This is a genomic window from Variovorax sp. 770b2 (genome assembly GCF_900115685.1).
GTDB lineage: Bacteria > Pseudomonadota > Gammaproteobacteria > Burkholderiales > Burkholderiaceae_C > Variovorax.
On record NZ_FOXJ01000007.1, the window covers coordinates 282,242 to 338,527 of the forward strand.

At 68.5% G+C, this 56,286-nt stretch carries 53 protein-coding genes (2 of these 53 only partly in view); 33 read left to right on the plus strand and 20 right to left on the minus strand.

Annotated features, from left to right (window positions below; all coding sequences use genetic code 11):
* The 4 genes from pgaB to BM133_RS29075 form a co-directional block, all read left to right on the plus strand.
* On the plus strand, positions 1–496 hold the final stretch of the coding sequence (gene pgaB, locus BM133_RS29060; protein WP_256219384.1) for a poly-beta-1,6-N-acetyl-D-glucosamine N-deacetylase PgaB. 1,529 nt of this gene lie to the left of the window's left edge; only the last 496 of its 2,025 coding nucleotides appear in the window; the start codon falls outside the window, past its left edge; the stop codon is at positions 494–496.
* Positions 493–1,770, plus strand: a complete 1,278-nt coding sequence (pgaC, locus tag BM133_RS29065; RefSeq protein ID WP_093441856.1) for a poly-beta-1,6-N-acetyl-D-glucosamine synthase — start codon at positions 493–495, stop codon at positions 1,768–1,770. The genes pgaB and pgaC overlap by 4 nt, the downstream gene beginning before the upstream one ends.
* Entirely contained in the window at positions 1,760–2,344 is a 585-nt protein-coding gene (gene pgaD / locus BM133_RS29070; protein WP_093441858.1) for a poly-beta-1,6-N-acetyl-D-glucosamine biosynthesis protein PgaD, read from the plus strand. Before pgaC ends, pgaD begins: the two co-directional genes overlap by 11 nt.
* A gap of 90 nt (positions 2,345–2,434) precedes the next feature.
* The gene (locus BM133_RS29075) at positions 2,435–3,232 is read left to right on the plus strand and encodes an SDR family oxidoreductase (RefSeq protein WP_093441861.1); all 798 of its coding nucleotides are present in this window, start codon (positions 2,435–2,437) and stop codon (positions 3,230–3,232) included.
* Here BM133_RS29075 and BM133_RS29080 read toward each other — a convergent pair whose 3' ends face one another.
* The gene (locus BM133_RS29080; RefSeq protein WP_093441864.1) at positions 3,233–4,138 is read right to left on the minus strand and encodes a LysR family transcriptional regulator; all 906 of its coding nucleotides are present in this window, start codon (positions 4,136–4,138) and stop codon (positions 3,233–3,235) included.
* A gap of 85 nt (positions 4,139–4,223) precedes the next feature.
* On the opposite strand from BM133_RS29080, the gene BM133_RS29085 reads away from it, so the two are divergent.
* A complete protein-coding gene (locus tag BM133_RS29085) occupies positions 4,224–5,234 on the plus strand; it encodes a zinc-binding alcohol dehydrogenase family protein (protein ID WP_093441867.1) in 1,011 nt (336 codons plus the stop codon).
* A gap of 1 nt (position 5,235) precedes the next feature.
* Here BM133_RS29085 and BM133_RS29090 read toward each other — a convergent pair whose 3' ends face one another.
* Together BM133_RS29090 and BM133_RS29095 are read right to left on the minus strand one after the other, a co-directional pair.
* Positions 5,236–6,993 (minus strand): chloride channel protein, encoded by a 1,758-nt coding sequence (locus tag BM133_RS29090; RefSeq protein ID WP_093441869.1) that lies wholly within the window; start codon positions 6,991–6,993, stop codon positions 5,236–5,238.
* A gap of 5 nt (positions 6,994–6,998) precedes the next feature.
* Positions 6,999–7,421 carry a MarR family winged helix-turn-helix transcriptional regulator gene (locus BM133_RS29095; protein WP_093441872.1) on the minus strand — a complete coding sequence of 141 codons (423 nt, stop codon included), beginning with the start codon at positions 7,419–7,421 and terminating at the stop codon, positions 6,999–7,001.
* Positions 7,422–7,496: 75 nt separating this feature from the next.
* Between BM133_RS29095 and BM133_RS29100 the strand changes: the two genes are divergently transcribed.
* Entirely contained in the window at positions 7,497–8,075 is a 579-nt protein-coding gene (locus tag BM133_RS29100; RefSeq protein WP_093442048.1) for a GNAT family N-acetyltransferase, read from the plus strand.
* Here the strand turns inward: BM133_RS29100 and BM133_RS29105 are convergent.
* From BM133_RS29105 to BM133_RS29115, 3 genes are read right to left on the minus strand one after another with little or no spacing between them, the layout of a single operon-like run.
* On the minus strand, positions 8,067–8,780 hold the full coding sequence (locus BM133_RS29105; protein ID WP_093441875.1) for a sulfite exporter TauE/SafE family protein: 714 nt from the start codon (positions 8,778–8,780) through the stop codon (positions 8,067–8,069). The genes BM133_RS29100 and BM133_RS29105 overlap by 9 nt on opposite strands.
* Positions 8,777–10,213 (minus strand): amidohydrolase family protein, encoded by a 1,437-nt coding sequence (locus tag BM133_RS29110; RefSeq protein WP_093441877.1) that lies wholly within the window; start codon positions 10,211–10,213, stop codon positions 8,777–8,779. The genes BM133_RS29105 and BM133_RS29110 overlap by 4 nt, the downstream gene beginning before the upstream one ends.
* A 48-nt stretch (positions 10,214–10,261) precedes the next feature.
* Positions 10,262–11,629 carry a uracil-xanthine permease family protein gene (locus BM133_RS29115; protein WP_093441880.1) on the minus strand — a complete coding sequence of 456 codons (1,368 nt, stop codon included), beginning with the start codon at positions 11,627–11,629 and terminating at the stop codon, positions 10,262–10,264.
* A 145-nt stretch (positions 11,630–11,774) separates the two neighbouring features.
* Between BM133_RS29115 and BM133_RS29120 the strand changes: the two genes are divergently transcribed.
* Complete coding sequence (locus BM133_RS29120; RefSeq protein WP_093441883.1) at positions 11,775–12,812, plus strand: LacI family DNA-binding transcriptional regulator; 1,038 nt, start codon at positions 11,775–11,777, stop codon at positions 12,810–12,812.
* Here BM133_RS29120 and BM133_RS29125 read toward each other — a convergent pair.
* A complete protein-coding gene (locus BM133_RS29125) occupies positions 12,809–14,155 on the minus strand; it encodes a PQQ-dependent sugar dehydrogenase (protein WP_093442050.1) in 1,347 nt (448 codons plus the stop codon). The genes BM133_RS29120 and BM133_RS29125 overlap by 4 nt on opposite strands.
* A gap of 180 nt (positions 14,156–14,335) precedes the next feature.
* Here BM133_RS29125 and BM133_RS29130 point away from each other — a divergent pair, with 180 nt between their 5' ends.
* The 4 genes from BM133_RS29130 (at position 14,336) to BM133_RS29145 (ending at position 19,612) form a co-directional block, all read left to right on the plus strand.
* Positions 14,336–15,100 carry an alanyl-tRNA editing protein gene (locus BM133_RS29130; protein WP_093442053.1) on the plus strand — a complete coding sequence of 255 codons (765 nt, stop codon included), beginning with the start codon at positions 14,336–14,338 and terminating at the stop codon, positions 15,098–15,100.
* A 45-nt stretch (positions 15,101–15,145) separates the two neighbouring features.
* A complete protein-coding gene (locus BM133_RS29135) occupies positions 15,146–17,371 on the plus strand; it encodes a protein-disulfide reductase DsbD family protein (protein ID WP_177224970.1) in 2,226 nt (741 codons plus the stop codon).
* 93 nt (positions 17,372–17,464) lie between these two features.
* Positions 17,465–18,157 carry a redoxin domain-containing protein gene (locus BM133_RS29140; protein WP_256219385.1) on the plus strand — a complete coding sequence of 231 codons (693 nt, stop codon included), beginning with the start codon at positions 17,465–17,467 and terminating at the stop codon, positions 18,155–18,157.
* 111 nt (positions 18,158–18,268) lie between these two features.
* Complete coding sequence (locus BM133_RS29145; protein WP_093441885.1) at positions 18,269–19,612, plus strand: MFS transporter; 1,344 nt, start codon at positions 18,269–18,271, stop codon at positions 19,610–19,612.
* A 5-nt stretch (positions 19,613–19,617) separates the two neighbouring features.
* Here BM133_RS29145 and BM133_RS29150 read toward each other — a convergent pair whose 3' ends face one another.
* Entirely contained in the window at positions 19,618–20,337 is a 720-nt protein-coding gene (locus tag BM133_RS29150; protein ID WP_093441888.1) for an SDR family oxidoreductase, read from the minus strand.
* A gap of 73 nt (positions 20,338–20,410) precedes the next feature.
* On the opposite strand from BM133_RS29150, the gene BM133_RS29155 reads away from it, so the two are divergent.
* The 4 genes from BM133_RS29155 (at position 20,411) to BM133_RS29170 (ending at position 26,010) form a co-directional block, all read left to right on the plus strand.
* Positions 20,411–21,346, plus strand: coding sequence for a LysR family transcriptional regulator (locus BM133_RS29155; RefSeq protein ID WP_093441890.1), 936 nt, complete (start codon positions 20,411–20,413; stop codon positions 21,344–21,346).
* 33 nt (positions 21,347–21,379) lie between these two features.
* Positions 21,380–22,489, plus strand: coding sequence for a uroporphyrinogen decarboxylase (hemE, locus tag BM133_RS29160; protein WP_093441893.1), 1,110 nt, complete (start codon positions 21,380–21,382; stop codon positions 22,487–22,489).
* A gap of 501 nt (positions 22,490–22,990) precedes the next feature.
* On the plus strand, positions 22,991–25,072 hold the full coding sequence (gene priA / locus BM133_RS29165; RefSeq protein WP_093441895.1) for a replication restart helicase PriA: 2,082 nt from the start codon (positions 22,991–22,993) through the stop codon (positions 25,070–25,072).
* 50 nt (positions 25,073–25,122) lie between these two features.
* Positions 25,123–26,010 carry a hypothetical protein gene (locus tag BM133_RS29170; protein ID WP_093441898.1) on the plus strand — a complete coding sequence of 296 codons (888 nt, stop codon included), beginning with the start codon at positions 25,123–25,125 and terminating at the stop codon, positions 26,008–26,010.
* A 19-nt stretch (positions 26,011–26,029) separates the two neighbouring features.
* Here BM133_RS29170 and BM133_RS29175 read toward each other — a convergent pair whose 3' ends face one another.
* Complete coding sequence (locus BM133_RS29175) at positions 26,030–26,242, minus strand: hypothetical protein (protein ID WP_093441900.1); 213 nt, start codon at positions 26,240–26,242, stop codon at positions 26,030–26,032.
* A 236-nt stretch (positions 26,243–26,478) separates the two neighbouring features.
* Between BM133_RS29175 and BM133_RS29180 the strand changes: the two genes are divergently transcribed.
* Positions 26,479–27,171, plus strand: coding sequence for a hypothetical protein (locus BM133_RS29180; RefSeq protein ID WP_256219386.1), 693 nt, complete (start codon positions 26,479–26,481; stop codon positions 27,169–27,171).
* 5 nt (positions 27,172–27,176) lie between these two features.
* On the opposite strand, the gene BM133_RS29185 is transcribed toward BM133_RS29180, so the two are convergent.
* Complete coding sequence (locus BM133_RS29185; protein ID WP_093441903.1) at positions 27,177–28,205, minus strand: AEC family transporter; 1,029 nt, start codon at positions 28,203–28,205, stop codon at positions 27,177–27,179.
* A gap of 131 nt (positions 28,206–28,336) precedes the next feature.
* On the opposite strand from BM133_RS29185, the gene BM133_RS29190 reads away from it, so the two are divergent.
* The 9 genes from BM133_RS29190 to BM133_RS29230 all read left to right on the plus strand — a co-directional run bounded on the left by BM133_RS29190 (position 28,337) and on the right by BM133_RS29230 (position 38,852).
* On the plus strand, positions 28,337–30,442 hold the full coding sequence (locus BM133_RS29190; RefSeq protein WP_093441905.1) for an ATP-dependent helicase: 2,106 nt from the start codon (positions 28,337–28,339) through the stop codon (positions 30,440–30,442).
* Entirely contained in the window at positions 30,439–30,891 is a 453-nt protein-coding gene (locus tag BM133_RS29195; protein WP_093441908.1) for a hypothetical protein, read from the plus strand. The genes BM133_RS29190 and BM133_RS29195 overlap by 4 nt, the downstream gene beginning before the upstream one ends.
* Positions 30,888–32,054, plus strand: coding sequence for a phospholipase A (locus BM133_RS29200; protein WP_093441910.1), 1,167 nt, complete (start codon positions 30,888–30,890; stop codon positions 32,052–32,054). Before BM133_RS29195 ends, BM133_RS29200 begins: the two co-directional genes overlap by 4 nt.
* A gap of 27 nt (positions 32,055–32,081) precedes the next feature.
* Positions 32,082–32,936, plus strand: coding sequence for an ammonia-dependent NAD(+) synthetase (nadE, locus tag BM133_RS29205; protein WP_093441913.1), 855 nt, complete (start codon positions 32,082–32,084; stop codon positions 32,934–32,936).
* Between the two features lie 216 nt (positions 32,937–33,152).
* On the plus strand, positions 33,153–34,337 hold the full coding sequence (locus BM133_RS29210; RefSeq protein WP_093442063.1) for a porin: 1,185 nt from the start codon (positions 33,153–33,155) through the stop codon (positions 34,335–34,337).
* Between the two features lie 34 nt (positions 34,338–34,371).
* On the plus strand, positions 34,372–34,719 hold the full coding sequence (locus BM133_RS29215) for a c-type cytochrome (protein WP_218158405.1): 348 nt from the start codon (positions 34,372–34,374) through the stop codon (positions 34,717–34,719).
* Positions 34,716–36,152, plus strand: coding sequence for a D-arabinono-1,4-lactone oxidase (locus BM133_RS29220; RefSeq protein WP_093441917.1), 1,437 nt, complete (start codon positions 34,716–34,718; stop codon positions 36,150–36,152). The genes BM133_RS29215 and BM133_RS29220 overlap by 4 nt, the downstream gene beginning before the upstream one ends.
* On the plus strand, positions 36,149–37,435 hold the full coding sequence (locus BM133_RS29225; RefSeq protein WP_093441920.1) for a DSD1 family PLP-dependent enzyme: 1,287 nt from the start codon (positions 36,149–36,151) through the stop codon (positions 37,433–37,435). The genes BM133_RS29220 and BM133_RS29225 overlap by 4 nt, the downstream gene beginning before the upstream one ends.
* A complete protein-coding gene (locus BM133_RS29230; protein WP_256219387.1) occupies positions 37,389–38,852 on the plus strand; it encodes a coniferyl aldehyde dehydrogenase in 1,464 nt (487 codons plus the stop codon). The genes BM133_RS29225 and BM133_RS29230 overlap by 47 nt, the downstream gene beginning before the upstream one ends.
* 19 nt (positions 38,853–38,871) lie before the next feature.
* Here BM133_RS29230 and BM133_RS29235 read toward each other — a convergent pair whose 3' ends face one another.
* Positions 38,872–39,567, minus strand: a complete 696-nt coding sequence (locus tag BM133_RS29235) for a TetR/AcrR family transcriptional regulator (RefSeq protein WP_177224972.1) — start codon at positions 39,565–39,567, stop codon at positions 38,872–38,874.
* Between the two features lie 197 nt (positions 39,568–39,764).
* Between BM133_RS29235 and BM133_RS29240 the strand changes: the two genes are divergently transcribed.
* A complete protein-coding gene (locus BM133_RS29240) occupies positions 39,765–40,529 on the plus strand; it encodes an alpha/beta fold hydrolase (RefSeq protein ID WP_093441927.1) in 765 nt (254 codons plus the stop codon).
* A 61-nt stretch (positions 40,530–40,590) separates the two neighbouring features.
* Positions 40,591–42,039 carry an HD domain-containing phosphohydrolase gene (locus tag BM133_RS29245; protein ID WP_093442065.1) on the plus strand — a complete coding sequence of 483 codons (1,449 nt, stop codon included), beginning with the start codon at positions 40,591–40,593 and terminating at the stop codon, positions 42,037–42,039.
* Positions 42,040–42,311: 272 nt separating this feature from the next.
* On the opposite strand, the gene BM133_RS29250 is transcribed toward BM133_RS29245, so the two are convergent.
* The 5 genes from BM133_RS29250 to BM133_RS29270 form a co-directional block, all read right to left on the minus strand.
* Complete coding sequence (locus BM133_RS29250; protein WP_093441929.1) at positions 42,312–44,138, minus strand: cytochrome c biogenesis protein DipZ; 1,827 nt, start codon at positions 44,136–44,138, stop codon at positions 42,312–42,314.
* Positions 44,139–44,269: 131 nt separating this feature from the next.
* Positions 44,270–45,631 carry an ATP-binding protein gene (locus BM133_RS29255; protein ID WP_093441932.1) on the minus strand — a complete coding sequence of 454 codons (1,362 nt, stop codon included), beginning with the start codon at positions 45,629–45,631 and terminating at the stop codon, positions 44,270–44,272.
* Between the two features lie 113 nt (positions 45,632–45,744).
* Positions 45,745–46,161, minus strand: coding sequence for an organic hydroperoxide resistance protein (locus BM133_RS29260; protein ID WP_093441934.1), 417 nt, complete (start codon positions 46,159–46,161; stop codon positions 45,745–45,747).
* 132 nt (positions 46,162–46,293) lie between these two features.
* Positions 46,294–47,775 carry a M81 family metallopeptidase gene (locus BM133_RS29265; protein WP_093442068.1) on the minus strand — a complete coding sequence of 494 codons (1,482 nt, stop codon included), beginning with the start codon at positions 47,773–47,775 and terminating at the stop codon, positions 46,294–46,296.
* A gap of 2 nt (positions 47,776–47,777) precedes the next feature.
* Positions 47,778–48,812 carry a tripartite tricarboxylate transporter substrate binding protein gene (locus BM133_RS29270; protein WP_093441937.1) on the minus strand — a complete coding sequence of 345 codons (1,035 nt, stop codon included), beginning with the start codon at positions 48,810–48,812 and terminating at the stop codon, positions 47,778–47,780.
* A 144-nt stretch (positions 48,813–48,956) separates the two neighbouring features.
* Here BM133_RS29270 and BM133_RS29275 point away from each other — a divergent pair, with 144 nt between their 5' ends.
* From BM133_RS29275 to BM133_RS29285, 3 genes are all read left to right on the plus strand, one after another.
* Positions 48,957–49,904 (plus strand): LysR substrate-binding domain-containing protein, encoded by a 948-nt coding sequence (locus BM133_RS29275; protein ID WP_093441940.1) that lies wholly within the window; start codon positions 48,957–48,959, stop codon positions 49,902–49,904.
* A 147-nt stretch (positions 49,905–50,051) separates the two neighbouring features.
* Positions 50,052–51,383 (plus strand): epoxide hydrolase family protein, encoded by a 1,332-nt coding sequence (locus BM133_RS29280; protein WP_093441942.1) that lies wholly within the window; start codon positions 50,052–50,054, stop codon positions 51,381–51,383.
* A gap of 142 nt (positions 51,384–51,525) precedes the next feature.
* Positions 51,526–52,269, plus strand: coding sequence for a response regulator (locus BM133_RS29285; protein WP_093441945.1), 744 nt, complete (start codon positions 51,526–51,528; stop codon positions 52,267–52,269).
* A gap of 21 nt (positions 52,270–52,290) precedes the next feature.
* On the opposite strand, the gene BM133_RS29290 is transcribed toward BM133_RS29285, so the two are convergent.
* Genes BM133_RS29290 through BM133_RS29295 form a run of 3 tightly spaced genes read right to left on the minus strand, consistent with a single transcriptional unit; the run spans position 52,291 to position 54,042 of the window.
* Entirely contained in the window at positions 52,291–53,310 is a 1,020-nt protein-coding gene (locus tag BM133_RS29290; RefSeq protein ID WP_093442071.1) for an alpha/beta fold hydrolase, read from the minus strand.
* 20 nt (positions 53,311–53,330) lie between these two features.
* Positions 53,331–53,486, minus strand: coding sequence for a hypothetical protein (locus tag BM133_RS35375; RefSeq protein ID WP_218158406.1), 156 nt, complete (start codon positions 53,484–53,486; stop codon positions 53,331–53,333).
* Positions 53,461–54,042: a thioredoxin family protein gene (locus BM133_RS29295; protein ID WP_093441947.1), complete on the minus strand. Its 582-nt coding sequence runs from the start codon at positions 54,040–54,042 to the stop codon at positions 53,461–53,463. The genes BM133_RS35375 and BM133_RS29295 overlap by 26 nt, the downstream gene beginning before the upstream one ends.
* 224 nt (positions 54,043–54,266) lie before the next feature.
* On the opposite strand from BM133_RS29295, the gene BM133_RS29300 reads away from it, so the two are divergent.
* Both BM133_RS29300 and BM133_RS29305 read left to right on the plus strand, forming a co-directional pair.
* A complete protein-coding gene (locus BM133_RS29300) occupies positions 54,267–54,470 on the plus strand; it encodes a hypothetical protein (RefSeq protein ID WP_093441950.1) in 204 nt (67 codons plus the stop codon).
* A 199-nt stretch (positions 54,471–54,669) separates the two neighbouring features.
* Positions 54,670–55,101, plus strand: a complete 432-nt coding sequence (locus tag BM133_RS29305) for a hypothetical protein (protein ID WP_093442073.1) — start codon at positions 54,670–54,672, stop codon at positions 55,099–55,101.
* Here the strand turns inward: BM133_RS29305 and BM133_RS29310 are convergent.
* Positions 55,082–56,005, minus strand: a complete 924-nt coding sequence (locus tag BM133_RS29310; RefSeq protein ID WP_256219388.1) for a helix-turn-helix transcriptional regulator — start codon at positions 56,003–56,005, stop codon at positions 55,082–55,084. The two genes, BM133_RS29305 and BM133_RS29310, sit on opposite strands and share 20 nt — an antisense overlap.
* A 146-nt stretch (positions 56,006–56,151) precedes the next feature.
* On the opposite strand from BM133_RS29310, the gene BM133_RS29315 reads away from it, so the two are divergent.
* Positions 56,152–56,286: the start of a fumarylacetoacetate hydrolase family protein gene (locus BM133_RS29315; RefSeq protein WP_093441955.1), read on the plus strand. The gene runs 663 nt beyond the window's last position; only the first 135 of its 798 coding nucleotides appear in the window; the start codon lies at positions 56,152–56,154; its stop codon lies off the right edge, out of view.

Below are 56,286 nucleotides of genomic sequence, written 5' to 3' on the forward strand. Positions count from 1 at the left end.
GCGCGTCGGCGCCTGGCGGCCCGGCCTGGAGACCGCGCGCAATCTCTACGCGCGGCCGGTGCTCGAGCCCGCCGCGGAGCAGTGGTTCGCGCAGAACTACGAGGCCTCGCTCGCGGCCTACGACTACGTGGGCCTGATGGCCATGCCGCGCATGGAAGGCGAGGCCAGGGACGAGGCCGGCAGCGACGCCTGGCTCGCCCGACTGGCCCGCCGCGCCGCCGACACGCCGCGCGGCCTCGATGGCACCGTGTTCGAACTGCAGGCGCGCGACTGGCGCACCGGCAAACCCGTGCCCGACGAAGAACTGACGCGCCAATGGACGCTGCTGCAGCGCGCCGGCATCCGCCACCTGGGCTACTACCCCGACGACTTTTTGAATGACCAGCCTTCGCTGGACGTGGTGCGCCGCGCGATCTCGGTGCGCACCCTGCTGTCGCGCCCGGTACCTCAGGAAACCCCGCCGCCGCAGGCTGCCGAACGGAGCAGCTCGCCATGAACACCCTCCAGGCCTTGGTGAACAACGTGCCTCCCCTGCTGTTCGGCTTCGTCTTCTACTACCCGTTCTTCATGGCGTACGTGTGGATGGCGGGTGGCCTCTCGCATGCGTGGGTGTTCGAGCGCCGGCACGAGGTCGGCGCCGATCCGCTCGCAAGGCTGCCCTTCCAGCCGCTGGTGACGGTGGTGGTGCCCTGCTTCAACGAGGCGCCGCACCTGCGCGAGGTGATCGAGCAGCTGATGCGCACGCACTACCCGCATTACGAAGTGATCGCGGTGAACGACGGCAGCACCGACGGCACGGGCGAGCTGCTGGACGCGATGACTGCCGAGTACAGCCGCCTGCGCGTGATCCACAACGCCAGCAACCAGGGCAAGGCCGTGGGCCTGAACACCGCCTGCCAGCTCGCGCGCGGCGAGTACATCCTGGGCATCGACGGCGATGCGCTGGTGGACGCGGACGCCATCGCCTGGATGCTGCAGCCGATGCTCAGGTCCGAGCGCATCGGCGCGGTGACCGGCAACCCGCGCATCCGCACCCGCACCACGCTGCTCGGACGCATGCAGGTGGGCGAGTTCTCCTCGATCATCGGGCTCATCAAGCGCTCGCAGCAGCTGGTGGGCACGCTCTTCACGGTGTCGGGCGTGCTGGCGATGTTCCGCCGCCGCGCGGTGATCGACGTGGGCTTCTGGAGCCCCGACGTGTTGACCGAAGACATCGACATGAGCTGGAAGCTCCAGCTCGCCGGCTGGCGGCTGCGCTTCGAGCCGCGCGCGCTGTGCTGGATCCTGATGCCCGAGACGCTGCGCGGCCTGTGGAAGCAGCGGCTGCGCTGGGCCATTGGCGGCATCCAGACGATGCTGCGCTACACCCTGCGCATCCTCAGGCCGCGGCAGTGGCGCATGTGGCTGGTCTACACCGAGTACATGGTCAGCGTGGTGTGGGCCTACGCCATGGCGCTGGTGCTCGCGATCGGCCTCGTGCGGCCGTTTTTGCCGCAGAACTCGTCCTGGCATTCGGCGTTGCTGCCGCACTGGCAGGGCACGCTGCTGGCCATGACTTGCATCCTGCAGATGTTCCTGAGCCTGTGGATCGATCGCCGCTACGACCGCGACCTGATGCGCTATTTCGCCGGAACGATCTGGTACCCGATCGCTTTCTGGACCATCACGATGGCGACCACCGTCATCGCCCTTCCCAATGCTCTGATACGCCGCCGCGGCAAGCGCGCGGTGTGGACGAGCCCCGACCGAGGAGTCTCCGATGTCTCGTGAATCCCGTGCCCATTCCTATGTCCTGCAGGCAGCCGCCCATGCCGACGCCGCGCCGCCGAAGCGACGCCGCTCGTGGGGCCAGCCCGAGGGGGACGAGCCGATCATCGATGCCGCGCGTATTTCGCTGCGCGCCTTCGGCAGCGGCCGCTCGACGCAGCGCACGCTGGCCATGTACCTGTGGCTGCGCGTGCTGCGCCCGGCGCTCACCCTGGCCATCTGGTTCTGCGCGGCCTGGTACGCCTGGCCCTATGTGCTCGGCGCGCGCTCGCAGCCCGAGGTACTGCATCTGCTGGGCCTCTATGCCGTGGTGATCGGCGTGATCCTGGGCTCGATGCTGATGATGGCGCCGCTGCGCCGCCGCCTGCACGAGCGCGAGACGCCGCCGGACCAGGAGCAGTCGTCGCTGTTCGCGCTGGCCTCCTACATCGAGGTGCCGCCCTCGCGCCTGTCGGCCTGGCAGCGCACGCGGCAACTGCTGGTGCACCACGACCACGATGGCCAGCTGCGCGACGCGACCGACTCCGCGCCCGCAACGCTGCAGCCCGCGCCGCGCCGCGCCAACGCCAGGCGCTGAGGCGCCGCGGTGGACAGCCGCGTCCGTGCAGGGGTTTCGCGGCGGTGCTTCAATCGCTGCCGACCCACAACCCCTCCCAAGGAATTTTTCATGGACCTCCAGCTCCAGGACCAGCACGTTCTCATCACCGGCGGCAGCAAGGGCATTGGCCTCGCGTGCGCGCTGGGGTTCCTGCGCGAAGGGGCGCGCGTGAGCCTCGTCTCGCGCGACCTGCAGAACCTGGAGCAGGGCCGCAAGACGCTGGCCGAGGCGTTCGCCGGGGCCGAAGGCCGAGTCTCGGTGCATGCCGCCGACCTGAGGGACCCGCCCAGCGCCGTGGCCGCGCTCGATGCGGCCGAGAAGGCCTTCGGTGCGGTCGACGTGCTCGTCAATTCGGCCGGCGCCGCGCGCCGCACCCCGCCCGACGACCTGACGCCCACCGCCTGGCACGACGCGATGGACGCGAAGTACTTCACCTACATCCACATGATCGACCCGGTGGTCAAGCGCATGGGCCAGCGCGGCCGCGGCGCGATCGTCAACGTGATCGGCCAGGGCGGCAAGGTCGCCAGCCCCGTGCACATGGCCGGCGGCGCGGCCAACGCGGCGCTGATGCTGGTGAGCGCCGGCATGGCGGCGGCCTACGCGGCCAAGGGCGTGCGCGTGAACGCGGTGAACCCCGGCCTCACGCTGACCGCGCGGCTGCAGGAAGGCATGAAGGCCGATGCGAAGCTGCAGGGCATCGACACCGACGAAGCGCTCAAGCGCGCCACCGCGCGGCTGCCGCTCGGGCGCATCGCGACACCGGAAGAAATCGCCAACACGGTCGTGTTCCTCGCCTCGCCGAAGGCGAGCTATGTGACGGGCGCGATCGTCGCGATGGACGGCGCGGTCACGCCGCTGATCTGACTAGCCGGCCGTCAGCACCTCGAACTTCGCCGCCAGGAAATCGACCAGGGCCCGCACGCGCGCCGGCACGAAGCGCCCGCTCGGCAGCAGCGCATGCAGCGGATAGGGCTCGGTCTGCCAGTCGGTCATGAGGTGCACCAGCCGACCGCTGCGGATGTCGTCGCGCACATCGAGCGCCGACTTCAGCGTGATGCCGTGCCCGGCCACCGCCCACTCGCGCGCGAGCGAGGCGTCATCCACGCTGCGGTTGCCGTTCACCCGCACTTCGGTCCACTGGCCGTTCTGCGCGAAGCGCCAGATGCGGTGGCGGCGCCCGCCCCGGTTGAAGATCAGGCAGTTGTGGTGCGCGAGGTCCTGCGGCGTCTTCGGCGCGGGGTGGCGGCGCAGGTACTCGGGCGATGCGGTGAGGAGCGGATTCGTCACGGCGAAGGGCCGCGCCACCAGCCGCGAGTCGGCCAGCGCGCCGTAGCGCAGCGCCACGTCGACCTCGTCGCGCATCACGTCCAGCGGCCGGTCGCCGACTGAAAGCGACAGCTGCACGCCGGCGTGCAGCGCGAGGAATTCGTCGAACCAGGGCAAGAGCGTGCTCCGCGTGAGGTCCGAGGGCGCGGCCACGCGCAGGGTGCCGACCAGTTCGCCGCGGTCGGCCGTGACCAGCGACTCGCCTTCGTCGAGCAGCTCGAAGGCGCGCACCGCGTAGTCGAGCAGCGTCTGGCCCTGCGGCGTGAGGCGCATCGCGCGCGTGGAGCGCTCGAACAGGCGCGCGCCCAGCTGCGTTTCCAGCCGCTTGAGCGTGGCGCTGGCCGCCGCGGGCGTGATGCCCAGCGCATGGGCTGCCGCCGTGAGCGTGCCGCCGCGCGCCGTCTGCACGAGCACCTGCAGGTCCGAGGTATTTTCAATTTTCATTTGAAAGTGTTGCTGTTCGAGGCCTACTTATCAAATGGCCGTTGCCATCCTACAGTTCGGGCATCGTTTCAGAAAGGTCCCCGCCATGAAAGCCATCGGCTACTACCAGCCCCTTCCCATCGACAACGCCGAATCGCTGCAGGACATCGAACTGCCCGCGCCCGTCGCCGGCGCACGCGACCTGCTGGTGCGCGTGAAGGCGGTGTCGGTCAACCCGGTCGACACCAAGGTCCGCAAGAACGCCGCGCCCGAGGCCGGGCAGGCCAAGGTGCTGGGCTGGGACGCGGTCGGCATCGTCGAGGCCATCGGCAGCGGCGTGGAGAACTTCAAGGTCGGCGACCGCGTGTACTACGCGGGCTCGATCATCCGCCCCGGCGCCAATTCGGAGCTGCACGCGGTGGACGAACGCATCGCCGCCATCGCGCCGAAGAGCCTCGATGACGCGCAGGCCGCCGCGCTGCCGCTGACCAGCATCACCGCCTACGAACTGCTGTTCGACCGCCTGCAGGTGCCCAAGGGCGGCGGCGCGGGCCAGACGCTGCTGATCACCGGCGGTGCGGGCGGCGTGGGCTCGATCCTCATCCAGCTCGCACGCCAGCTCACGCAGTTGCGCGTGATCGCCACCGCTTCGCGCCCCGAGACGCGCGAGTGGTGCCTGGCCCTTGGCGCGCATGTCGTCATCGACCATTCGAAGCCGCTCGCCGCCGAGCTCAAGGCCGCGGGCATCGGCGAAGTCGACATGGTGGCCAGCCTCACGCAGACCGAACAGCACTACGCGCAGATCATCGAGAGCCTGAAGCCCCAGGGCCAGCTCGCGGTGATCGACGACATGAAGGTGCTGGACGCGATGCCGCTGAAGACCAAGTGCATCTCCCTGCACTGGGAAATGATGTTCGCGCGCTCGCGCTTCACCACGCCCGACATCGCCGAGCAGGGCAAGCTGCTGGCCGAAGTGGCCGCGCTGGTCGATGCGGGCCGCGTGCGCACGACGGCGAATGCGAGCTTCGGCACCATCAACGCCGCGAATCTTCAGCGTGCGCATGCGCTCATCGAGAGCGGCAAGGCGCAGGGCAAGGTGGTGCTGGCGGGGTTCTGATCTACGTGGACTGCCAGGGCAGTCCGCGCACACGCTCGCGCTTTTCTTCTTCGTCGAAATGCGCGAGCGATGGCTTGATGAGGTCGCTGCGCGCGACGAGGCCGACCAGCGCGAGCGACTGCGCATCCTTCACCACCGGCAGTCGTTCGAGGCGGTGGCGCGCGAGGCGCGTGGCGACCACGCGGCAGTTTTCGCCCGCGAGCGCGAACAACGGTGCCGAGTCGCCGCAGGCATCGCCCACCGTTCCGACGCTGAACGCCGCGAGCATTGCACGATCGGCCATGCCGATCACCACGCTGCCGCGCAGCACCGGGTACGCGCGGTGCACCTGGTCTTCGCCGAAGTACCGCTCGAGCGCCTCGCCGACCGGTAGCGCGGCGTCGATGCTGCGCACCTCGCGCGTCATCACCTCCTCGACCGAATGGCGCTCCAGCGGATCGATGCCGTATTCGCGGTAGATGTGATAGCCGCGGCGCGCGATCTTCTCGGTGAGGATCGAGCGGCGCATGGTGAGCACCGTGAAGCCGTAGGCCACGGCCGAGGTGGTGAGCAGCGGCAGCAGCGCATTGCTGTCATGTGTGAGCCCGAAGGCGAAGATGGTGGCGGTAAGCGGCGCGCGCATCACGCCGCCGAGCGTGGCCGCCATGCAGACCAGCGGCCACAGCATCGGGTCGTTGCCGGGCAGCACGTGCGACAGAACCGCGCCCAGGCCAGCACCCATCATCAGCAACGGCGCGAGCACGCCGCCCGAGGTCCCCGAGCCCAGAGAAATGACCCAGATCACGGCCTTCACAGCCAGCAGCGCAGCCACCACGCCAAGCGCGAGGTGGTTGTGCAGCAAGTCGCCGATGACGTCGTAGCCCACGCCCAGTGCGCGCGGCTGGAAGTAACCGCCGATGCCGACCGCCAGGCCGCCGATGGCGGGCCACCACATCCAGTGCACCGGCAGCTTGCCGAACCAGTCCTCGACCTTGTAGAGCGAGAGCGACAGCGAGGCCGACAGCGCGCCGCACAGCACGCCGGCCACCACGCACGACAGCATGGCCAACGGGCCGGGCACGGCCGTCTGCAGCGGAAACAGCGGGCCCGCGTCCATCAGCAACGGCCGCGTGAAACCCGCCACCGCGCAGGCCACGGCCACCGGCAGCAGGCTGCGCGGACGCAACTCGAACAGCAGCAGTTCGACGGCCAGCAGCACGGCCGCCACCGGCGTGCCGAACACCGCCGTCATTCCCGCCGTGGCACCCGCCACCAGCAGCGCCTTGCGCTCGGCCGCGGTGAGGTGAAAGTGCTGCGCGATCAGCGAACCGATGGCGCCGCCGGTCATGATGATCGGCCCCTCGGCGCCGAACGGCCCACCGCTGCCGATGACGATGCCCGAGGACAGCGGCTTGAGCAGCGCAACCTTGGGCGACATCTTGCTCTTGCCGAACAGGATCGCCTCGATGGCCTCGGGGATGCCGTGGCCGCGGATCTTGTCGGAGCCGTAGCGCGCCACCACGCCGACGATGAGCCCGCCGATCACAGGCACCCCGATGACCCAGAGCCCCAGCGTGTTCGTGGCCGGCGAGTGATCGGCCAGCGAGAAGGTCTGGAAGAAGAACAGGTTGGTGAAGAAGCGGATCAGGTCGAGCAGCACGCGCGCGGCCACGGTGCTGATGGCACCGATGACGGCGGCCATGACGGTGATGCGCAAGAGACGCGTGTTGAGCGCGAAGTCGCCGCGTGGCGGATGGGAAGAAGAAGCCTTGGGGGTCATGGTGCTCAGGGGACGTCTGGAAGATCGATCTGCGGCACGTCGAACACGCCCTTGAGCGAGCGCAGTTCCGCGCGGTGAAGCTCGGCGAGCCGCAGCAGCAGCTTTTCGCCCTTGGCGAGCAGATGCACCTCGACCTGCCTGCGGTCGGTTTCGCTGGGCCGGCGCTGCACGAGCGCGAGCGCCTCGCAGCGCGTGACGAGCGCGACCACGCCATGCGGCTGCAACTGCAGGCGCTCGGCGATCTCGCCCACCGAGGCCCACTCGCGCCCGGGCACGCCCTTGATGTGCAGCAGCACCAGGTACTGCTGCGGCGTGAGGCCTTCGCCCTGCGCGGCGCGCTCGGAGAAGCGCTCGAAGCGGCGCATCTGATAGCGAAACTGGGAGAGCGCCTCGAAGTCTTTCTTGGCGAGCTTGCGTGATGAGGCCATGGCTGGGAGGTGCAATCGGATCGGCCGTAAATATATCACTTCACGATATATATGCGCTGCGACACAATCGATGGCATGAAGATGGAACTCATCGAATTCGAAACGCCGCGCCTTCGGCTGCGGCAATGGCGCGAGAGCGATCTCGCGCCTTTTGCCGCCATGGCCGCCGATCCGCAGGTCATGGAATTTCTGCTGCCCCTGCCCACGCGCGCCGACAGCGATGCGATGGTCGAACGCGGCAGAGCCCGCATCGCCGAGAACGGCTGGGGCTTCTGGGCCGTGGAGCACAAGGCGACGGGCGAATTCATCGGTTTCACGGGCCTCAACGCGCCAGTGGCCACGCTGCCTTTCTCGCCGTGCGTGGAGATCGGCTGGCGGTTTGCGCGCCACACATGGGGCCAGGGGTTCGCGACCGAGGCCGCGCGTGGCGCGTTGCAGGTCGGCTTCGACCAGCTCGGGCTCGACGAGATCGTGGCCTTCACCGCGGTCGGCAACCTGCGCTCGGCCGCGGTGATGGAACGCATCGGCATGCACGAGGACATCGCCGGCGCGTTCGATCATCCGCTGGTGCCCGAGGGTCATCCGCTGCGCCGGCACCGGCTTTACCGGTTGGGCCGCGCCGCATGGACCGCCGCGCGCGGCGCCTCAGAATGAATGCAGCAGCAGCGCCACGCCCGAGACGATCGCGAAGACCTGCACGAAGATCCGCAGCACGCGTCCGTTGACGTGGCGATGCACCACGCGGCTGAGCATGGCGCCCACCGCCAGCGCGGGCAGCAGCAGGGCCGCGGCGCGCAGCTGCGAGCCGTCGATGCGGCCGGTCGCCATCAGCGTGGCCAGCGACACCAGTTCGCCGACCAGAAAGCACAGTGCGATGGTCGAGCGCATGGTGGGCGCTCGCTGGTGCTGGTAGACCAGTGCCAGCGGCGGTCCGCCGATGCCGGTCGCGGTCTCGGTGATGCCGGTGACCAGCCCCGCCGCCACGAAGGCGGAGCGCCCGGGTGAGAAGGCCGGCATCATCAGCGTGACCAGCGCCGCCGCGATGGTCGATGCGCCGACGAACAGCGACAGCTGGCCCGCGCTCAGCGCCGCCAGCACCCACAGGCCGCCGGCGGTGCCGAGCACGCGGCCGCCGGTGATCCAGCCGGCGCCGGTGCGGTCGATCGCGCCGCGCTCGCGCCACATCACGTAGAAGTTGAGCGGCAGCATCAGCACCAGCACGCACACCGGCAGCAGGTCGGGGCGCACGATGCCGATCACCGGCGCGGCGATGAGCGCGAAGCCGACACCGGTCGCGCCCTGCACGAAGGCGGCGACCAGCACGGCGAGCGAGACGAGGAGAAGGTGCTGCGCGCTCACTGAACGTTCCGGGCGCCGGCGGCGCCGTCCATGCGGTTTGCGGACAGGCGGCGGTGCTCGACCGCCGTGGGGTGCAGGCGCACGATGGGCGCGCGCTCGATGGCCGCATGCGCGATGTGCGCGAGCCGGTGCTGCAGCGCGCGCGCGTCCCAGTCGGGCGGCCAGCCCTCCCACAGGCGCAGGCGGCCATCGACGAACACGGCCGTGATCTGGTCGCGGTTGCCCAGGCGCACCAGGTCCCAGGTGAGATCGACGGAGGTGCACATCTCGGGTGTATCGACATCGACGACGAGGAAGTCGGCCGCCTTGCCCACGGCGATCTCGCCGGTCAGGTGCCCGAGGCCCACGGCGCGCGCGCCTTCGTGCGTCGCGTGGTCCAGCCAGGTCCAGCCGCCGCCGCTGGACGCATCGCCGATGGCCATGCCGAAGGCCAGCTTCTGCGCGGCCTCGGCCGCGTCCATCAGGCGGAAGGCATCGCTGCGCGTGGCGTCGGTGCCCAGCCCGAAGCGGATGCCCAGCGCGGCCATCAGGTTCGCAGGTGCCACGGCGTTGCCCTTCCACTGGCTGGCGACGGGGTTGTAGCTCACGGCCGTGTCGGTGTCGCGCAGCAGCATGAGCTCGGCGGGCGTGACGAGCGTGCCGTGCGCGATCAGCACCTGCGGGCCGAGCGCGCCGAGCTGCGCGAGCAGTTCCAGCGGCCGCTTGCCGCGCTGTACCACCGAGCGCTCGACCGACGCGAGGTGTTCGTTGACATGCGTCTGAAACACAGTGCGCGCCTCGGCGCACAGCATGGACACGCCGGCCAGCATTTCGTCGGAAGCGGCTTCGGGCACCGAGATGGCGAGCGAGGGATGCACCAGCGGCGCGTTCGACCAGTGCTGCAGGAAGCGCGCGGCGTGCGTGCGGATGGCTTCGCGCTCACCGGCGCTGCTGTCGTTGCCGCCGTCGTTGCAGATCAGCCCCAGCACGCAGCGCAGTCCGGCCTCCTGCACGGCCGCCGCGACCGCACCGATGTCGCCCGGTGCGCGCGTGCCCGCATCGCACACGGTCGTGAAGCCGCCGCGCAACGACTCGAGCGCGGCGAGCTTGGAGGCCAGGTAGACGAACTCGTCGTCCAGGCTCGATTCGAGCGGCACCCACACGCGCCGGAAGATCTCCGACGGCTCGCCGTAGGCCAGCGACTTGCCGAAGGACTGCGTGAGGTGGTGGTGGGCGTCGATCATTCCCGGCATCAGCAGCTTGCCGGGCAGCGGTAGGGGCACGAGGTGCGGATGGCGCGCGGCGAGGGCATCGGCGGGGCCGACGTCGCGAAAGCGCCCGCCGGCCACATGCACGGCATGGCCGGTCGCGGGGCCGTCGCGCAGCATCAGGTAATCGGGAACGAGCAGCAGCTCGTCGGCCGCGAAGAGCGCGGCATCGAGTTCAGGAAGCATGGTGAGAAGAAAAACAGGAGCGGAGAAAAAAATGGAGAACGCGGCGGCTCAGCGCGGGGCCGGCGCCATCTCGGCGGACTCGGCAGGCTCGGCGGGCTCGGCTGTTGCGGGGAGTTCGGCGTGCGTGCGGTTGAAGACCGCGTTGAGCAGCACCGCCGTGAGCGACCCCATCGCCAGGCCGTTGCCCAGCACCAATTGCAGCGTGTCCGGAAAGCGGCTGTACAGGCCCGGCACGACGATGGGCAGAAGGCCCATGGTGAGCGCGCCGGCCAGCACGAACATGTTGCCGCGCTCGTGCAGGTCGATCTTGCGCAGCATGCCGATGCCCATGGTGCCGATGATCGCGAACACCACCATCGCGGTGCCGCCGACCACGGCCGCGGGAATGGCGCTGGCCAGCCGGCCGAGCGGCGCCGACAACGCGATGAGGATCAGGATCGCGCCGGCCGTCGCCGTGACGTAGCGCGAGCGCACGTTGGTGGCGCGCACGATGCCGATGTTCTCGCCGCTGGTGATGATCATCGAGGTGCCGAAGAAGCCGCCCGCCAGCGACATCAGCGCATCGCCCCGGATGGTGCGCGGCACCGCGTCGCGCGCATTGATCCTGCGGCCCACCACTTCGGCCACCGCCACGGTCTGGCCGGTGGCCTCGACCATCGAGATGACGCTGAAGACCAGGAGCGGCACGGCCGCCACGAGGTCGAAGCGCGGCGTGCCGAAGGGCAGCAGCGTCGGCAGGCTCCAGAAGGAGCCCGTGGCGACCGTGCCGAGATCCATCAGCCCGCACCCGGCCGCCAGCACCGTGCCGGCCAGGAGCCCGAGCAGCACCGCGAGCTGGCCGAGCGTGCCCTTGAAGAGCCGCGCGAACAGCACCGTGAAGCCGATGGTCGCGAGCGCCAGGCCGATGTTCACCGGGTCCGCGAACGTGGGCGTGCCGGCCTTGCCCGCGATGATGCCGCCGTATACCTTCACGAGGTTGATCGACACCAGCAGCAGCAGCGTGCCGATGACGATCTTCGGAAAGTACCTGAGGCACCGCGCGAAGACCGGCAGGATGAGGAAATAGAAGAGCGCCGTGAGGATCACCGCGCCCGAGGCGGTCTGCAGGTCGCGCTGCTGCGCGATCGTCACGAACATCACGATCGGCGCACCGCCCGGCACCATCACGAAGGGCAGCCTCGCGCCGAACTTCCAGGGTCCGAACGACTGCAGCAGCGTCCCCAGGCCGCACATGAGGAAGGTGGCGCTGATGAGATTGACGGTCAGGGCCGCCGGCAGGCCCAGCGCCTTGGCCACCAGGAACACGGACGTGATGGGCACGGCCGCCATCACCAGCACATGCTGCAGGCCGAACAGCAGCAGTTGCGAAACGGGCAGCACGGCGTCGACGGCAGGGGCGTCCGAAACACGGGACATGATCGATTCCTTTGACCGGGTTCGCGCCCAAATCGATTTGGGCGACGAAGGAAAAAAAGCCGCCTGGGGCGGTGGGGTACATTCCGGGCCAGTCGCCCAAAACGATTTGGGAATTGAATCACCGCTTTTGAAAAAGGTCAACGGGATGAGCACCAATCCATCGCCGCGGGCAAACATCAAGGACGTGGCCCGGGAGGCCGGCGTGTCGCCGACCACGGTCTCCCACGCGCTCAATGCCCGCGGCCAGGTCGACGCCGAGACCCGCGCGCGCGTCGAGCAGGCGGCCCTGAAGCTGGGCTATCGCCCCAACCGGAACGCCCAGCGGCTGCGCACGGGCGAGGCGCACATGATCGTGCTGCTGTCGTCGATGCCCTTCGCGGTGGCCGGCGGCCCGTCGCGCCTGGGCTTCATGATGGAAGTGGCCGCCGTGGCCGCCGCCGAGGCCCTGAACCGCAGCCTCGCGCTGGTGCTGGCGCCGCCCATGGAAAGCGGGCGGATGCCGATGGAGCTGCTGGACGTGGACGGGGCCCTGGTGATCGAACCCTCCGCCGGCGATGCAAACCTGGAATACCTCATGCGCCGGGGCCTCCCGGTGGTGGCCATCGGCAAGCCGGCGGAAGGTCCCGCCATGCCGCCGTACGTGGACATCCATTCCGGACAGACGACGCAGCTGCTGCTCGACCACCTGCATGAACAGGGCGCGCGCAAGGTCGCGATGATCCTGGGCGCCGCGCAGCGCAACTCCTATGTGGAGGCCCGGGCGGTTTACGAGCGCTTCGCGGCGGGACGCGGCCAGCCCGCGCTGCTGTCGCTGATCGACGAGGCCAGCGGCGAGCGCGGCGGCAAGGAGGCCGCGCTGGCGCTCCTGGCGGCCCACCCCGACATCGACGCGTTCTGCATCCCGGTGGACGCCTTCGCATCGGGCGCGGTGACGGCCATCGCCGAATCGGGCCGGCGCATTCCAGAGGACGTGATGGTTGCCACGCGCTACGACGGTCCCCGCGCACGCACCTGCGTGCCGCCGCTCACCGCGGTGGACCTGCACCTGGAAGAAGTCGCGCAGCAGGCCATCGCGCTGCTGTTCGACCACCTGCGCGGGGACAGGAGCCGCCACCGCGTGGAAGGACCGGTGGCGCAACTCGTGGCGCGCGAGTCGTCCGCGCGCCGCGGCCGGTCAGCCTAGTTCGGCTTGGCGCGCGAGACGCGCCACACCGCGTTGCCCACGTCGTCGGCCACCAGCAGCGCGCCGCTCTTGTCCAGCGCGACGCCCACCGGCCGGCCCTGCGCCTTTTCGTCGGCAGTGAGAAAGCCGGTGAGGATGTCCACCGGCGGCCCGCTCGGCTTGCCGCCGATGAAGGGCACGAACACCACCTTGTAGCCCGACTTGGGCTTGCGGTTCCACGAGCCGTGCTCGCCGACGAAGACGCCGCTCGCGAACTCCGGCGGCATGCCGCGCGCGTTCGAGAAGGTCATGCCCAGCGGCGCGACGTGCGAGCCGAGCGCGTAGTCGGGTGCGATGGCCTTGGCCGTCATCTCGGGGTTCTGCGGCGTGACACGGGCATCGACGATGCCGCCGTAGTAGCTCCAGGGCCAGCCGTAGAAGGCACCTTCCTTCACCGAGGTGAGGTAGTCGGGCACGAGGTCGCTGCCGATCTCGTCGCGTTCGTTCACCACGGTCCACAGCGCGTTGGTGTCCGGGTCCCAGCCCATGCCGTTGGGGTTGCGCAGGCCGCTGGCGTACAGGCGCTTCTCGCCGGTCTTCGCATCGACCTCCCATATCGCGGCGCGGCCTTCCTCGGCTGCGAGGCCGTTCTCGCCGATGTTGCTGTTGGAGCCGACCGTCACGTAGAGCTTGCTGCCGTCGGCATTGGCGATCACGTTCTTGGTCCAGTGGTGGTTGATGCCCGCGGGCAATTGCGTGACCAGCGTCGGGTTGACCTTCACCGAGGTCTCACCCTCGGTGTAGGGCACCTTCACGAGCGCATCGGCGTTGGCGATGAAGAGCTCGTTGCCCACCAGCGCCATGCCGTAGGGCGACATGAGGTTGGTCATGAAGACCTGCTTGACCTCGGCCACGCCGTCGCCGTCGGCATCGCGCAGCAGGGTGATGCGGTTGGCGCTGGGGACGCCCGCGCCCGCGCGGCCCATGACCTTGCCCATGACCCAGTTGCGGATCTTGGCGATGGGCCCGCTGCCGCCGTCGCTGCTGCCTTCGGGCTTGGGCGGCTTGTTGCTCTCGGCCACCAGCACGTCGCCGTTCGGGAGGGTATAGACCCAGCGCGGATGGTCCAGGCCGCGCGCGAGGGCCGTCACCCGCAGGCCTTCGGCAGGGGTGGGGGCGGCGGTGTCGGTCCAGCCGATGGCGGTCGCCACGTTCACGGTGGGAATCAGGGTCTTGTTCGGCTCGACCAGTTGCGGGCGCGGACCGGTCGTGACCTCGGGGGACAGCTTGGCGGCCTCGCCGCAGCCGGCCACCAGCAGGGCGGCGGCAACGGCCAGGGCGGCCAGGGCGGACATCTCGGACATCTTCCAGGCACGGGCGTTGCGGGTGCGTGCTTGCTGCGGAGCTTTCATGCGTGATCCTTGCGCGGCGAAGGGCCGCTTGCCGGGCGGATCATGACCGGCCGGCCGGCCGCCGGGTTGTCGGTCGTGGGCGCTTTCTGGCGTGGGCGCACCCCGATCGCGCATCGCCGCTACCATCGCCGCATGACCGACGACCTGTTCCGTGCCGACGCCTACCTGCGCGCCTGCGAAGCCCGCGTCCTGCGCATCGACGAGACCGGCATCGTGCTGGACCGCACGGTGTTCTATCCGCTGGGCGGCGGGCAGGCTGGAGACAGCGGCGTGCTGGCCCTGGCCGACGGCCGCGAAGTCGTCATTGCCGACACCCGCAAGGCCAAGAACGAAGAAGGCCTTCCCACCAACGAATTCCTCCATGTGCCGGCGCCCGAACAGGCCGACCTGCTGGCCGCGCTGAGGCCCGGCGACACCGTCACCGCACGCCTGGACTGGGAGCGCCGCCACCGGCTGATGCGCTTTCACACCGCCTCCCACCTGCTGTGCCACCTCGTGCCGGTGCCGGTGAACGGCTGCTCGATCACGCCCGACTATGCGCGCATCGATTTCCACATGACCGATCCGCTCGACAAGGAAGCGCTCACCGCCGGCCTCGCCCGCCTGGTCGGCGCGGCCCACCCGCTGACCGTGGGCGCCATCACCGACGAAGAGCTCGACGCGAACCCGGCCCTGGTCAAGAGCATGAGCGTGCAGCCGCCGCGCGGCACGGGCACGGTGCGCACCATCCGCATCGGCGGCGCGGGCGAGGGCGACGCGCAGATCGATTTCCAGCCCTGCGGCGGCACGCATGTTGCGAACACCGCCGAGATCGGGGCCGTGGTCGTCACCAAGATCGAGAAGAAAAGCGCCAACAGCCGGCGCGTGGTGCTGGGCTGGGCGGCGGCCGCGGCCTGACGATCCTCCGGAACTTCGCCCTGCCCTATTGCTCCGACTGACGGCATGATCCTCTCGCGCATCCATTTCGCTACGCTTCTCATAGCAATCTCCGCAGCCAGCATGCCGGCTGCGGCGCAGTTGGCTTCAAAGACCGGGGCCGTGGTCACCACCCCCCATGTGCGCGCCGAACTCATCGCCCATGCGCCCGACGGCGTTTCACCCGGCGCGGGGGCCTGGGTCGGCCTGCAGATCACCCACCAGCCCGAGTGGCACACCTACTGGAAGAACGCGGGCGATTCGGGCCTCCCCACCGAACTGGCCTGGACCCTGCCCGCCGGCGTCTCCACCGGCGAGATCGCCTGGCCGGTGCCCGAGAAGATCCCGGTCGGCAACCTCGCCAACTACGGCTACGAAAACACCGTGCTGCTGCCGGTGCCGCTGGAGGTCTCGACGCTCTACAAGCCGCCGATGGCGCTCGCCGGTGGCACGCCCGCGATGGACGTGAAGCTCAAGGCCTCCTGGCTGGTCTGCCGCAAGGAATGCATCCCCGAAGAAGGCGAATTCACCCTCTCGCTGCCGCTGCAGGGCTCGACCGCGCTGCACAAGGCCGAATTCGATGCCGCGCAGGCCGCCCAGCCCCAGCCGCTCGCAAAACCGGGCGGGATCGAGGTCAATGGCAACAACCTGCAGGTCAGGCTCGAAGGCCTGCCGGCCGCCGTGCAGGGCAAGACGCTGGCCTTCTTCCCCGAGACGCCCGAGGTGATCCGCACTGCAGCCGTCTCCGGCAAGGACTGGACGCAGAGCTGGCAAGGCAGCACCTGGACCGCGACGATGCCGCTGGCCGACCAGCGCAGCGCGAGTCCCACGGTGATGCCGGTGGTGGTCGCGCTCGCCGAAGCCGACCGCCAGCCGGGCCAGCCAATGGCATGGCGCACGGAAGCGCCGGTTGCGGGCACCTGGCCTGCCGCTGCCACGCCGGCCCGCGCCGAGGTTTCGCCAGCACTACAGGCCGCGCTGACCGCCAATGCAGCCAACGCCGCCGCATCGGCGTCGACCACCGACCTGCAGGCCCAACCCACCGGCACCTTCGCCATGGCATTGCTGGGCGCGCTGCTCGGCGGCTTGCTGCTGAACCTCATGCCCTGCGTGTTCCCGATCCTCGCGATCAAGGTGCTGGGCTTTGCGCGGCAGGCGGGCAATGCGAGTGCGCACCGCAAGGCGGGCCTCGCCTACACCGGCGGCGTGATGCTTTCATTCCTCGCGCTCGGCGGCGCCATGCTCGCGCTGCGCGCGGCCGGTGCGCAGTTGGGCTGGGGCTTCCAGCTGCAGTCGCCGGGTGTCGTGGCAGCGCTGGCGGCGCTTTTCACGCTGATGGGCCTCAACCTCGTGGGCGTGTTCGAGTTCGGCCGTGCGGCGCCTTCGTCGGTGTGCACCGCGCAGGCCAAGCATCCGCTGGCCAACGACTTCCTCTCGGGCGTGCTCGCCGTGGTGATCGCCTCGCCCTGCACCGCGCCGTTCATGGGTGCGTCGCTCGGCTTCGCGATCGGCCTGCCGGCCGCGCAGGCGCTGCTGCTGTTCGCGGCGCTGGGCCTCGGGCTCGCGCTGCCGTATCTCGTGGCCGGCTTCGTGCCCGCCATCGCGCACCTGCTGCCCAAGCCGGGCCCGTGGATGGGCACGCTGCGCCGCCTGCTCGCCTTCCCGATGTTCGCCACCGTGGCCTGGCTGGTCTGGATCCTCGGCCAGCAAAGCGGCATCGACGGCGCGGGCACGCTGCTCGCGCTGCTGGTGTGCCTGGCCGCCATCGTCTGGGCGTTCACGCTGCGCGGCCGCACGCGGCTGGTGATCGCCACCGTGCTGATCGCCTTCACCGCGGTGCTGACCGGCGCCATCGGCCGCAACATGCTGCAGATCGTGGAGCCGGCCAGGCTCGCTGCAAGCACTACTTCGAACCAGCGCTGGCAACCGTGGTCGGCCGAGCGCGTGAGCGAGCTCTCGGGCGCCGGCCAGCCGGTGTTCATCGACTTCACCGCCGCCTGGTGCGTGACCTGCCAGTACAACAAGAAGCGCACGCTGGCCGATGCCGACGTGCTGGCCGATTTCGATGCCAAGAAGGTCGCGATGCTGCGCGCCGACTGGACCCGCCGCGACCCCGCCATCACCGCCGCGCTCACCGCGCTCGGCCGCAGCGGCGTGCCGGTCTACGTGCTGCAGGCGCCGGGCAAGGCGCCGGTCGTGCTGACCGAAATCCTGGGCAAGGAAGAGGTCCGCGCCGCACTCGCCGCGCTTTGACCACTGCGTGACATGGGTTGTCACATGCACTTGAAGAAACCGTTCTAAGCTGCAGTTGTCGTTTGGAATTTTCTAATGGAGCTCAAGCTGGCCATGTCTCTCTCGCCAACCTCCGACTCGCGTTCCCTTCGTGCCGCGCGCCATGCCCGCGCCGCCCTGAGCCGAGCCTCCCGCCGTGCCGTCGTCGCCGCCGCAGTGGCGCTCGGCGGGGCCTTCCTGATGGGCACCAACGCCTTTGCCGCGCCGGCCGTGGGCCAGCAGGCGCCCGACTTCGTTGCCGTGGACACCACCGGCGCCAAGCACAAGCTGTCGGACTTCGCCGGCAAGTTCGTGGTGCTCGAATGGACCAACCCCGGCTGCCCCTTCGTGCGCAAGCACTACGGCAGCGGCAACATGCCCGCCACGCAGAAGGCCGCGACCGACAAGGGCGTGGTGTGGCTGGCCATCAACTCCACCGAACGCGCCGCGAGCGACTACCTGAAGGCCGGCGCGCTCGATGCCTGGATGAAGTCGCAATCGGCCGCGCCCACCGCCGTGCTGATGGACGAGGACGGCGTCATCGGCCAGGTCTACGGCGCGCGCACCACGCCGCACATCTTCATCATCGATCCCAAGGGCGTGCTGGTGTATGCGGGCGGCATCGACAGCATCGCCTCGGCGCGCGCGGACGACATCAAGACCGCGACCAACTACGTGAACCAGGCGCTGGGCGAAGCCTTCGGCGGCAAGCCGATATCGACCGCCACGACGCGGCCCTACGGCTGCTCGATCAAGTACAAAGCCTGACGCGCACGCCGTCGCTTTTCGAGTGACAGCTAGCTGACTCCCGCAGTCAGCCAGCGGTCGGGAAGACCGACCTACCCTTGGCGAATACCACACCGCTCAGGGGACAAACAGATGAACACCGCGCCCTCCGCTGCGCAACAAGGCGCGGCCGTCCGCCCCGCTTCCACAGCGTCTTCCTCCTCCAAATTCGCCACCGTCCTGCGCGTGACCGGCGGCAATTTCATGGAGATGTTCGACTTCTTTTTGTTCGGCTTCTACGCCACGCAGATCTCGAAGGCGTTCTTCCCGGCGGGCAACGAATTCGCCTCGCTGATGCTCACCTTCATGACCTTCGGCGCGGGCTTCCTGATGCGGCCGCTGGGCGCGATCTTTCTGGGCGCCTACGTCGATCGCGTCGGCCGCCGCAAGGGCCTGATCGTCACGCTCGCGCTCATGGCGCTGGGCACGCTGCTCATCGCCTGCGTGCCGGCCTACGCGACCATCGGCGTCATCGCGCCGCTGCTGGTGCTGATCGGCCGGCTGCTGCAGGGCTTCTCGGCGGGCGTGGAGCTGGGCGGCGTGTCGGTGTACCTCTCGGAGATGGCCACGCCGGGCCGCAAGGGCTTCTACGTGAGCTGGCAGTCGGCCAGCCAGCAGGTGGCCATCGTGGTCGCGGCGGCGCTGGGCTACTGGCTCAACGTGACCTACTCCTCGCAGGAAATCGGCGACTTCTACTGGCGCGTGCCCTTCTTCGTCGGCTGCCTGATCGTGCCGGTGCTGTTCGTCATTCGCCGTTCGCTGCAGGAGACCGAGGAGTTCATGGCGCGCAAGCACCGCCCCGATGCGCGCGAGATCTTCCAGTCGATGGTCGCCAACTGGGGCCTCGTGGTCGCCGGGATGATGCTGGTGTCGATGACCACCGTGTCGTTCTATCTCATCACGGTCTACACGCCGACCTTCGGCAAGTCGGTGCTGCACCTGAGCACGACCGATGCGCTCGTCGTCACGCTGTGCGTGGCCATCTCCAACTTCATCTGGCTGCCGATCATGGGGGCGCTCTCGGACCGCGTGGGGCGCAAGCCGCTGCTCGTCCTCTTCACCGTGCTGACCATCCTCACCGCGTACCCGTCGCTCAAGTGGCTGGTGGGCGCGCCGAGCTTTGCGCGCATGCTCGAGGTCGAGCTGTGGCTGTCGTTCCTCTACGCGAGCTACAACGGCGCGATGGTGGTGGCGCTGACCGAGGTGATGCCGGTGAATGTGCGCACCGCCGGCTTCTCGCTGGCGTACAGCCTCGCAACGGCGCTGTTCGGCGGCTTCACGCCGGCCATTGCGACGGGGCTCATCGAGATGACCGGCGACAAGGGCGCGCCGGGCCTGTGGATGACGGCCGCCGCCATTTGCGGCCTGATCGCCACGCTGGTGCTCTACCGGCGCAACGTGAGCCCGGCGGACGCGCAGCGCGTGCCCGTGGTCTGAGTTTTTCAGACCAGCCGAAGCCCGCCGTCGCACTCGATCACCGTGCCCGTGGTGTAGCCGTTCTCGATCAGGAACTGGATCGCATGCGCCACGTCCTGCGGCTGTCCCACGCGGCCCACGGGCAGGGTTTCGACCTGCTGGCGGAACAGGTCGTCCTTGAGCGCAGCGGGCACGCGGTTCCACCAGGGCGTATCGACCAGCCCCGGTGACACCGCATTCACCCGGCTCGGTTTCAGCTCGCGCGCCAGGCTGCCGACCATCGCTTCGAGCGCGCCGTTGATCGCGGCCAGCCCCGCCGTTCCGGGCAGCGCATTGCGCGCCGAGATCGCCGTCACGAAGGTGATGCTGCCACCCTTGCGCAACACGCGCGCCCCCGCTTGCGCCGCCTCGAGTTGCGGCCAGAACTTGGCCTCGAAGCCGCGTCGCAGCGATTGCAGGTCGAGCTGCGCGAATTCGCCCGCACCCTCGCCGCCGCTGAGCGTGAGCACGAGGTGATCGATGGGCCCGGCCTTCTCGAAGAAGGCATCGAGCGCACCGCGGTCGCATGCATCGAAAGCCGCGCCGCTCACGCTCGCGCCCATGCCGCCGATCGCTTCCTGCAGTTTGCCGCTGTCGCGCCCCGTCGCAATGACGCGCGCACCCGTCGCTGCGAGCCGCCGCACCGTCTCGAGCCCCACGCCCGACGAGCCGCCGACCACCACCACTGTCTGTTGTTCCGAAGCCATGGCTGTTCCTTTGATTGCCTGAAGAGCCTTCAGGTTAGGGAGGGCAGGCCTATCATCCAAATCGTTTGGAATCATGTACAACATCAACGAAATTGATTTCAGGCGGCTCGACCTGAACCTGCTGCTGGTGTTCCACGCGCTGCTGCACGAACGCAGCGTCACGCGTGCGGCACGGCGCCTGTTCATCGGCCAGCCTGCGCTGAGCGGTGCGCTCAAGCGCCTGCGCGTGGCGCTGGGCGACGAACTGTTCGTGCGCACCTCGCACGGCATGACGCCCACGCCCCGCGCGCTGGAACTCGCGCGAGTCATCGAGCCGCTGCTGCTCTCGCTGCAGCAGGCACTGCATGCGAAGCCGGCGTTCGATCCCGCCAAGGCCGAGCGTGTGTTCCGCATCGGCCTGAGCGATGCGCTCGAAGTCGCGCTGATGCCGCAGCTCATGCAGCGGCTCGCCGCCGAGGCGCCGGGCGTGCGGCTCATCGCGCGCCCGGCCGATCGCGCCAACGCACCCGGCATGCTCGACGCCGCCGAGATCGAACTGGCCGCAGGCGTCTTCATCGACTGCGCCACATGGCACCGGCAGCGCGCGCTGTTCGACTGGCACTTCGTCTGCGTCTACAACCCGGACCTCGTGAAAGTGCGCGGCAAGCGGATGACGTTGAAGGAGTACCTGCGCCATCCGCACCTGCTCACCTCGTTCAGCGCCGACCTGAGCGGCCTGGTCGACGAACTGCTGCGCGCGCAGGGGCTCGCGCGCCAGGTCGTGTTTTCGAGCCGCAACTTCGCAACCAGCCCTTTCATCGTGCGACAGATGCCGTCAATCACCACCGTGCCCACCTTTGCCGCGGCCACCTGGCGCGACGCGCTGGGGCTGGCGGTCAGTCCACTGCCGTTCGACTCGCCCAGCTACCAGGTGTCGCTCCTGTGGACGGCCGCGCATGACGGCGACCTCGGCCTGCAGTGGCTCATTTCGCTGATGCACGCGGTTTTTGCCGGCAAACCCGTGCGCTGATCCCGCGCGCATGGCCCCTGCGACAATTGGGCAATGCCTTTCGCCCCACTGCAAAACGACACTTTCCTGCGAGCCTGCTGGCGCCAGGCCACCGACCACACGCCCGTCTGGCTGATGCGCCAGGCCGGCCGCTACCTCCCGGAGTACGTCGCCACCCGCGCCAAGGCCGGCAGCTTCATGGGCCTGGCGACCCACACCGACTACGCCACCGAGGTCACGCTGCAGCCGCTCGCGCGCTACCCGCTGGACGCCGCGATCCTGTTCTCCGACATCCTCACCGTGCCTGACGCCATGGGCCTGGGCCTGTCGTTCGAGGCCGGCGAAGGCCCGCGCTTTGCCCGCCCGGTGCGCGACGAGGCCGCCGTGGCGGCGCTCGAAGTGCCTGACATGGCCAAGCTGCGCTACGTGTTCGACGCCGTGGCCTCGATCCGCAAGGCGCTGGACGGCCGCGTGCCGCTGATCGGCTTCTCGGGCAGCCCCTGGACGCTGGCCTGCTACATGGTCGAAGGCGCAGGCTCCAGCGACTACCGCCTCGTCAAGAGCATGCTCTACAGCCGCCCCGACCTGATGCATCGCCTGCTCGCGGTCAACGCCGATTCGGTGGCCACCTACCTCAATGCGCAGATCGATGCCGGCGCGCAGGCCGTGATGATCTTCGACAGCTGGGGCGGCGTGCTGGCCGACGGCGCCTTCCAGGAATTCAGCCTCGCCTACACGGCGCGCGTACTGGCGGGCCTGAAGCGCAACGGCGCCGACGGGCAACCCGTGCCGCGCATCGTGTTCACCAAGGGCGGCGGCCTCTGGCTCGAAGCCATGCGCGCGCTCGACTGCGAAGTGCTCGGCGTCGACTGGACCGTGAACCTGGCCGCCGCGCGCCGCCAGGTCGCAGAGGGCGACGACGGCCAGGCCAAGGCGCTGCAAGGCAACATCGACCCCAACGTGCTGTTCGCCCCGCCCGCGCAGATCGAGGCCGAGGTGGCGAAGGTGCTGCAAGCCTTCGGCAAGCCCCACGCCGATCGCAATGCCAAGGGGCCGACGCACATCTTCAACCTGGGCCACGGCATCAGCCAGTTCACGCCACCCGACCACGTGGCGGCGCTGGTCCAGGCGGTGCACTCGCAGTCGCGCGCCCTGCGCGGTTGAAACTGTGACTGAAAGGGCCGGCTGCGCGAAAGCGCGAAACGCCCGGGAAAATCGCTCCGCGGCCGTTTGTCAAGCCTAAAAACGGTCTAGTGGGCCCGACTTATGCACAAAACCCGTGTTGCAGTGCGCAAGATTATCTGAGGTACCGCCCTCTTTGCTCCCAAACCAATAGCACGTGTAAGTTATTGATTTATATAGGATTTGAACTTTGCTTTTTTTTGGGGCAATCCAGCCAGAGCCTTGATTTTCAAGGCTCCCCAGCGTGTCGAGCCCGGTTGTCAACAAAGTTATCCACAGAAACTCTGGATGGCTGGCAAAGCACTGAAAAATCAATGACTTAAGCGGATTTGTTCAAAGTCGCATTAACAACCGTTGCCAACAAGGCCCCTCATCTCCACCGCCAGCCCCGCCCCCGAAACGGACGCCCCGACCACGGGTAACTCCCCTCTGCCGCCGCCCGAAAGCGCGCCGGCGGAGCTGGCGTGGCGTCTTGATATCGCGGTGCAGACGCCGGCGCATGCCGCGCTCGGCGACCTGCTGAGCTACGCCGGGACTGCACCGCTGGTGCCCGGCACGCTGGTGCGGGTGCCGCTGGGCAGGCGCGAAGTGCTGGGCGTGGTGTGGAACGAGGCAACCTCGCTCGCAGGGGTGCAAGCCGAGCCCGACATGGCGCTCAAGCCCGTGGGCGCCGCGCTCGACGCGCTGGCGCCGCTCGGCGAGGCCTGGCGCGACCTCGTGGCCTTTGCCGCGCGCTACTACCAGCGCTCCATCGGCGAGATCGCCCTGGCCTCCCTGCCGCCGCAATTGCGCGACCTGACGACCACGCAGCTCGCGCGCCGCCTCAAGCGCAAGACGACGACCGGCCCCGTCGCCCAGACGGCCGAAGCCGCCAACCTGATCGCGCTGAGCACGGAGCAGACGGCCGCACTCGCCCGCATCGAGGCCGAGAGCGGCACCTTCCTCCTGGTGGGCAGCACCGGCAGCGGCAAGACCGAGGTCTACCTGCGCTGCGTGGCCGACCTGCTCGCCCGCGACCCCGAGGCGCAGGCGCTGGTGATGGTGCCCGAGATCAATCTCACGCCGCAACTGGAAGCACGTTTCAAGGCCCGCTTCGGCGACGAGGCGGTGGTGTCGCTGCACAGCGGCATGACCCATCCGCAGCGCCTGGCGAGCTGGCTGGCGGCGCACAGCGGCGCCGCCCGCATCGTGCTGGGCACGCGCATGGCGGTGTTCGCGTCGATCCCGGGGCTGAAGCTCATCGTGGTCGACGAGGAACACGACCCGAGCTACAAGCAGCAGGAAGGCGCGCGTTATTCCGCGCGCGACCTGGCCGTGTGGCGCGGCCAGCGCGAGGGCGCGAAGGTGATCCTCGGCTCGGCCACGCCCTCGCTGGAGAGCTGGCACCAGAGCCGCCCCGCCGAGGGCGACGACCCGGGCGGGCGCTATGTGCGGCTGGAGATGCCCTCGCGCATCGGTGCCGGCGAACTGCCCGCGGTGCGCCTGGTCGACATGAACCTGCAGCCGCCCAAGACGGTGCTTTCGGGCGCGCTGCTGGAGGCCATCGGCCAGCGCATCGCGCGCGGCGAGCAGAGCATGATCTTCCTGAACCGCCGCGGCTACGCGCCGGTGCTGGCCTGCGGCGACTGCGGCTGGAAGAGCGAATGCACGCACTGCAGCGCCTACCGCGTGTTCCACAAGATCGACCGCACGCTGCGCTGCCACCACTGCGGCTTCACCGAGCGCGTGCCGCGCGCCTGCCCGGCCTGCGGCAACCCCGACATCGCGCCCGTGGGCCGCGGCACCGAGCGGCTCGAGGAGCACCTGGCCGAACTGTTCGCCGACGTGAAGCGGCCCGACGGCAGCGCGGTGCGCATCGCGCGCATCGACGCCGACAGCACCAAGAAGCAAGGCGCGCTCGAATCGCAGCTCGCAGCCGTGCACGCGGGCGAGGTCGACGTGCTGGTCGGCACGCAGATGATCGCCAAGGGCCACGACTTCCGGCGCATCACGCTGGTGGCCGCGGTGAACCCCGACGGCGCGCTCTTCTCCAGCGACTTCCGCGCGCCCGAGCGGCTGTTCAGCCTCCTGATGCAATCGGCCGGCCGCGCCGGGCGCGATGCCGCGTACCTCGCCGCGCAAGGCGCGACCGCCCAGATGTGGATCCAGACCTTCCACTCGCAGCACCCGCTCTTCATGGCGCTGCGCAAGCACGACTACGCCGCGTTCGCCAGGCAACAGCTGGACGAGCGCCAGGCCGCCGCGATGCCGCCCTTCGCCTTCCAGGCGCTGCTGCGCGCCGATGCGCGCGAACAGGCGGTGGCGCAGGCCTTCCTGAACATCGCGGCCGATGCGGCCGAAGCCCTGCCGGGCGCCGACATCGTCACCCGCTATCCCGCGGTGCCGCTCTCGATCCAGCGCGTGGCCGACGTGGAGCGCGCGCAGATGCTCATCGAGAGCCCGTCGCGCGCCGCGCTGCAGCGGTTGCTGGCGAGCTGGCAACCGCTGCTGCACGCGCTGCGGCGCACGCCCGAGGGCAAGGGCGTGATCCGCTGGCTGGTCGACGTCGATCCGCACAGCATCTGAGCCGGTTGTCCTGCACGGCACGCGGGCGGGCAACGCCAAGGTGATCCGGCATGAACACCCTCATCGCCACCGTGGCCCGCCGAATGGGCTTCGGCGTCTTTCTGCTGGCAGCTTCGACGCTGGTCTCGGCACAGCAAGCGCCTGCGCCGCCCGCCACCGGGCCTGCGGCCGAGTTGCGTGCCAAGCTGCAATCGCTCGCGCCGCAACTGGCGCGCAACGCCTTCCGCCGACCGCTCGCACTCGAATCGAGCGAGGCCGCGGACCGGTTGAGCGGCGACGTCTATGCGCTGGTGGACCATCCCTTCGCCCGCGTGAGCGGCGCGCTGCGGGAGCCCGCCGCGTGGTGCCAGGTGCTGATGCTTCACCTGAACACCAAGCACTGTGCGGTGAAGGGCGGCGGCGGCGCGCTGGCCGTGGCCATCGGCCGCAAGTTCGACCAGCCGATCGCGGACGCGCAGACCATCACCTTCGCCTACACCGCCGGCAAGACGGACGCGAACTACCTGAACGTGCGCCTGACCGCGGACACCGGCCCGCTCTCCACGCACAACTACAGCATCGTGTTCGAGGCGTCGCCGATGGACGGTGGCAAGACCGCGATCCACCTGCGCTATGCGTACGCCTACGGCACCGCCGCGCGGCTCGCGATGAAGGGCTACCTCGCCACGCTGGGCAGCGACAAGGTCGGCTTCACGCCCGCGGGGCAAGGCGGCTACATCGGCGGCGTGCGCGGCGTGGTGGAGCGCAACACGATGCGCTACTACCTCGCGATCGACAGCTACCTGGATGCGCCCGGCGAGGCGCAGCTGGAGCAACGCCTCGCGGCGTGGTTCGATGCAACCGAGCAGTACACGAGGCAGCTCCACGAAATCGAGAAGAGCGACTACCTCGCGATGAAGCGCCACGAGTTCCAGCGCATGCAGCAAGCGGCATCCTGAAGAGCGCGGGTTCAGTCGTTCAGTGGTACCCGGTGGGCTCCTTGCCCATGTCCACGTAGCGCAACTCCCGGTGGTGGCGACGCCGCGCAATGCTGCCCGGCCACGCGAACACCACGAGGCTCAATGCAGCCAGCGCGATCGACGCCCCGGTGCCCAGCGCACCGACATGCCAGGCCCAGCCCACGCCAGCCAGCCAGGCCACCCACAACATGATGCGAACCAGTATTGCCATCGCATGCCCCCATTCACACCTTTGACCTGGAACCACTGTAGCAGCGCATCTGCAAACTCAAGCATTCATCTGAAGAGATACCCAACCCCTATGACTTACGGCCTGCCCTTGGCTTACCCGGAAATAATTGGAAAAAAGAGTTGACGTGACGCGGCGACACTGCTCAAGCTGTAAACGCGCGAACTCCTCCTCGGATTTCGCGTTCCAAGCAAGCTCGTTTACACGCAAAGGCCGCCGTGAAATCGTCGTCTCTTCTTGGTTGGGTACTCTCCATTGCGTGCATCGCCGCCGTCACCGGCACACCCGCCGCCGCGGCGGACATCGAACTGCAAGGCCGCGAACTGGTGGTCTCGGGCATGCTGGACGGCAGCGCGATCAAGACATTCACCGACCACCTGGCGAGCGGCACGGTGCGCACCGTGGTGTTCGAGGACCTCTCCGGCGGCACCGCCGATGCGGCCGGCGCCTTTGCCGACGCCATCCGCGCGAGCGGCGTCGCTACCGAGATCCGCGGCCAATGCATGGCCGCCTGCGCCTACGCGTTCCTTGCGGGCAAGACCCATCGATTCGGTTACGGCTTCCAGGTCAACGGCATCCTGCTGCCGGTGGCGACGCGGCCCACGGCGGCCGAGCTGGCCGTGCGCTGGCGCGGCGAGGAAGCCCACAAGACACTGGCCGACTTCACGCCCGCAACCGCCGCCACGGCGGGCACGGCGACGGCCAAGCCGGTGGAGGCCAGTGTCCCGCCCACGAAGGACACCGGCGACAACTGGCAGCCCGACCACGGCGTGCTCTTCACCGCCAGCCCCACGCTCTTCGGACGCATCTACAACGCCTACTACTGCGACGGCACGCAGGGCCGCGATTTTTCGAAGTGCGAGCGCTTGTCCGATGCCGATCCTTACAAGCTCGGCGTGCTGACGCCCTAGGCACCTCAGCGCAGTAACCCGACTGCCAGCGGAAAACTGAAGAACGCCGCCACCGTCGTCCACAGGATGATGCGTGCGATGCGCCCATTGTCGGCGCCGAAGCGCTCGGCCAGCATCGACACATTGCTCGCGCTGGGCAGCGCCGCGACCAGCACGATCACCACCAGCGCTGCATGCGAAAGCGGCAGCCCCAGCGCGATGGCGCCGGCGCCCAGCGCCCACACCAGCAGCGGATGCACCAGCAGCTTCACCGCCACCACCGGCAGCACATCGGCCAGCGGTGCCTTCGGTGCAGGCGTGCTGCCCGTTCCCATGGCCTGGGCAACGGCCGCGCTGGCCTGATGCTCGCGCGCCAGCAACGCAGAGCGCGCCAGCACCGCGCCGATGGTGAAGAGCGCCACCGGCGAGGCCGCGTCCGCGAGCATGGCGATGGTGCGGTCGATGGACCCCGGCAATTGCCAGCGCGCCGCCGACAGCAGCACGCCCAGCAGGATCGACCATGGCATCGGGTTGACGACGATGCCGCGCAGCGCCTTGCGCGCCGCCTGCGACGCGCCGTGCCGTCCCCCACTGCCGGCCTCGCCGGCGCCGTCCAGCCGCGACAGGGCGATGCACAGCGACGAGGTCACCACCAGGTCGAACGCGATCGTGATGATCATCGGCCCGGCCGCCTGCGCGCCCAGGATCGCGACCAGGAGCGGCACGCCCATGAAGCCCGTGTTCGGGAAGGCCGCCACCAGCGCGCCGAAAGCCGCGTCGTTCCAGCCGATGCGCGCATTGCGGGTCAGCAGCACCACGCCCGCCACCACGGCCAGCGCGCTCGCGCCCCAGACGAGTGCCACGCTGCCGTCGAGCAATTGCGCGATCGGCGTGCCGGCGCCGAAGCGCAGCAGCATGCACGGCAGCGCGAAATACAGCACGAAGGTGTTGAGGCCGGGAATCGCCTCCAGCGGCAGGAGGCGGGCGCGGGCGGCGGCGTAGCCGGCCGCGATCAGCGCGAAGAATGGGAAGGTAACAAGGAATACAGGCAGCACCGCCCGATTGTCGTTGCCCGCGCCTGCGCCTGTTCGGCCTGCACCGCCTACAACGTCCGGGGGGTCCGGCCCCGTATCATTGCCCGCTTTGCGCCTGCCGTTCCCCACGGCGTGTTCCGTTCCCCACCCCCATGTCCCACGGTCTCAATCTCGCGCAGCAAGAAGCGGTCAATTACATGCACGGTCCCTGCCTGGTGCTGGCAGGCGCCGGCTCGGGCAAGACGCGGGTGATCACGCACAAGATCGGCCGGCTGATCCAGGCCGGCATGGAGCCCCAGCGCATCGCGGCCATCACCTTCACGAACAAGGCGGCCGCGGAGATGCGCGAACGCGCCAAGGACCTGATCGGCCGGGACGCGCGCAAGGTGGTGGTCTGCACCTTCCACGCACTGGGCGTGCGCATGATGCGAGAAGACGGCGCGGTGCTGGGCCTCAAGCGCGCCTTCAGCATCCTGGACAGCGACGACGTGACCAAGATCCTGAAGGACGCCGGCGGCACCACCGACACCGCCACCGCCCGCATCTGGCAGTGGACCATCAGCAAGTGGAAGAACATGGGCCTCACGGCCCAGGAGGCCGCCGCCGCCGCGGTGGACGACAACGAGCGCATCACCGCCGAGGTCATGGGCCACTACGAAGAGCGCCTGCAGGCCTACCAGAGCGTCGATTTCGACGACCTCATCGGCATGCCGCTCAAGCTCCTGCACGACTTTCCCGACGTGCGCGCCAAGTGGCAGGCGGCGCTCGGCCACATCCTGGTGGACGAGTACCAGGACACCAACGCCACGCAGTACGAAGTGCTCAAGGCCCTGGCCGGCGACCGCGCGCGCTTCACCGCGGTGGGCGACGACGACCAGTCGATCTACGGCTGGCGCGGCGCCACGCTGGACAACCTGAAGAAGCTGCCGATCGACTACCCGACGCTCAAGGTCATCAAGCTGGAGCAGAACTACCGCTCCACCAGCGCCATCCTGCGCGCGGCCAACAACGTGATCGGCCCCAACCCCAAGCTGTTTCCCAAGACGCTGTTCTCCGAACTGGGCGAAGGCGAGCCGGTGCGCATCGTCGACGCCGACACCGAACTGCACGAAGCCGAGCGCGCGGTCGCGCGCATCGTGAGCCTGCGCGCGGGCGACGCCACCACGCAAGGCACGCAATACAAGGAGTTCCGCGATTTCGCGATCCTGTACCGCGCCAACCACCAAGCGCGCATCTTCGAGCAGGCGCTGCGCCGCGCGCAGATTCCCTACAAGGTCTCGGGCGGCCAGAGCTTCTTCGACCGCGCCGAGATCAAGGACCTGTGCGGCTGGTTTCGCCTCTGGGTGAACAACGACGACGACCCCGCGTTCCTGCGCGCCATCACCACGCCCAAGCGCGGCATCGGCCACACCACGCTCGCGAGCCTGGGCACCTTCGCCAGCCAGTACAAGCTGAGCCTGTTCGCGGCACTGTTCAGCCCGTCGCTGCCCAGCGTGATCCCCAAGCGCACGCTGGAAGGCGTGCACGAGTTCGGCCGCTACATCAACGACCTGGAATACCGCGCGCGCCGCACCATGGGCGCGGAAGACTCGCGCACCTTCATGCTCGACTGGCTCAAGGAAATCGACTACGAGCGCCATCTCTACGAGGGCGAGGACAGCGAAGCGGCCGCCGCCACGCGCTGGAACAACGTGCTGGAGTTCGTCGACTGGATGTCGCAGCGCGCCGGTGGCTCGCTGGACGACGCCTCGGGCGCCAACGACAACACCGAGACCGAGCGCAAGAGCCTGCTCGAAGTCGCGCAGACCATCTCGCTGCTCTCGACCATCAGCGAGCGCGAGCAAGACCAGAACGTGGTCACGCTCTCCACGCTGCACGCCTCCAAGGGCCTGGAGTGGCCGCACGTGCTGCTGATCGGCGTGACCGAGGGGCTCCTGCCCTTCAAGCTGGACGACGACAACGGCCGCCAGAAAGTGGTGAGCGACGAGACCACGCAGCGCCTGCAGGAAGAGCGCCGCCTGATGTACGTGGGCATCACCCGCGCGCAGCGCAGCCTGGCGGTGAGCTGGACCAAGAAGCGCAAGCAGGGCCGCGACATGGTGCCCTGCGTGCCGAGCCGCTTCATCGCCGAGATGGGCCTGGACAAGACCACCACGAAGGAAGACCCGCGCGAGAAACTCAAGGCGCTGCGCGCCGAGTTCGCACGCAAGGCACAGGACAGCGCAGCCGCGAAGGCGGCCGCCGCGGCGGCGCCATGAAAGCGCTGCTCGCCCTCTTCGCCGCGCTCGCCGCGCTCGCCGTCACGGGCTGCGCCGCGGTCGATCCCAACTGCCCCGCCGACGCGCGCGATCTGCCGCTGGCATCGCTCTACGGCCGCTGGGAAGCCCGCTTCGACGGCCTGCCCGCCGTGTCCGTCGTACAGCTGGGCAAGCATCCCGACTACGCCGGCGTGCGCGGCACGATCACGCGCAACGCCGATGGCGGCGCGAAACCTTCGGTGGCGCAGTTGGCGGGCGACGTCGACGACGAGGGCGCCCTCTCCATCGACGAATCGCTGGACGGCCGCGCCATCAGCGGCAACTGGGCCGGCACCTTGCAGCCGCGCGCCTGCGGCCGCGAATTCAGGGGAACGTGGCGCAATGCCGCGGACGAAAGCACGCACCCGTTCGTGCTGATCAAAACAGGCGGTTTGGAAGGAAAACAATGACCACTCGCACACATGCCTTCAGCGCAACGTTCATGACGTTCGCCACCTGTCTGGGCGGCGCGGCCGCCTATGCACAGGCCGTGGACAAGCCCGCGAGCCCGCTGGCCGATTCGCAGCTCACCTGGCAGCAATGCGCCGCGCTCGGCAACAACAACGATGCGCGCTTGGCCTGCTTCGACCGCTGGGCGCAGCAGCAGACGCTGCCCTCGGTGTCGGTGCCGGTCGCACCGCCGGTGCTGGCCAGCACGCAGGCGCCGCCGGTGGACGGCGCGATCCCCGCCACGCGCGTGATCTCGGTCGCCACCACCGAGGGCTGCCGCGACCGCCAGTACTCGGCGCTCTCGCGCTTCTGGGAGCTGGAGAACGCGACCGACTGCGGCACCTTCGGCTTTCGCGGCTACCGGCCGCTCAACGTCTCGGTCTCGGCTGCCACCAAGAAGCCGCAGGTGCCCACCTCGCCCTCGCCCGACCACACCGGCGACCCCATCGCCTACCAGGCCAACGAGATGCGCATCGGCCTGTCGGTGCGCACCAAGCTCGCGCAGGGCATGCTCACGCAGAACGATCCGGTCAAGAAGGACTCGCTGTGGTTCGCCTACTCGCAGCAGTCGACCTGGCAGCTGTTCAACGGCGCGATCTCGCGGCCGTTCCGCACCACCGACCACGAGCCCGAGCTGATGTATGTCTACCCGACCGACTTCAAGCTGCCCGGCGGCTGGCGCTGGCGCTATGCGGGGCTGGGCATCGTGCACCAGTCGAACGGCCAGACGCTGCCGCTGTCGCGCAGCTGGAACCGCGTCTACCTGATGGGCGGCGCCGAGCTGGGCGACGAGTTCCAGATCACCGGGCGCATCTGGAAGCGCATCTCGGAGAACGCGGCCAAGGACGACAACCCCGACATCGCCGACTACATCGGCCGCGCCGAAGTCACCGGCCGCTGGAACCTGAACCGCGACAACACGCTCGGCGTGACCGTGCGCAACAACCTGCGCGACAGCGGCCGCGGCTCGGTGAAGCTCGAGTGGTTGAAGGCCATCGGCGACCCGACCAAGAGCAACCTGCGCTTTCACACGCAGCTGTTCCATGGCTACGGCGACACGCTGGTGGACTACAACCGCAAGCGCACCGTGCTGAGCATCGGCCTGAGCCTGGTCGATTTCTGATCTTCTTCATCCACACCGGCAAACATCATGAGTGCTGACCTGTCCCCCGTCGATGCCACGCAGCGCGAGATCGTCGCGGCGCTGCACGTTGCCCCCGTCTTCGATGCCGCCGCGGAGCTCGAACGGCGTACCGAGTTCCTCGCGAGCTACCTGCGCAGCACCGGCCTGAAGACGCTGGTGCTCGGCATCAGCGGCGGCGTCGATTCGCTCGCGGCCGGATGCCTCGCGCAGCGCGCCGTCGAGCGGCTGCGCGCCGGCGGCTACGACGCCACCTTCATCGCGATGCGCCTGCCCTACGGCGTGCAGAAGGACGAAGCGGAAGCGCAACGCTCGCTCACCGTGATGAAGCCCGACCGCACGATCACCGTCGACATCCGCCCCGCGGCCGACGGCATGCTCGCTGGTCTGAAGGCCGGCGACCTGGCGTTCCGCGATGCGGCGCACGAGGACTTCGTGCTCGGCAACATCAAGGCGCGCCAGCGCATGATCGCGCAGTTCGCGGTGGCCGGCGCGCACGACGGCATCGTCATCGGCACCGACCACGCGGCCGAGGCGCTGATGGGCTTCTTCACCAAGTTCGGCGACGGCGCGGCCGACATCACGCCGCTCACCGGCCTCAACAAGCGCCGCGTGCGCGCCGTGGCGGCGCTGCTCGGCGCGCCCGACGAACTGGTCTACAAGGTGCCGACCGCCGACCTCGAATCGCTGGTGCCGGGCAAGCCCGATGAAGACGCCTTCGGCGTGACCTACGAAGAGATCGACGACTTCCTCGAAGGCAAGCCGGTGTCGGCGGCGGCGCGCGCGATCATCCTGTCGACGCACCGCAAGAGCGCGCACAAGCGCGCGCTGCCAGTCGAGCCGCCGCCTCCCAACGCCGGCTGACGCCGCGGCTCCGGAACTGCCAAGTAGACGCGCCCTTTCAGGGCGCGTCTGCTTTTGTGCGCCTGAAAACCGAAGGCCACAGAAATCACCAAGAACATCGATTCCTAATAAAACGTTGGATTTTTTCAGATCAACGTTCTAACATCCGCCCCACGCCGGAAACACGGCGCACTTCCAGCGAAGAGCTGCATGGCTTGGGCAGATGAAGGAAACAACATGACGAGACGAGTCCCTCTTGCGGCGGCCGCGCTGGCGCTGCCGCTGTGCGCCGGCACCGCATGGGCGCAAAGCACCCTCACGCTGTACGGCACGGTCGATGCGGGCCTGCGCTACGAGACGCACGCCACCGATTACGGCGCCGACGGCACGCCCGTGAACACGCGTTCGCGCCTGCGCATGACAAGGGAAGGCGGCATGTCCGAAAGCTTCTGGGGCGTGAAGGGCACCGAAGACCTGGGCGGCGGCCTGCAGGCGATCTTCCAGCTCGAGAGCCACTTCGACCTGCGCAACGGCGACCCGCTTCCGAAAGACGGCTCGCAGTACATGCAGATCGCCTCGGTCGGACTGGTCTCGCAGTCGTGGGGCCAACTCACGCTCGGACGGCAGTACAACGTGGCGATGGAAGCGGCGTCGCTCGCCTACGGTTCCAACCTCTGGGCCGACTACTTCAACGCCTTCAAGCCCGAGCACACGCTGCTGGCCGCGAGCAAGACCAACAACATGATCCACTGGGGCGCGCAGCTGGGCGACGTGGTGCTGCTCGCGCAGTACGCCATCGGCGAGGGCGAGGGCTCTTCGAAGCGCGGCAGCCAGTACGGCGCGGGCGTGGCCTACGTGCCGGAGAACGGCCCGGTCAAGCTGGCCGGCGCGCTCATGCGCACCAAGGACGACAACACGAACGCGAAGTTCGACATCTACACCGCCGGCGCGCAGTTCAGGCTCGGCGAATCGGCCACGCTGCAGGCCGGCTACATCGAGAACCGGCGCGACAACAACTTCACCTCGTTCGCGAACGGGCCGTTCAGCGCAATCGACCTCGCGGGGCTGGGCATCATCTCGCCGGCACAGACGGTGGACCCGAGCATCCCGGGCGGCTTCAGCAAGCGCCGGATGATCCTGGGCGGCATCACCTACAAGCCCACGCCGTTGCTCACGCTGGCGGCCAACGTGTGGTTCACGCGGCAGCGCGGCTACACCAGCGACTTCGACGGCTCGGCCAGCCAGTACCAGCTGGTGGCCGGGTATGCGCTGTCGAAGCGGACCATGCTCTACGCCGAGATCGATCACTCGGTGTACCGGGGCGGCCTGATCGGCGCTCAGCTCGTGGGCATCAACGCGCAGAGCCCGACGGTCGCGCGCACGCAGACCGGCACCACCGTCGGCATTCGCCACACCTTCTAGGCTCATGCGAATCGTCGCTCGTCTCCTTGTTTCAATGCTCCTTCTCATGGGGCTCGCGGCCTGCAAGGAAGAGGCACCGCAGCCGCCTTCCGCATCGGACCTGCAGCGCGCCGAATCGCTGCGACCCGCATCCGCCGAACTGCGCGCGCGCTACGAACGCTCATGCCTCGCGTGCCACACGTCCATCGACGCCAAGGCGCCGCTGACCGGCGACATCGCGCAATGGAAGCCGCGCCTTGGCAAGGGCATGGATGTGCTCGTGAAGCACGCGATGGAAGGCTTCAACGCCATGCCGCCGAAGGGCCTGTGCGCGGATTGCAGCGAAGCCGACATGCGCGCGCTGATCGTCTTCATGAGTCAAGGGAAGGAAGAACAGAGATGAGCAACGACAACGCGCAACCCACGCACGGCGAGCGCCGCCGCACGGTGCTGAAAGCCGGTGCGGGCATCGCTGTCACCGCCGCATTCGCCGGCAGCGGCATCGAGGCCCGCGCTGCGGCGGACGCCGCCGCTCCGGCAGCACCCGCGGCGGCCCCCACCCCCGGCTGGACGAACTGGTCCGGCATCGCGCGCTGCTCGCCCAGGGCCATCGAGACACCGGGCGACGAAGCCGAGCTCGCGGCGGCACTGCACAAGGCCGGCGCGGACGGTGCGCGCTGCGTCGGTGCGGGCCACTCGTTCACCGCGCTGGTGCCGACCGACGCCATGCTGATCTCGCTCGATCGCATGTCCGGCATCGTCGCGAGCGATGCGCAGGCGCAGACGGTCACGCTGCATGCCGGCACGCGCCTCGCGCTGCTGTCTCGCCAGCTCGACACGCAGGGCCTGGGCCTGCGCAACTTGCCGGACATCGACGCGCAATCCTTCGCGGGCGCCATCGCCACTGCAACGCACGGCACCGGCAAGGACCTGCCCGCGCTGCACGCCGACGTCGTCGGCCTGCGGCTCATGACGCCGAATGGCGAGGTGCTCGAATGCAGCGCCGCGCGCAACCCCGAACTGCTCGCCGCCGCGCGCGTGTCGCTCGGCAGCCTGGGCGTGATCACGCAGGCCACGGTGCGTGCGGTGCCCGCCTTCAACCTGCACCGCCGCGTGTTCCTCAAGCCGCTGCAGGCGATGCTCGACGAGGCACCCGCGCTCGCGGAGAAGCACCGCAACTTCGAGTTCTACTACCTGCCCTTCACCGGCTACGCCGCGGGCATCACCCACGACCTCTACACCGGCGCCGAGACGGTCCAGCCGCCCTCCGCCGACGAGGACATGCTGCGCGATCTCAAGCGCCTGCGCGACTGGCTGGGCTGGTTCCCGTCGCTGCGCCGCTGGGTCGCGGGCAAGCTGATCGACGGCGAGCAGACCGAAGAAGCGAAGAACCGCTCGTGGAAGCTGCTCTCCACGCAGCGCCCCACCAAATTCAACGAGACCGAATGCCACGTGCCGCGCGCCGATGGCATCGCCTGCGTGCGCGAGGTCATCGCCGCGCTGGAACGTCGCAACGACGTGTTCTTTCCTCTGGAGTTCCGCTTCGTGAAGGCCGACGACGCCTGGCTCAGCCCCTTCCACGCGCGCGACAGCTGCTCGATCGCCGTGCATGCCGCGCAGGGCGAGCCCTGCGACTACCTGCTCTCGGAGATCGGTCCGATCTACCGCAAGTACCAGGGCCGGCCGCACTGGGGCAAGCTGCACGACCTGAAGGCGCCGCAACTCGAGGCGCTGTATCCGCGCTGGAACGATTTCCTCGCGCTGCGCGCCCGGCTCGACCCGGAAGGGCGCATGCTCAATCCCTATCTGCGTCAACTTTTCGGGGTCACAGCATGAGCCGTCGAAAGATCCTCCTGGGCACGCTCGGCGTGGCCGCTGTCGGCACCGTCGGCGCCTTCGCGCTGCGCCCCGGCGACAACGGTGCGCCGCACGACGACTACTTTCGAGCGCTCAACGACGAGCTGAAGAAGAACGGCCCGATGCGCCCCTGCATGGTCATCGACCTGGACCGCATGGACCGCAACATCGACCGCGTGACGCAGAGCCTGCGCCAGGGCGGCAAGCACTACCGCATCGTGGAGAAGTCGCTGCCTTCGCATGAACTCATCGACTATGTGGCCAAGCGCTCGCGCACGAAGCGGCTGATGTCCTTCCACCAGCCCTTCCTCAACATCGATGCGGAAATCTTCCCGGGCTTCGACATCCTCATGGGCAAGCCGCTGCCGGTGCAGTCGGCGGCGCTGTTCTACAAGAAGCTCAGGGGGTCGTTCGATCCGTCGCGGCAGCTGCAGTGGCTGCTCGACACGCCCGAGCGGCTGCAGCAATACCTCGCGCTCGCGCAGGGCATCGGCAGCAGGCTGCGCATCAACATCGAGATCGACGTGGGCCTGCACCGCGGCGGCGTGGCCGACAACGCCACGCTCGGGCAGATGCTCGACCTCATCGCCGCGCACCCGCAGCAACTCGAATTCGCGGGCTTCATGGGCTACGACGCGCACGTGGGCTTCGGCGTGCCGAAGGTGCTGGGGTCATCGGAGGAACTGCTCGCCAAGGCGATGGCGATCTACCAGGGCTTCGTCGATCACGTGCGCGGCCAGTACCCGACGCTGTGGAACGACAACCTCACGCTCAACACCGGCGGCAGCCCGAGCTACAAGCTGCACGAGGCGGAAAAGGTGAGCAACGAGGTCAGCACCGGCACTGCCCTGCTCAAGCCCACGCACTACGACATCGAGACGCTGGCCGCGCACGAGCCCGCTGCGTTCATCGCCACGCCGGTGATCAAGGCGACGGGGCCGGTGACGATCCCGGCGCTCGATGGCAAGTCGAGGATCTTCTCGTGGTGGGACGTGAACCAGCGCCAGACCTACTACATCTACGGCGGCTACTGGCTCGCGGACTACGCCTCGCCCAAGGGATTGCAGTTCAACGGCATCCTCGGGCACAGTGCCAACCAGGAGAACGTGACCGGCTCCGCGGCGACAGGGCTCCAGGTGGACGACCACGTCTTCCTGCGACCGGCGATCGTCGAAGGCGTGCTGCTGCAGTTCGGCGACCTCGTCACGCTGCGCGGTGGCAAGATCCAGGACCACTGGCCGGTGTACCAACAAACGGGCTGAAGCCCATCGACGAAGTGCCATGACCCAAGACATGAAACAGACCTTCGGCGCGATGCGCGCCGCCAGCCTGCGCGCACAGACGCCACCGTGGAGCGAGCGCGCCGACCGCCTGGAGCGCCTGCGCGCGCTGGTGATGGGCAACCGCCAGGAGATCGCCGCCGCCATCAGCGCCGACTTCTTCAACCGGCCGTTCCAGGAGACCGAACTCGCCGAGGTCTTCCCCGCCATCGAGGGCATCGACCACGCGCTGCGCCACGGCAAGCAATGGATGCGCACGCAGCGCCGCTCCACCGGCCTCTGGTTCAAGCCCGCATCGTCGCGGATCATGCCGCAGCCCCTGGGCGTGGTGGGCATCGTGGTGCCGTGGAACTACCCCCTGAACCTGGCCGTGGGACCGATGACGGCGGCGCTCGCCGCGGGCAACCGCGTGATGGTGAAGCAGTCGGAATTCACGCCGCGCTTTGCCGAGCTGTTCGCCAATCTCGTGCGAGCCAGCTTCGCTGAAGACGAGATCGCCGTCGTCAACGGCGATGCCGAGGCGGCGCGCGAATTCTCCAGCCTGCCGTTCGACCACCTGCTGTTCACCGGCTCGACCGCCGTCGGCCACCACGTGATGCGCGCGGCGAGCGAGAACCTCACGCCGGTGACGCTGGAGCTCGGTGGCAAGTCGCCCGCGATCGTCGGGCCCGATGCCAACTTCGAGAAAGCCGTCGAACGCATCCTCGTGGGCAAGACGCTCAACGCCGGCCAGACCTGCATCGCCCCCGACTACGTGCTGGTGCCCGAGGGCCAGCAGGAGCGCTTCGCCGTCGTCGCGCGGCGCGTGTTCGCTGCGATGTACCCGGACATCGCCAACAACACCGACTACACGAGCATCGTGAGCCCGCGCCATTTCTCGCGCCTGCAGGAGCTCGCGGCGCTGGCGCAAATGGAGGGCGCATCGGCCGTCCCGCTCTCGGACATGACGCCCGATGCCGCGACGCGGCGCTTTCCGCCCGTGCTGCTGACCGGCGTGCAGGACGGCATGAGCGTGATGCAGGAAGAGATCTTCGGCCCGATCCTGCCGGTGATGACCTACGGCGCCATCGACGACGCCATCGCCTACGTCAACGCGCACCCGCGTCCGCTCGCGCTCTATCTCTTCGAGAAGAACCGCGCGACCATCGAGCGGGTGATGCAGGAGACGGTGGCCGGCGGCGTGTCGATCAACGACACCCTGCTGCACATCGCGCAGGACGACCTGCCCTTCGGCGGCGTCGGTGCGAGCGGCATGGGCGCCTACCACGGGGCGCACGGCTTTGCGACCTTCTCGAAGATGAAGCCGATCTTTTATCAGTCGGCCTTCAACGGCGTGGGCCTCTTCAAGCCGCCTTACGGCAAGACCTTCGCGCGGATGATGAAGCTGCTGGTGCGCTGAGCCCGCAGGAGCGGAAGGCTCAGCCGCCGCCCTGCGACAGCAGCTTGACCGCCGCGGCCGACTTGCCGCCCGGAAAGCGCTGCACGATGCCCAGGAGAAGAATGTCGAGCAGCAGGTTCAGGTGCGCCTCGGCGTCCAGCCGCTCGATCCACGGATCGTCGCCGGTGGACACGCGCAGCGAGGTCATCCCGTGCATGCCCTCCCAGATGATCTGCGTGGCCACGGCCACCTGCTTGTCGTCGGCCGCCATGTAGCCATCGCGCACCAGCTGCGCCGTGATGCTGCAGACAAAGGCGTAGGGGTCGTTCTCCAGGTCGCCGAACGTGAGCGCCGAGGTCTCGATGGGCGCTGCGGGGCGGCGCTCCATGAACACGAGAAAGTACTGGTCGGGGTGCTTGAGCCCGTTCTCCACATAGGCACGGCATGCGAGGCGGATGCGCTCGATCGAGGTCTTGCCGGATGCCACCGCGGCCTTCATGAGCTTGTTCAGCCGGATCAGGTCGTCGTCGATCGCGCTGGTGATCATGGTGGCCTTGTCGCCGAACAGCGCATACACCACCGTGTTCGAGAAGCCCGATTCCTCGGCCACCTTGCGCATGGTGATCTCGCGCGCGCCGCTCTTGACGATCATCTTGCGCACGACCTTCAGGATGTCCTTGCGGCGTTGTTCCAGCTCTCGCTGCTTGCGTTCCTGAAGGTTGCTGCTTGTGGCCATGGCGTCTTGGGGGATGGGCGTCTTCCTGCTCGGCGGAATCTTATCCCGTCGATCCGCCGCGGCCGCCAGTGCCCTTGGCGCCATAGGGTCTCGGCGCCATCGGACATTCGTCCGATGGCGCCGCAAGCCCGCCGCGACGACAGTACGGGCTCCCCTTCACCACTCCCGACTTCTCCCAACCTTTCCCCAGGACTCCCATGAAAACCGCTCAACGCTTCAAGCTCGCCGCCGCAGCCCTCGCCATCGGCCTCTCCTTCGCCACGGGCGCCACCGCCGCTGATAAGCCCAGCGTGGTCATCGTCCACGGTGCGTTCGCCGACGGCTCCGACTGGGCCAAGGTGATTCCGCTGCTGCAGGCCAAGGGCGTGAACGTGGTGGCGGTGCAGAACCCGCTGACCTCGCTCGAAGACGACGTGGCCGCCGCCAAGCGCGCCATCGATGCGCAGCCCGGCAAGGTCGTGCTGGTCGGCCACTCGTGGGGCGGCGCCGTCATCACCGAGGCCGGCGCGAACGACAAGGTGTCGTCGCTGGTGTACGTCGCGGCCTTCGCACCCGATGCGGGCCAGAACGCGGCCGAGCTCGGCAAGGACTATCCGGCCGCGCCCGGCTCCGCGCACATCAAGGCCGATGCGAGCGGCTTCCTGTCGCTCACGAAAGAAGGCATGTCCAAGCACTTCGCGCAGGACCTGCCCGCCGCCGCCACCGCGGTGATGACCGCCACGCAGGGCCCGATCCTGGGCAAGTCGTTCGAGCAGAAGCTGACCGTGGCCGCCTGGAAGACCAAGCCCTCGTGGTTCCTGGTCGCGAATTCGGACCACATGATCCAGCCGGCGCTGCAGCGCGACATGGCCAGGAAGATCGGCGCGCACGTCAGCGCGGTCAACAGCAGCCACGTGCCGCAGCAGTCGCAGCCGGCCAAGGTGGCGCAGGTGATTCTGGACGCCGTGAACCAATCCAAGTAAGGTGCCCGGCGTGCCGGCCGCGGCCGGCACGCCTTCCTTTCTTTTCTCTTCGGTTCCACCCGTGCCGCCTGCGCCCCACATCCCGGTCTTCGACGCCATCAAGGCCCTTGCATTCGTCGGCGACCTGAGCATGGGGCAACCCATCGACCATTCGGCCCGCACCGCGTGGATCGCCTCGCAGCTGGCCGCCGCGGTCGGCCGCGACCAGGCGGTGCAGGGCCATGCGGCCTGTGCGTCGCTCCTGCGATGGTCGGGCTGCACCGCCAATGCACCCGAGTTCTCCGACCTGATGGGCGACGACGTCGGCGGGCGCCGCGCGATGCTCTCGACCGGTCCGGCACATGCCGCGGCGGAGTTCGCCGGTTCCGTGGGTCCGATGGCGGAGATCCATTGCGAGGTGTCCGGCGACATCGCGCGCACGCTGGGCATGCCGCCCGAGGTCGAACGCACGCTGCGCCACATGTTCGAGACCTTCGACGGACAGGGCAAGCCGCACGGGCTGCGCGCCTCGCAGATTCCCGAGGAGGTCTTCATCGTCTCGGTCGCCGGCGATCTGGAGATCTTCTCGCGCGTGCATGGCCTGCGCAATGCACTGCGCTACATCGCCGACCGCGCCGATGCGCGCTATCCGGCCTTCCTGGTCGATGCGGTGGAGCAGCACGCGGTCGACTGGCTGCATGCGCTGGAGCAAGGCGCGGCAGCCGACATGCAATCGCCTTCCGACGCACTGCGCGAAGCGACCGCATCGCTGGAACTGATCGCCGATGTGATCGACCTCAAGCTCCCGTGGATGACGGGCTTCTCGCGCCGCGTGGCCGATGCCGCGTTCGCATGCGCTGCCGGCGTGGGGCTGGGCGACATCGAACAGGGGCAGGTGCGGCGTGCGGCGCTCATCCACGGCATCGGCCGCGCGTCGGTGCCGAACGCGGTGTGGGATTCGCCCGGCGTGCGCAGCGAAGCCGACAAGGAACGCCTGCGCCTCGTGCCCTACTGGACGGACCGCGCGGCGCGCCGCATCGGCACGCTGCGCACCGAAGCCGAGATCGCTTCCTTCGTGGACGAGCGGCTCGACGGCTCGGGTTTCTTCCGCGGCATCAAGGGGCCGGCCATCGACATCGCGGGGCGCGTGCTGGCGGTGGCGGCGCACTGGGTGCTGCTACGCACCAGCCGGCCGGGGCAACCTGCGCTCGGCGAAGCCGATGCAATCGCAGCGCTGAAACACGAGGCGGAAGTCGGGCGGCTCGATGCGGCGGCTGTTGCTGTGCTGACGGGACATCCGCAGAACGGCACCACACATGCGCCATCGGGCGAGGCGGCGGCCCTTCTCTCCAGCCGCGAGATCGAAGTGCTCGGGCGCATCAGCCTCGGGGACAGCAACAAGGAAGCGGCGCGCGTGTTGGGCATCAGCCCGAGCACCGTGCGTGCGCATCTGGAGAACATCTTTCGCAAGCTCGAATGCACGACGCGTGCTGCGGCGACCTTGAAGGCGTTGACGCTCGGGTTGCTCTGAAAGCGGGGGCATTCGGGGGCGGCGTGCACAGGCCACCGGGTACTCCCCTCCGCGAATGTCCCCCGGCTTCGCCTCCTCCTTGATTTCGCTGCGGGGAGCACCCGATGCCCTGCGCACTGGGCACGCTCTGGGTGAACCGCCGATCAACGACTGCTCTGAAGCGCTCGCGCCGATGGTGGGCTCTGTTTCGCGAAATCAAGGGGGAGGCCGCAGGCCGGAGGACATTCGCGAAACAGAGCCCACCGTCGGCGGGAGTGCCGCCCCGAACGGTTTCAGCCGAACGTGAACGCGTAGGCCTGCGCCCCGCCGTCGAGGAATTCGATCTCGAACAGCCGCGCCTTCTCTCCCTTCGCCTGCCGGACGAGTTGATAGAGTTTCTGCGCCTCGATGGTCCCGTAGCCTTGCGCGTCGGTGTCTGCACCGTGGTCCGCGAGCGGTGGTTTGCCATCGACCAGCACGCGAAAGCGCACCGGCTTGCCATCGCCCGCCGGGCCGAGCACCAGGTGCAGATCGCGCGCCTGGAAGCGATAGGCAATGCGGCCGCTCGCCTGGTTCGACACGGCGCGCTCGGGCTCCACGGTCCAGTTGCCGGCAAGCGCCCACTGGTTCGTGCGCAGCATCGCGGGGCCTTGATAGACATGCGCGCGGCCACTCACGAGTCCGCCGGGCGACGCGAAGCCCTGTGCGCGCTCCGCGCCCACGTAGGTCTCGCCGGACATCGCGAGCTCTGCGCCCGGCGCGGCCTGCGTGCCCTCGCCCTTCGGCGCGACCACGCCAGCCGGCAGGTTGCGCTGCCCGGCTTCGGCGAGGAGTTGCTGGATGATCTGCTCGACCTTCTCGTAGCGGTTCTCGCCGGACTGGTGATAGCGGATGCGGCCCTCTGCATCGATGAAATAGAACGCGGGCCACGACTGGTTGTCGAAGCCGCGCCAGATCTTGAAGTCGTTGTCCAGCGCCACCGGGAAATCGATGCCCAGGTCCTTCGTCGCCTTGTGCACGTTGGCCGACCGCTTCTCGAACGCGAACTCCGGCGAGTGCACGCCGAGGACGACGAGCCCCGCGTCCTTGTACTTCTCGGCCCAGGCGCGAACGTAGGGCAGCGTGCGCAGGCAATTGATGCACGAGTAGGTCCAGAAATCGACCAGCACGACCTTGCCGCGCAGCGCCTCGGGCGTGAGCGGGGGCGAGTTGATCCATTCGGTCGCGCCGGCGAGCGAGGGGAACTGGCCTTCGATGCCGAGCGTGCGCACGGGTGCCGGTTCCGGGAGCACGGCGGCTGTCTTGACGAAGCCGGTGTCTTGTTGCTGCGGGGCCGTTTCGACCAACGGCCCGGATTGCGATTGCGATTGCGGTTGGGCATGCGGTTGTGGCTTCGGCATGTCGATCTTCTCCACGAGTGCTTTCTCGAGTGCCGAGGTGGTGCCCACCGACAGCTGGCTGAGCACGCCGGTGTCCAGCCCCAGCGCGATGGCGCCGACGCCCACCAGCACGGCCACGCCCGCCACGCGGCGCACCCACTCGCCCGTGTGCAGCGAACGCTTCATGACCGCGAACAGACGCCCACCGAACAGCAGCGCCGCCGCCAGCGAGGTGCACGCACCCGCCGCATACGCCAGCAGCAGCACCGTGGTGCCGACGCTCGCGCCGTTGAGCGCCGCACCCGTCAGGATGAGCCCGAGGATCGGCCCCGCGCACGGTGCCCACAACAGGCCCGTGCCGACGCCCAGCAGCAACGGCGAGAACACCGAGGCCCCGGCTCGGCCGTCGGGCTGCGCTTCGGACAGGCGGATGCCCAGCGCTACCAGCGGCCGGCTCATGCGGTCGGCCAGGCTCGGGAACAGGAGCGTCACGCCGAACAGCGCGAGCATCGCGATCGCCGCATAGCGCCCGTACTCGTTGACCGTGACCACCCAGCCGCCGCCCACTGCGGCCAGCGTGGCGATGGCGGCGAAGGCCACCGCCATGCCCAGCAGCATCGGCAGGCCGTGCGAGCGGAACGGGCGGTCGGCCCGCGCAAAGACGAAGGGGAGCACCGGCAGGATGCAGGGGCTCAGGATGGTGAGCACCCCGCCCAGGTAGGCAATGAGAAGGAGCAGCATGGTTCGGGTCTCGTCTGTAGGAATCGAAGCGCCTCGGGGCGTGCGGGGTCTTCACGGTCTCGACGCGCGAGCCGCAGGTTGCAGGACACAGGTGAAAGGAAAGCGGCCGCGGCGTGCGCGGCCCGCTCCCTCTAGGTGATTCGCGTGGGCATGGTCAGGCGTGCCTCCAGTCCGCCTTCGGGGCGGTTCTGCAGCTTCAGCTCGGCGCCCATCGCCATCGCCAGCTGGTGCGCGATGGCCAAGCCGAGGCCCGTGCCGCCGGTGCTGCGGTTGCGCGAGCTCTCGACGCGGTAGAAGGGCTTGAGCACCGCGTCCAGCTCGTCCGGCGGAATGCCCGGCCCGTTGTCGACCACGGCGATGGCCAGCTGCCCGTCGCCGGCCTGCACCCGCACTCGCACATCGCTGCCGAAGATCAGCGCGTTGTCGATCAGGTTCATGACGATGCGGCGCATCGCGTTCGGCCGGCCCACGATCGGCGCGCCCGCCTTGCCCTCGAGGTGCACCGTCTTGCCGGCGTCCTCGTAGTCGGCCTGCATGCTTTCGAGCAGCGCATCGGCATCCATGCGCAGCGGCGGCTCGGTGGCGCCGTGCAGCGTGCGCGCATAGGTCACGCCTTCGCGCACCAGCGAATTCATCGCGTCCAGGTCCTGCCGGAACTTGGTGCGGTCGTGTTCGTCGTCCATCATCTCGGTGCGCAGGCGCATCCGCGTGATCGGCGTCTGCAGGTCGTGCGAGATGGCCGCGAGGATTTCCACGCGCTCGGACATGTAGCCGCCGATGCGCTGCTGCATGGCATTGAAGGCGCGCGCGGCGTGCGCCACCTCGGTGGGGCCTTCTTCCGCGAGCTTCTGCGCCTTGAGGTCGGGGCCCAGGTCGTCGGCCGCGGCGGCCAGCTCGGCCAGCGGCCGCGTAACCAGCCGCACGGCGAACCAGGCGCAGACGGCCAGCACCAGCAGCTGGATCACCAGCACCCACATCACCCAGCGCGAGACCGGCATGCCCACCCGCATGGCATGGACCACGACGGAAGACCCGTCGCCCAGCCGCACCTGGATCTGCAGGCCCTCGGGCGGCTGGGGCACCTGCCCGACCTTGACGATCTCGAACGGCCGCATCGCCTCGACGATGGCGGTGGCGAACTGCTGCGACAGCAGCGACCGGGGCGCCACGCCCTCGGCCATGCCGCCCAGCACGAAGCGGTAGTTGCGCCGCTCCAGCTTCTCGAGCCAGCTCGGGCGTTCGGCGGCAGGCAGGCGGTCCAGGATGGCAACCGAGCTGGCGATGTCGCGCTCGATGCCGGTCATCATCAGCTCGCGCATCGCCATGTCGCGCTCGTAGCGGATCGCGGCGAAGGTGAGCAGCTGGGCGATCGCCAGGCCCACCACGATGATCAGCGTCACGCGGGAGAACAGCGATCGCGGCACCAGGCGGCGCAGGCTGCCGGCCGGGCCGGCAGGGGGATTCACGACGACGGGGCTGGCGGGTGTGGACATGGCCTCGTTTATAGACCCCGGCCTGGCCGGAAAGCCCATCGCATGTATCGCAGTGTGTTCAGCAGCAAGAAGCGACATGGAACATTACCCGTTCGGCCCCGTTGTACGTCAGGTCAGACCACGTTGATGGTGACGTCGATGTTGCCGCGCGTGGCCTTGGAGTACGGGCAGGTCTGGTGCGCCGCATCCACCAGCGACTGCACGACGTCGCGCTCGATGCCGGGCACGCTGACGTTCAGGCGGGCCTTCAAGAAATAGGCGCCGTCGGTGTTGGCCAGGTCCACCTCGGTGTCCACGGCCAGGTCGGCGGGCAGCTTGATCTTCAGCTTGCCGGCGGCCAGGCCCATCGCGCCGATGAAGCAGGCGGACCAGCCGGCGGCGAAGAGCTGCTCGGGGTTGGTGCCGGTGCCCGGGCCGCCGGGGGACGAGAGCTTGACGTCCAGGCGGCCGTCGCTGCTGGTGGAGGCGCCGTCGCGGCCGCCGGTGGTGTGGGTCTTGCCGGTGTAGAGGATCTTTTCGGTGGAGGTCATGGTGTTTCCTTGGAAGGGTGGGTTGGGAACGGACCGGATTGTTGGGCCGCCCCCGCCCTCCGGGCGCACCTTGCGTATGCCTCTGTATCTGCCGGAGAAACTCACACAGTACGTTTCACTGCCGGGTGGATTTCAGGCGGCGTCGCGTGGCCGCGTGCGCATTTCCTTGGCCAGGTGCTTCCACGGCAGTTGCGACGGATCGGCGATGAAAGGGCCGGGCGAACGCACCACCATGATCTCTTCGGCGATGGCCGCGAAGTCGGCGCGAAAGTGCACCGAGCTTTTGTTCACGAGGATCTTCATCTTCTCGGGCGCGATGCCGACGGTGCGGTACATGTTGCGGTCGAGCAGCTGCGCCTTGGCCGAGCTCACCGCGATGCGCACGCCGCCGATGCGAAGGCACGCCATCGGTCCGAGGTCGGAGGCCTTGCCGTTCATCATCGGACCGCCGTAGACAAACTTGCCGTCGGAAAGCGTCTCGACCTGGAACGACCCGCGCAGCGGCGCGTCGCCCTCGACCTGCGGACAGCCGCCCAGGCCGATGTCGATCCATGCGCCCACGCCCGCGGCATGCGCTGCGGCCGCGGCGGCGGGGTCGCAGATGAGGCCCAACGCCGCGCCCTGCGCGCCGTGCTTGAGCAGCGCGCGCAAGAGGCCCGTGGTGTTGGAGTCGCCGCCGACGCCGGGGTTGTCCTGCGTGTCCGCGAGGATCACCGGGCGCGTGGCCGTCTGTGCGACCCGCATCGCGCGCAGCACCGCCGCATCGGGCTCTTCGAATTGCACGGACCATTGGTGCTCGGGATGACAGATGCGCGAGAACAGCGCATCGACGGCGCGCTCGATGCGCGCCGCGTCGAAGCCGTAGCCCCAGACCACGGGGCCGCACTCCGCGAAGTCGGAGGCCGGGAAGCCCGGCGCGAACGACAGCGAGAGCACGCCGTCCTTCTCCAGTTCCTCGAGCAGGTCGTACATGCCGCGCGCGGGCTGCATCACGGTGGACATGCTGTTCACCGGAATGAGGAACGGCACGCGCCGTGCCACGCGGTGCGCCGGCCTGTCGCTGCCGGTGAGCGCGAGCAACAACTCCCCGGCCCGCCGGCCCGTGTCGGCCATGTCGATGTGCGGATACGTGCGGTAGGCCACGAGGCCATCGGCGAGCGAGAGCATCTGCGTGGTGACGTTGGCGTGCGAATCGAGCGAGACCACGATCTTCATCTGCGGCCCCACCACCGCGCGGATGCGCGCGAGCAGCTCGCCTTCGCCGTCGTCCAGGTGCTGCGCGACCATCGCGCCGTGCAGGTCGAGGTAGATCGCATCGAACGAGGCCGTCTTCACGGCCTGGACGATCTCGCCCGCAATGCGCTCGTAGGCATCGGTGGTCACGTGCGCCGAGGCGCCCGCGCCGGCCCAGATGACCGGCGTGACGGCATGCCCCTGCGCACGCACGAAGTTGATGAATCCGCTCGCGGGCAGGTTCACGCCGAGCAGGCCGAAGAGTCCTTCTCCGCGCACGAGCCCCGGAAAATCTTCGCCGCGCACGAAGCTGTCGTAGGAGGCCACGGTGGGCGCGAAGGTGTTGGTCTCATGCTGGAAACCGGCGACGAGGATGTTCATCATCATTGGGCAGTCAGTTGAATGGAGCGGGCCATCTTCTTGAACTTCTCCGTCTCCTGGACGTAGAACTTCGCGGAGGCGGCAAGCGGTTGCGGCTGCATCGGCACCGTGCCCGAGAGCGCCAGCGCCTTGACCATCTCGGGCGACTGGATGGCCTGCTGCGAGGCCTCCAGCAGCACGCGCAGCCGGTCGTCCGGAATGCCGGCCTTGGCCATCACGGCCAGCCAGATGGAGTGCACGAACTCGCTCTTTTTCGCGATGCCGCTCTCGGAGATGGCGGGCACGTCGGGCAGCGTGCGCATGCGCTGGGTGTCCAGCACGTCGATGGCCTTGATCTTGTGGCTCTCCAGCAGCTGGATCGACGCACCCAGGTTCGGCAGGATCGTGATGTCGATCTGCTGGCCGACCAGGTCCTGCATCATCGGCGTGGCGCCCTTGTAGGGCACGTGCAGCAGCTTGGCGCCCGTGGTCTGCGCGAGGTATTCGGAGACGATGTGGTACATCGAGCCGTGCCCCGGACTGCCGAAGGTGAGGCTCTGGCTGCCGGGCTTCTTCGCGGCGGCGATGAGCTGCTCGAGCGACGCATACGGCAGGTCGTTGCGCGCCATCACCACCAGCGGATGCGTGGAGATCGGCGCGATCAGCGCGAGCTCCTCGGGCTTGTATTTGGCCGATGCGTTGGACAGGGGCGCGAGGATCGCCTCGTTGGGCGAACCCATGATGAGCGTGTAGCCGTCGGCCGGCTTGCCGAGGAGGCGCTGCACGGCAAGCGCGCCACCGGCGCCCGGCAGGTTCTCGATGATGAGCGGCTGACCAAGCGCCTTCGCCATCGACGGCTGCATGGCGCGCGCGAGCACGTCGGCGGGGCCGCCGGGCGGGAACGCGACCAGCATGGTCACCGGCTTGGAGGGGAAGGTCTCCGCGGCGAGCGCCGGGCCGGCGGTCGTTGCGTTGACGAGGAGCGCGGCCGTGAAAGCGGCGAAGGCGGCGAGGCCTGCGAACGCACGGGCGATGGGGGTCTTCGGAATGTCTCTCATGGGGTCCTCTTCTTTCCAGACGGCGTGGGGCGATGGACGCGGGGAATCGCGTTGAGCAAATTGTTCGGCGTAGCATCTGTTCGAGCAACAGCAACTTTTCGACCACTTCGTTGCCTATCCGGCAACACTCAAGGACCGGACGCCATGCGCGACATCAACCAGAAGCGGCTGAAGTACTTCCACGAGGTGCTCGTGCACGGCTCGATCCGCGGCGCGGCCGATGCGCTGAACACTGCGCCTTCGGTCATCACGCGGCAGGTGGCATTGCTGGAAGAAGAGCTGGGGCTGTTGCTCTTCGAGCGGCAGGCGCGCGGCGTGGCGCCGACCGATGCCGCATTCCACCTGCTCGAGTACTGGCGCGGCTGCCAGGCGCACCAGGAGCAGCTGACCGAGCGGCTGCGCGCGATCGAGTCGATGGACGCGGGCACGGTGCGCATCGTCGCGAGCGAGGGCTTCGTCGACGGCTTGCTGGCGCAGGTGGTCGCGCCGTTCTGCGCGGCGCACCCCAAGCTCGCGGTGGTGCTCGATGCGCTGCCCGCGAGCGAGCTGATCGCCGAGGTGGTGAGCGATGCGGCGCACATCGGCCTGGCCTACAACCCGCAGTCCGATGCACAGCTGCAGTTCGTCGCCAGCGCCGCCGCGCCCGCCAAGCTGCTGGTGCGCGCGGGGCATCCGCTCACCAAGGTCGCGGGCCCGCTGCAGATACGGCAGATCGTCGACTACCCGCTGGGCCTGATGCCACCGGGCTACGGCGTGGGACGGCTCGTGGAACTGCTCGAATATGCGGAGCACGTGAAGCTGCACCCCAGCCTGCGCAGCAACTCGGTGGTCGGGCTCAAGCGTTTTGTGCGCTCCACCGACGGCGTGACCTTCATCGGCGCGGGGCTCGCGGCGGCGCCGGAGATCGAGGCGGGGCACCTCGTCGCGCTCGACCTGGCGCACCCGCTGTGCAAGTCGGCGCAGGTGCGGCTGATGGTGCGCCAGGGGCGGCCGTTGCCGGTGGCTGCCGAGCGCCTGCTCGCGGAGATACGGCAGGGCTTCTCGGTGTTCGCAAGCGCACGTGCGCCGAAGAAGAAAACACGCCGCCGTTGAAACGTAGTGTGTGGATTTCTCGCGTCGATACACAGGCATACAGCCTTCGGATCGCAGAGGGGAAGCACGGCCAAAGATGCGCCCGTCCGTTCATTCGGGCGGCCCGCAGGGCCTCTTCACTTCACCCTCACTCGACGAAAGATCACCATGTCTTCTGTGTCTGCAGCGCCCACGCGGCGCCACTTCTTCGCCACCACCGCCGTCGCGGGTGCCGCCGGTTTCGGGTTGCTTTCCACTCCGGCTTTCGCGCAAGGCTCCGGCGCCGCGGCGGCCGACGCTCCCGCCACGACGAAGCCCCGCGCGCCGACCGGCGACACGTCGATCCGCCCCTTCCGCGTCCATGTGCCCGAGGCCGTTCTCGTCGACCTGCGCCGCCGCATCCAGGCCACGCGCTGGCCCGACCGCGAGACGGTCAATGACCAGACGCAGGGCGTGCGCCTGGAGAAGCTGCAGCCGCTCGTGCGCTACTGGGGTACGGGCTACGACTGGCGCAAGGTGGAGAAGCGCCTCAATGCCCTGCCGCAATTCATCACCGAGATCGATGGGCTGGACATCCAGTTCGTGCACGTGCGCTCGCGCCATGCGAATGCGCTGCCGCTGGTCATCACGCACGGCTGGCCGGGCTCGGTGATGGAGCTCCTGAAGGTCATCGGCCCGCTCACCGACCCGACGGCCCACGGCGGCCGCGCGGAAGACGCCTTTCACCTCGTGCTGCCCTCGATGCCTGGCTACGGCTTCTCGGGCAAGCCGCAAAGCACGGGCTGGGGCGCCGACCGCATCGCGACCGCCTGGGACGTGCTGATGAAGCGCCTGGGCTACACGCGCTACGTCTCGCAAGGCGGCGACTGGGGTTCGGTGGTCGCCGACAAGATGGCGCGCCAGGCGCCGCAGGGACTGCTGGGCATCCACGTGAACATGCCCGCGACCGTGCCGCCGGATGTGGCCAAGGCGCTCAACAACGGCGACCCCGCGCCGGCCGGCCTCTCTGAGAAGGAGAAGGCCGCGTTCGAATCGCTCAAGTACCTCTACACCAAGGGCGGCGGCTACGCGGCCATGATGGTGACGCGCCCGCAGACCCTGGGCTATGCGCTGGAGGATTCGCCCACGGGCCTGGCCGCCTTCTTCTACGACAAGTTCAACGAGTGGACCTACAGCGGCGGCGACGCCGACAAGGCCTTCACCCGCGACGAGATGCTGGACGACATCACGCTCTACTGGGTGACGAAGACCGCGACCTCGGGCGCGCAGCTCTACTGGGAGAACAACGCCAACAACTTCAACGCGGTCGATATCTCGATTCCCGCCGCAGTGACGGTGTTCCCCGGCGAGATCTACCGCGCGCCCAAGAGCTGGACCGAACGGGCGTACCGCAACCTGGTCTATTTCAACGAGGTGGACAAGGGCGGCCACTTCGCGGCGTGGGAGCAGCCCGAACTGTTCGCGGTCGAGATCCGGGCCGCGTTCAGGTCGCTGCGCTGACGGCGCTGCCCGGCGGCGGGGGGGGCGCGAAACATAGTGTCGCGCCCCTGGCTGCCAGATACTTGCGAATACAAACCCCCTGCCCGTTCGCGGCAGGCGGGATACATTGCGGCTGCGGCGCACTTCACACCTCACCACTGCCATGACCCCAAAGACCTCCGACCACATCCTCATCGTCGACGACGACCGGGAAATCCGCGAACTGCTCACGACCTACCTGGTCAAGAACGGCCTGCGCGTGGTGGCGGTGCCCACCGGCCGGCACATGCGCGCGGCGCTGGAGGAGTCGGGGCCCTTCGACCTCATCATCCTGGACCTGATGCTGCCGGGCGAAGACGGGCTCACGCTGTGCCGCGACCTGCGCACCGGCAAGTACAAGGCCACGCCGATCCTGATGCTCACCGCGCGCAGCGAGGAAGCCGACCGCATCCTGGGCCTGGAGATGGGCGCCGACGACTACCTGGCCAAGCCTTTTTCGGCGCGCGAACTGCTCGCGCGCATCCGCTCGGTGATGCGGCGCACGCGCATGCTGCCGCCGAACATGGGCGCGATCGAGCCTTCGCAGAAGCTGGCCTTCGGCGACTGGCACGTGGACACGGTGGCGCGCCACCTGCTGGACGACAGCGGCACGATGGTGGCGCTGAGCGGCGCCGAGTACCGCCTGCTGCGCGTGTTCCTCGACCATCCGCAGAAGGTGCTGAGCCGCGACCAGTTGCTGAGCCTCACGCAGGGCCGCGAGGCGGAGCTCTTCGAACGCTCGATCGATTTGCTGGTGAGCCGCCTGCGCCAGCGCCTGCGCGACGATGCGCGGGAGCCGCGCTACATCAAGACGGTGCGCAGCGAAGGCTATGTCTTCGCTTCGGCCGTCGAAGCGCGGGGCGACTGAACGCCTCCCCGCGCGCTTGCTTCATCCGGCGCGGCGCGCCGAGAGCAGTTCCCACGTCGCTTCGGCGAATTCCTTCGGTGCCTCTTCGGGCAGGTTGTGCCCGGCGCCTTCGACCACGCGGTGCGAGCGCGGTCCGGTGAACTTCGCCGCGGTCGCCTTGCCATCGGTGGCCGGCACCACGCCATCGGCCTTGCCGTCCAGCGTGATGGTCGGCACGGCGATGGTGGGCAGCGCCGCGAGCCGGCGCTCGACCTCCGCATACGCCGCATAGCCGTCCGCTGCGCCCAGGCGGTGGCGGTACGAATGGATCACCACGTCGACGTAGTCCGGGTTGTCGAACGCGGCGACGTGCCGCGCCAGCGTGGCCTCGTCGAAGCGCCAGTTCGGCGAGTTGCGCAGCCAGATGGTCCGCGCGATCTCGCGGCGGTTGGCGACGAGCCCGGCGCGTCCGCGCTCGCTCAGGAAGTAGTGCTGGTACCAGATGCCCGATTCGACCGACGGCGCCACTGGCAGACTTGCCTTGGCGATGTCCTGGACGAGGTAGCTGTTGACGGACACGAGGCCTGAAACGCGCTCGGGCCACAACGCTGCAGCGACGCAGGCCGCACGGCCGCCCCAGTCGTAGCCGGCGAGCACGGCGCGGTCGAGCTTCAGCGCATCCATCAGCGCGATGACATCGACGCCGATGGCGGCCTGCTGCCCCGAACGCGGCGTCGCGCTGTCGACGAAACGCGTCGTGCCGTGGCCGCGCAGATAAGGAACGATCACGCGCGCACCGCGTGCGGCGAGCATCGGCGCGACCTCGGCGAAGCTGTCGACCGAATAGGGAAAGCCGTGCAGCAGCAGCACGGGCGGCCCGTCGATGGGCCCCGCTTCGAAGTAGCCGACATCGAGCACGCCGGCCTTGATCTGCCGGACGGGCCCGAGCTGGAAGGCTGCGCCCGCATGGGCCGGACTCATCGCTGCGAACTGCGCAGCGACGACGCCTGCGGCGGCCGTGGCCAGGAAGCCGCGGCGGTTGTTGTGGATCTCTTTGAACATGGGGGTGCTTTCTTCCCGCTTCATGCGCGGGCGCGTTTTCGGGGACCCGCGAACTCGCGGGCCGTGATGCATTGGCAGTTCACCGGGTTGCGGACTTCGTGCGCGAAGCCACCGGCGAAGAAGAGAAGCGCGAACCAGAGCTTCTTCATGTCACTCTCCGGCAGCAGCAGCAGCAACCGGCGATGGCGACGGCTCGGCCAGCAGCGCCTGGATCTTTTTCTCGGTCGTGCCGTAGCTGCCTTCGCCGAAGTGCGAATAGACGATCTTTCCCTGCTTGTCGATCAGGTAGACCGCGGGCCAGTACTGGTTGTTGAAGGCCTTCCAGGTGCCATAGCTGTTGTCCTGCGCCACGGCGTGCTTGATCTCGAGGCGCTTGATCGCGTCCTGCACGTTCTTGGTCGACTTCTCGTAGGCGAACTCCGGCGTGTGCACGCCCACGACGACCAGGCCCTTGTCCTTGTACTTCGCGTCCCACTCCTTGACGTAGGGCAGGTGGTTGAGACAGTTGATGCAGGTGTAGGTCCAGAAGTCGACGAGCACGACCTTGCCGCGCAGTTCCTGCAGCTTGAGCGGCTCGGAGTTGAGCCACTTGTCGATGTTCTGGAATTCGGGCGCCTGCTGTGCGGTGCCCGCGGGAACTTCGCCACCGGGGGGCGGCGCGGCGAATGTGAGAACGGCCACGGAGGCCGCGATCGCCGCAACGGCGAGAACTGCATTGGATCGGATGCTCATGGCGATTTCCTTGAAGGAGAGAGAGGGGGGCCTGCGGAAAGAACGAGCGGATTGTTCGGCGCGCACGCCCCTTCGGGCCCGCATTGCGTATGCCTATGTGTATGCGGCGCCGACCGAACACACTACGTTTCACGGCGGGACGGTTCCCTGCCTCTTTCGGGCGGGACCGGAACTCTCGAACTTGGCCTACAGACACGCGGCAAGCGCGCGCGGATGGTGAAGTCATGACACATCCGATCGAACTCATCATCGATGAGCCGGTGCCCGGTTCGTTTGTCTGGCGGCTGTTTGAAACCGATGCGAACGGCACGAACCCCACCGTCCTTCGCAGCGCCTTCGACCCGGCCGACAGCTACGAGGCCGCACTGGCTTCGGGGCAACGCGCCCTGCGCAGCGAAATACGCAACATCGCCGCCGGCGCGCACTGAAGCGCGGCGGCATCGCTATCTCCCCTGTCCTCTTCTGCCGGGGAGGCGCACGTACGCGCATCCGCTCGGGAGGAGCGCGTCAGCTTGTGCTTACGGCTGGTTCACGAGGCGTCCTACCACCCGCGCGCCGTCGCTTCCTAGGATGTTTTCAGGCGCCGGACCCGATGCCACAACCAACACCGGCGTCAAGGAGATGACCATGCAAAAGTTCCTATGGATTTGCGCGACCGCCTCGTGTCTCATGGCGCTTCCGGCGCATGCGCAAACGACCCCGCCACCCGCGGCGACGATGGACCCCGCCATGGCGGAACTCAAGGCCGGCCGCGACAAGATCGCCGCCGACTACAAGGCCGACAAGGCCGCCTGCGATGCCATGAAGGACAACGCGAAGGACGTCTGCAACGAGGAAGCCAAGGGCAAGGAAAAGATCGCCAAGGCCGAGCTCGACCAGAAGGTGCGTCCCAGCGACAGCAATGCGCGCAAGGTGGCCGAGGCCAAGGTCGAAGCGGCCTACGACATCGCCAAGGAAAAGTGCGACGACCAGAAGGGCGATGCCAAGTCCGCTTGCGTGAAGCAGGCCAAGGCCGAAGAGAGCAAGGGCAAGGCCGACATCAAGGTGATGAAGAAGTAGCCTTCGCGCCCGCACCCTCGCGGAACTGTCTGGGGGTGACGCCGATCAGCTGCCTGAAGCGGCGGCTGAAGTAGTCCGCATCGCTGAAGCCACACTGCAGCGCGATATCGCCGATGCGGATGCTGGAGGTCAGCAGCAGTTCTTTCGCGCGCTCCAGCCGCCTCTCGGTGACGAGGTCGGTGAAGGTGCGGTCGGTCTGCTTCTTGAGCAGGTGCGCGAGATAGTTGGGCGACAGCATCGCCGCAGCGGCCGCGTCGTTGAGCGAGATCTCTTCGCCCAGGTGCTCGCGCACGTAGCGCATCACACGCTGCAGTGCATCGCGCCGCGAACTGCGTCCGCTGTGGCGCGCGGCCTGCTCGAGCAACGGCGCCTCGTGGCGCTGGCAGGCCAGCGAGATGAGTTGCAGCAAGACGCCGCGGATCGCGCCTGCCGCGCCGAAGCCGCGCTCGCGATTGAGCGCGGAGAGTTCATCGAGCCAGCGCAGGATGCGCGTGAAGTCCGCCTCGTCGAAAGAGAAGTCGACGTACTCCTGGAACAGGAACGGCGCGAGTTCGGGATGCCGTGCCACGGACACCTCCTCCAGGTCGAGCGGCTCGACGGCCAGTTCGGGCCAGAGAAAGCCCTGGTCGAAATTCACGATGGCGTAGCGCGCACCCACGGGATGCGGCACCACGTGCACGCGGTACGGCAGCACGAAGCTCAGGTGCCCCGCGCGGAACGGCCGCACCGCACCGCCGATGAGCTGCTGCCCGCCACCCTCGATGCTCACCTGGATCTGGAAGTACTCGTGGCGGTGCGGGCGCGCGAGCACGTCGCGCGCGCCTTCGAAGCGGATGTCGAAGTCGAGATGGTTCGCACGCTCCTGCATGCCGTAGAGGCGGGAGCTGGACGGGGGAGCCGGCATGGCGCGATGGTAACGAGGGCCAGGGGGTGGCTTCGAAGATGTCGCTTGCGTCCTGTTTTTGCGTAGATGCGTGCGGCGCGGCGGCAGTGCGTCATCCCAGAATCGATGGCTCGCTTTCAGACACACCCAGAAGGAGACACAAAGCCATGCCCAACGCATCATCACGTCGCGGCCTCCTGGCCGGCTCGGCCGCCATGGCCACGGGCGCCATCGCCGGCTGCGCGCTGCCCGCGGGCGCCGCGCGCTCGGCGCCCACGCCTTTCGACGTCGCCGCATCGACC

Bases quoted from the DNA above. Each gene is read 5' to 3' on its own strand.
- BM133_RS29125 (WP_093442050.1), bottom strand. From the start codon at position 14,155: ATGTCCGAGATGTCCGCCCTGGCCGCCCTGGCCGTTGCCGCCGCCCTG.
- nadE (WP_093441913.1), top strand. From the start codon at position 32,082: ATGAGTGCTGACCTGTCCCCCGTCGATGCCACGCAGCGCGAGATCGTC.
- BM133_RS29255 (WP_093441932.1), bottom strand. From the start codon at position 45,631: ATGTCCACACCCGCCAGCCCCGTCGTCGTGAATCCCCCTGCCGGCCCG.
- BM133_RS29310 (WP_256219388.1), bottom strand. From the start codon at position 56,005: ATGCCGGCTCCCCCGTCCAGCTCCCGCCTCTACGGCATGCAGGAGCGT.
- BM133_RS29150 (WP_093441888.1), bottom strand. From the start codon at position 20,337: ATGGCTTCGGAACAACAGACAGTGGTGGTGGTCGGCGGCTCGTCGGGC.
- BM133_RS29090 (WP_093441869.1), bottom strand. From the start codon at position 6,993: ATGACCCCCAAGGCTTCTTCTTCCCATCCGCCACGCGGCGACTTCGCG.
- BM133_RS29275 (WP_093441940.1), top strand. From the start codon at position 48,957: ATGCGCGACATCAACCAGAAGCGGCTGAAGTACTTCCACGAGGTGCTC.
- BM133_RS29270 (WP_093441937.1), bottom strand. From the start codon at position 48,812: ATGAGAGACATTCCGAAGACCCCCATCGCCCGTGCGTTCGCAGGCCTC.
- BM133_RS29215 (WP_218158405.1), top strand. From the start codon at position 34,372: ATGCTCCTTCTCATGGGGCTCGCGGCCTGCAAGGAAGAGGCACCGCAG.
- BM133_RS29130 (WP_093442053.1), top strand. From the start codon at position 14,336: ATGACCGACGACCTGTTCCGTGCCGACGCCTACCTGCGCGCCTGCGAA.
- BM133_RS29110 (WP_093441877.1), bottom strand. From the start codon at position 10,213: ATGCTTCCTGAACTCGATGCCGCGCTCTTCGCGGCCGACGAGCTGCTG.
- BM133_RS29225 (WP_093441920.1), top strand. From the start codon at position 36,149: ATGAGCCGTCGAAAGATCCTCCTGGGCACGCTCGGCGTGGCCGCTGTC.
- BM133_RS29210 (WP_093442063.1), top strand. From the start codon at position 33,153: ATGACGAGACGAGTCCCTCTTGCGGCGGCCGCGCTGGCGCTGCCGCTG.
- BM133_RS29175 (WP_093441900.1), bottom strand. From the start codon at position 26,242: ATGGCAATACTGGTTCGCATCATGTTGTGGGTGGCCTGGCTGGCTGGC.
- BM133_RS29085 (WP_093441867.1), top strand. From the start codon at position 4,224: ATGAAAGCCATCGGCTACTACCAGCCCCTTCCCATCGACAACGCCGAA.
- BM133_RS29075 (WP_093441861.1), top strand. From the start codon at position 2,435: ATGGACCTCCAGCTCCAGGACCAGCACGTTCTCATCACCGGCGGCAGC.
- BM133_RS29170 (WP_093441898.1), top strand. From the start codon at position 25,123: ATGAACACCCTCATCGCCACCGTGGCCCGCCGAATGGGCTTCGGCGTC.
- BM133_RS29305 (WP_093442073.1), top strand. From the start codon at position 54,670: ATGCAAAAGTTCCTATGGATTTGCGCGACCGCCTCGTGTCTCATGGCG.
- BM133_RS29235 (WP_177224972.1), bottom strand. From the start codon at position 39,567: ATGGCCACAAGCAGCAACCTTCAGGAACGCAAGCAGCGAGAGCTGGAA.
- BM133_RS29140 (WP_256219385.1), top strand. From the start codon at position 17,465: ATGTCTCTCTCGCCAACCTCCGACTCGCGTTCCCTTCGTGCCGCGCGC.
- BM133_RS29135 (WP_177224970.1), top strand. From the start codon at position 15,146: ATGATCCTCTCGCGCATCCATTTCGCTACGCTTCTCATAGCAATCTCC.
- BM133_RS29300 (WP_093441950.1), top strand. From the start codon at position 54,267: ATGACACATCCGATCGAACTCATCATCGATGAGCCGGTGCCCGGTTCG.
- BM133_RS29220 (WP_093441917.1), top strand. From the start codon at position 34,716: ATGAGCAACGACAACGCGCAACCCACGCACGGCGAGCGCCGCCGCACG.
- BM133_RS29120 (WP_093441883.1), top strand. From the start codon at position 11,775: ATGAGCACCAATCCATCGCCGCGGGCAAACATCAAGGACGTGGCCCGG.
- BM133_RS29095 (WP_093441872.1), bottom strand. From the start codon at position 7,421: ATGGCCTCATCACGCAAGCTCGCCAAGAAAGACTTCGAGGCGCTCTCC.
- BM133_RS29145 (WP_093441885.1), top strand. From the start codon at position 18,269: ATGAACACCGCGCCCTCCGCTGCGCAACAAGGCGCGGCCGTCCGCCCC.
- BM133_RS29280 (WP_093441942.1), top strand. From the start codon at position 50,052: ATGTCTTCTGTGTCTGCAGCGCCCACGCGGCGCCACTTCTTCGCCACC.
- BM133_RS29250 (WP_093441929.1), bottom strand. From the start codon at position 44,138: ATGCTGCTCCTTCTCATTGCCTACCTGGGCGGGGTGCTCACCATCCTG.
- pgaC (WP_093441856.1), top strand. From the start codon at position 493: ATGAACACCCTCCAGGCCTTGGTGAACAACGTGCCTCCCCTGCTGTTC.
- BM133_RS29155 (WP_093441890.1), top strand. From the start codon at position 20,411: ATGTACAACATCAACGAAATTGATTTCAGGCGGCTCGACCTGAACCTG.
- BM133_RS29190 (WP_093441905.1), top strand. From the start codon at position 28,337: ATGTCCCACGGTCTCAATCTCGCGCAGCAAGAAGCGGTCAATTACATG.
- BM133_RS29260 (WP_093441934.1), bottom strand. From the start codon at position 46,161: ATGACCTCCACCGAAAAGATCCTCTACACCGGCAAGACCCACACCACC.
- BM133_RS29285 (WP_093441945.1), top strand. From the start codon at position 51,526: ATGACCCCAAAGACCTCCGACCACATCCTCATCGTCGACGACGACCGG.
- BM133_RS29115 (WP_093441880.1), bottom strand. From the start codon at position 11,629: ATGTCCCGTGTTTCGGACGCCCCTGCCGTCGACGCCGTGCTGCCCGTT.
- BM133_RS29100 (WP_093442048.1), top strand. From the start codon at position 7,497: ATGAAGATGGAACTCATCGAATTCGAAACGCCGCGCCTTCGGCTGCGG.
- BM133_RS29265 (WP_093442068.1), bottom strand. From the start codon at position 47,775: ATGAACATCCTCGTCGCCGGTTTCCAGCATGAGACCAACACCTTCGCG.
- pgaD (WP_093441858.1), top strand. From the start codon at position 1,760: ATGTCTCGTGAATCCCGTGCCCATTCCTATGTCCTGCAGGCAGCCGCC.
- BM133_RS29200 (WP_093441910.1), top strand. From the start codon at position 30,888: ATGACCACTCGCACACATGCCTTCAGCGCAACGTTCATGACGTTCGCC.
- BM133_RS29290 (WP_093442071.1), bottom strand. From the start codon at position 53,310: ATGTTCAAAGAGATCCACAACAACCGCCGCGGCTTCCTGGCCACGGCC.
- hemE (WP_093441893.1), top strand. From the start codon at position 21,380: ATGCCTTTCGCCCCACTGCAAAACGACACTTTCCTGCGAGCCTGCTGG.
- BM133_RS29080 (WP_093441864.1), bottom strand. From the start codon at position 4,138: ATGAAAATTGAAAATACCTCGGACCTGCAGGTGCTCGTGCAGACGGCG.
- BM133_RS29295 (WP_093441947.1), bottom strand. From the start codon at position 54,042: ATGAGCATCCGATCCAATGCAGTTCTCGCCGTTGCGGCGATCGCGGCC.
- BM133_RS29195 (WP_093441908.1), top strand. From the start codon at position 30,439: ATGAAAGCGCTGCTCGCCCTCTTCGCCGCGCTCGCCGCGCTCGCCGTC.
- BM133_RS29240 (WP_093441927.1), top strand. From the start codon at position 39,765: ATGAAAACCGCTCAACGCTTCAAGCTCGCCGCCGCAGCCCTCGCCATC.